50 protein-coding genes are annotated in these 52,716 nt (G+C 42.9%); 41 read left to right on the forward strand and 9 right to left on the reverse strand.

Going from position 1 to position 52,716, the window contains the following annotated elements; genetic code table 11:
• The first annotated feature begins 720 nt into the window (after positions 1-720).
• Together AC1DWN_RS04195 and AC1DWN_RS04200 are read left to right on the forward strand one after the other, a co-directional pair.
• Positions 721-1,542 (forward strand): MerR family DNA-binding transcriptional regulator, encoded by an 822-nt coding sequence (locus AC1DWN_RS04195; RefSeq protein ID WP_477557684.1) that lies wholly within the window; start codon positions 721-723, stop codon positions 1,540-1,542.
• Positions 1,543-1,558: 16 nt separating this feature from the next.
• The gene (locus AC1DWN_RS04200; RefSeq protein ID WP_477557685.1) at positions 1,559-3,052 is read left to right on the forward strand and encodes a glycoside hydrolase family 5 protein; all 1,494 of its coding nucleotides are present in this window, start codon (positions 1,559-1,561) and stop codon (positions 3,050-3,052) included.
• A 76-nt stretch (positions 3,053-3,128) separates the two neighbouring features.
• Here the strand turns inward: AC1DWN_RS04200 and AC1DWN_RS04205 are convergent, their stop codons facing one another.
• On the reverse strand, positions 3,129-4,322 hold the full coding sequence (locus tag AC1DWN_RS04205; RefSeq protein ID WP_477557686.1) for an MFS transporter: 1,194 nt from the start codon (positions 4,320-4,322) through the stop codon (positions 3,129-3,131).
• 216 nt (positions 4,323-4,538) lie between these two features.
• On the opposite strand from AC1DWN_RS04205, the gene AC1DWN_RS04210 reads away from it, so the two are divergent.
• The 3 genes from AC1DWN_RS04210 to AC1DWN_RS04220 all read left to right on the forward strand — a co-directional run bounded on the left by AC1DWN_RS04210 (position 4,539) and on the right by AC1DWN_RS04220 (position 5,909).
• A complete protein-coding gene (locus AC1DWN_RS04210) occupies positions 4,539-5,135 on the forward strand; it encodes a class I SAM-dependent methyltransferase (RefSeq protein ID WP_477557687.1) in 597 nt (198 codons plus the stop codon).
• A gap of 127 nt (positions 5,136-5,262) precedes the next feature.
• Complete coding sequence (locus tag AC1DWN_RS04215; RefSeq protein ID WP_477557688.1) at positions 5,263-5,493, forward strand: serine hydrolase domain-containing protein; 231 nt, start codon at positions 5,263-5,265, stop codon at positions 5,491-5,493.
• 11 nt (positions 5,494-5,504) lie between these two features.
• Positions 5,505-5,909 carry a serine hydrolase domain-containing protein gene (locus tag AC1DWN_RS04220; RefSeq protein ID WP_477557730.1) on the forward strand — a complete coding sequence of 135 codons (405 nt, stop codon included), beginning with the start codon at positions 5,505-5,507 and terminating at the stop codon, positions 5,907-5,909.
• A gap of 58 nt (positions 5,910-5,967) precedes the next feature.
• Here AC1DWN_RS04220 and AC1DWN_RS04225 read toward each other — a convergent pair whose 3' ends face one another.
• Positions 5,968-6,852 carry a pentapeptide repeat-containing protein gene (locus AC1DWN_RS04225; protein WP_477557689.1) on the reverse strand — a complete coding sequence of 295 codons (885 nt, stop codon included), beginning with the start codon at positions 6,850-6,852 and terminating at the stop codon, positions 5,968-5,970.
• Between the two features lie 123 nt (positions 6,853-6,975).
• Between AC1DWN_RS04225 and pheA the strand changes: the two genes are divergently transcribed.
• Positions 6,976-7,791: a prephenate dehydratase gene (pheA, locus tag AC1DWN_RS04230; RefSeq protein ID WP_477557690.1), complete on the forward strand. Its 816-nt coding sequence runs from the start codon at positions 6,976-6,978 to the stop codon at positions 7,789-7,791.
• A gap of 82 nt (positions 7,792-7,873) precedes the next feature.
• Positions 7,874-8,641: a sporulation protein gene (locus AC1DWN_RS04235; RefSeq protein ID WP_477557691.1), complete on the forward strand. Its 768-nt coding sequence runs from the start codon at positions 7,874-7,876 to the stop codon at positions 8,639-8,641.
• 257 nt (positions 8,642-8,898) lie between these two features.
• Here AC1DWN_RS04235 and AC1DWN_RS04240 read toward each other — a convergent pair whose 3' ends face one another.
• Positions 8,899-9,864: an alpha/beta fold hydrolase gene (locus AC1DWN_RS04240; protein WP_477557692.1), complete on the reverse strand. Its 966-nt coding sequence runs from the start codon at positions 9,862-9,864 to the stop codon at positions 8,899-8,901.
• A 240-nt stretch (positions 9,865-10,104) separates the two neighbouring features.
• Between AC1DWN_RS04240 and AC1DWN_RS04245 the strand changes: the two genes are divergently transcribed.
• From AC1DWN_RS04245 to AC1DWN_RS04280, 8 genes are all read left to right on the forward strand, one after another.
• Entirely contained in the window at positions 10,105-10,803 is a 699-nt protein-coding gene (locus tag AC1DWN_RS04245) for a response regulator transcription factor (protein WP_477557693.1), read from the forward strand.
• Position 10,804: 1 nt separating this feature from the next.
• Entirely contained in the window at positions 10,805-11,740 is a 936-nt protein-coding gene (locus AC1DWN_RS04250; protein WP_477557694.1) for a sensor histidine kinase, read from the forward strand.
• A gap of 94 nt (positions 11,741-11,834) precedes the next feature.
• Entirely contained in the window at positions 11,835-12,761 is a 927-nt protein-coding gene (locus AC1DWN_RS04255) for an ABC transporter ATP-binding protein (protein ID WP_477557695.1), read from the forward strand.
• Positions 12,758-13,450 (forward strand): ABC transporter permease, encoded by a 693-nt coding sequence (locus AC1DWN_RS04260; RefSeq protein ID WP_477557696.1) that lies wholly within the window; start codon positions 12,758-12,760, stop codon positions 13,448-13,450. The genes AC1DWN_RS04255 and AC1DWN_RS04260 overlap by 4 nt, the downstream gene beginning before the upstream one ends.
• Before the next feature lie 587 nt (positions 13,451-14,037).
• The gene (locus AC1DWN_RS04265; protein ID WP_477557697.1) at positions 14,038-14,880 is read left to right on the forward strand and encodes a helix-turn-helix transcriptional regulator; all 843 of its coding nucleotides are present in this window, start codon (positions 14,038-14,040) and stop codon (positions 14,878-14,880) included.
• A 92-nt stretch (positions 14,881-14,972) separates the two neighbouring features.
• Positions 14,973-15,341, forward strand: coding sequence for a VOC family protein (locus tag AC1DWN_RS04270; RefSeq protein ID WP_477557698.1), 369 nt, complete (start codon positions 14,973-14,975; stop codon positions 15,339-15,341).
• Positions 15,342-15,511: 170 nt separating this feature from the next.
• Entirely contained in the window at positions 15,512-16,780 is a 1,269-nt protein-coding gene (locus tag AC1DWN_RS04275) for a GyrI-like domain-containing protein (RefSeq protein WP_477557731.1), read from the forward strand.
• 51 nt (positions 16,781-16,831) lie between these two features.
• Complete coding sequence (locus AC1DWN_RS04280) at positions 16,832-17,329, forward strand: GyrI-like domain-containing protein (RefSeq protein ID WP_477557699.1); 498 nt, start codon at positions 16,832-16,834, stop codon at positions 17,327-17,329.
• Positions 17,330-17,393: 64 nt separating this feature from the next.
• Here the strand turns inward: AC1DWN_RS04280 and AC1DWN_RS04285 are convergent, their stop codons facing one another.
• Positions 17,394-18,473, reverse strand: a complete 1,080-nt coding sequence (locus AC1DWN_RS04285; protein ID WP_477557700.1) for an AI-2E family transporter — start codon at positions 18,471-18,473, stop codon at positions 17,394-17,396.
• A gap of 143 nt (positions 18,474-18,616) precedes the next feature.
• On the reverse strand, positions 18,617-19,117 hold the full coding sequence (locus tag AC1DWN_RS04290) for a DUF2062 domain-containing protein (RefSeq protein WP_477557701.1): 501 nt from the start codon (positions 19,115-19,117) through the stop codon (positions 18,617-18,619).
• 398 nt (positions 19,118-19,515) lie between these two features.
• Between AC1DWN_RS04290 and AC1DWN_RS04295 the strand changes: the two genes are divergently transcribed.
• Positions 19,516-21,132 carry a patatin-like phospholipase family protein gene (locus tag AC1DWN_RS04295; protein WP_477557702.1) on the forward strand — a complete coding sequence of 539 codons (1,617 nt, stop codon included), beginning with the start codon at positions 19,516-19,518 and terminating at the stop codon, positions 21,130-21,132.
• Between the two features lie 149 nt (positions 21,133-21,281).
• Here the strand turns inward: AC1DWN_RS04295 and AC1DWN_RS04300 are convergent, their stop codons facing one another.
• A complete protein-coding gene (locus AC1DWN_RS04300) occupies positions 21,282-22,166 on the reverse strand; it encodes a helix-turn-helix domain-containing protein (RefSeq protein WP_477557703.1) in 885 nt (294 codons plus the stop codon).
• A gap of 173 nt (positions 22,167-22,339) precedes the next feature.
• Here AC1DWN_RS04300 and AC1DWN_RS04305 point away from each other — a divergent pair, with 173 nt between their 5' ends.
• The gene (locus AC1DWN_RS04305) at positions 22,340-23,887 is read left to right on the forward strand and encodes a ThuA domain-containing protein (protein WP_477557704.1); all 1,548 of its coding nucleotides are present in this window, start codon (positions 22,340-22,342) and stop codon (positions 23,885-23,887) included.
• Between the two features lie 13 nt (positions 23,888-23,900).
• A complete protein-coding gene (locus tag AC1DWN_RS04310; RefSeq protein WP_477557705.1) occupies positions 23,901-24,872 on the forward strand; it encodes a zinc-dependent alcohol dehydrogenase in 972 nt (323 codons plus the stop codon).
• Between the two features lie 235 nt (positions 24,873-25,107).
• On the opposite strand, the gene AC1DWN_RS04315 is transcribed toward AC1DWN_RS04310, so the two are convergent.
• Positions 25,108-25,785 (reverse strand): DUF2306 domain-containing protein, encoded by a 678-nt coding sequence (locus AC1DWN_RS04315; protein ID WP_477557706.1) that lies wholly within the window; start codon positions 25,783-25,785, stop codon positions 25,108-25,110.
• Positions 25,786-26,010: 225 nt separating this feature from the next.
• Between AC1DWN_RS04315 and AC1DWN_RS04320 the strand changes: the two genes are divergently transcribed.
• The 3 genes from AC1DWN_RS04320 to AC1DWN_RS04330 are packed head-to-tail and all read left to right on the forward strand — an operon-like array spanning position 26,011 to position 27,231.
• Positions 26,011-26,544, forward strand: coding sequence for a TetR/AcrR family transcriptional regulator (locus tag AC1DWN_RS04320; RefSeq protein ID WP_477557707.1), 534 nt, complete (start codon positions 26,011-26,013; stop codon positions 26,542-26,544).
• On the forward strand, positions 26,538-26,858 hold the full coding sequence (locus tag AC1DWN_RS04325; RefSeq protein WP_477557708.1) for a DMT family transporter: 321 nt from the start codon (positions 26,538-26,540) through the stop codon (positions 26,856-26,858). The genes AC1DWN_RS04320 and AC1DWN_RS04325 overlap by 7 nt, the downstream gene beginning before the upstream one ends.
• A 16-nt stretch (positions 26,859-26,874) precedes the next feature.
• Positions 26,875-27,231: a DMT family transporter gene (locus tag AC1DWN_RS04330; protein WP_477557709.1), complete on the forward strand. Its 357-nt coding sequence runs from the start codon at positions 26,875-26,877 to the stop codon at positions 27,229-27,231.
• Positions 27,232-27,277: 46 nt separating this feature from the next.
• Here the strand turns inward: AC1DWN_RS04330 and AC1DWN_RS04335 are convergent, their stop codons facing one another.
• Positions 27,278-28,696, reverse strand: a complete 1,419-nt coding sequence (locus AC1DWN_RS04335) for a GNAT family N-acetyltransferase (protein WP_477557710.1) — start codon at positions 28,694-28,696, stop codon at positions 27,278-27,280.
• Positions 28,697-29,215: 519 nt separating this feature from the next.
• Here AC1DWN_RS04335 and AC1DWN_RS04340 point away from each other — a divergent pair.
• The 6 genes from AC1DWN_RS04340 (at position 29,216) to AC1DWN_RS04365 (ending at position 34,800) form a co-directional block, all read left to right on the forward strand.
• The gene (locus AC1DWN_RS04340; RefSeq protein WP_477557711.1) at positions 29,216-30,073 is read left to right on the forward strand and encodes a hypothetical protein; all 858 of its coding nucleotides are present in this window, start codon (positions 29,216-29,218) and stop codon (positions 30,071-30,073) included.
• A gap of 39 nt (positions 30,074-30,112) precedes the next feature.
• Positions 30,113-30,451 (forward strand): hypothetical protein, encoded by a 339-nt coding sequence (locus AC1DWN_RS04345; protein WP_477557712.1) that lies wholly within the window; start codon positions 30,113-30,115, stop codon positions 30,449-30,451.
• A 138-nt stretch (positions 30,452-30,589) separates the two neighbouring features.
• Positions 30,590-31,426 carry a helix-turn-helix domain-containing protein gene (locus AC1DWN_RS04350; protein WP_477557713.1) on the forward strand — a complete coding sequence of 279 codons (837 nt, stop codon included), beginning with the start codon at positions 30,590-30,592 and terminating at the stop codon, positions 31,424-31,426.
• Between the two features lie 41 nt (positions 31,427-31,467).
• Positions 31,468-32,142, forward strand: a complete 675-nt coding sequence (locus tag AC1DWN_RS04355) for a phytanoyl-CoA dioxygenase family protein (RefSeq protein ID WP_477557714.1) — start codon at positions 31,468-31,470, stop codon at positions 32,140-32,142.
• A gap of 254 nt (positions 32,143-32,396) precedes the next feature.
• Complete coding sequence (locus AC1DWN_RS04360; RefSeq protein ID WP_477557715.1) at positions 32,397-32,840, forward strand: OsmC family protein; 444 nt, start codon at positions 32,397-32,399, stop codon at positions 32,838-32,840.
• Between the two features lie 559 nt (positions 32,841-33,399).
• Positions 33,400-34,800, forward strand: coding sequence for a phytase (locus tag AC1DWN_RS04365; RefSeq protein ID WP_477557716.1), 1,401 nt, complete (start codon positions 33,400-33,402; stop codon positions 34,798-34,800).
• A 93-nt stretch (positions 34,801-34,893) separates the two neighbouring features.
• Here AC1DWN_RS04365 and AC1DWN_RS04370 read toward each other — a convergent pair whose 3' ends face one another.
• A complete protein-coding gene (locus AC1DWN_RS04370) occupies positions 34,894-35,790 on the reverse strand; it encodes a helix-turn-helix domain-containing protein (protein ID WP_477557717.1) in 897 nt (298 codons plus the stop codon).
• Between the two features lie 148 nt (positions 35,791-35,938).
• Between AC1DWN_RS04370 and AC1DWN_RS04375 the strand changes: the two genes are divergently transcribed.
• The 14 genes from AC1DWN_RS04375 to AC1DWN_RS04440 form a co-directional block, all read left to right on the forward strand.
• Positions 35,939-36,649, forward strand: a complete 711-nt coding sequence (locus tag AC1DWN_RS04375; protein ID WP_477557732.1) for a PIG-L deacetylase family protein — start codon at positions 35,939-35,941, stop codon at positions 36,647-36,649.
• 82 nt (positions 36,650-36,731) lie between these two features.
• On the forward strand, positions 36,732-37,682 hold the full coding sequence (locus AC1DWN_RS04380) for a sugar phosphate isomerase family (protein WP_477557718.1): 951 nt from the start codon (positions 36,732-36,734) through the stop codon (positions 37,680-37,682).
• 268 nt (positions 37,683-37,950) lie between these two features.
• On the forward strand, positions 37,951-39,690 hold the full coding sequence (locus AC1DWN_RS04385; protein ID WP_477557733.1) for a sensor histidine kinase: 1,740 nt from the start codon (positions 37,951-37,953) through the stop codon (positions 39,688-39,690).
• 2 nt (positions 39,691-39,692) lie between these two features.
• Complete coding sequence (locus AC1DWN_RS04390) at positions 39,693-41,375, forward strand: response regulator transcription factor (protein ID WP_477557719.1); 1,683 nt, start codon at positions 39,693-39,695, stop codon at positions 41,373-41,375.
• A gap of 105 nt (positions 41,376-41,480) precedes the next feature.
• Positions 41,481-43,166 carry an extracellular solute-binding protein gene (locus AC1DWN_RS04395; protein WP_477557720.1) on the forward strand — a complete coding sequence of 562 codons (1,686 nt, stop codon included), beginning with the start codon at positions 41,481-41,483 and terminating at the stop codon, positions 43,164-43,166.
• A 100-nt stretch (positions 43,167-43,266) separates the two neighbouring features.
• The gene (locus AC1DWN_RS04400; RefSeq protein WP_477557721.1) at positions 43,267-44,313 is read left to right on the forward strand and encodes a phosphotriesterase family protein; all 1,047 of its coding nucleotides are present in this window, start codon (positions 43,267-43,269) and stop codon (positions 44,311-44,313) included.
• A gap of 16 nt (positions 44,314-44,329) precedes the next feature.
• Complete coding sequence (locus AC1DWN_RS04405) at positions 44,330-45,115, forward strand: amidohydrolase family protein (protein WP_477557722.1); 786 nt, start codon at positions 44,330-44,332, stop codon at positions 45,113-45,115.
• Positions 45,112-45,939, forward strand: coding sequence for an amidohydrolase family protein (locus AC1DWN_RS04410; protein WP_477557723.1), 828 nt, complete (start codon positions 45,112-45,114; stop codon positions 45,937-45,939). Before AC1DWN_RS04405 ends, AC1DWN_RS04410 begins: the two co-directional genes overlap by 4 nt.
• A 27-nt stretch (positions 45,940-45,966) precedes the next feature.
• Positions 45,967-47,451 (forward strand): hypothetical protein, encoded by a 1,485-nt coding sequence (locus tag AC1DWN_RS04415; protein ID WP_477557724.1) that lies wholly within the window; start codon positions 45,967-45,969, stop codon positions 47,449-47,451.
• Positions 47,411-48,694 (forward strand): M24 family metallopeptidase, encoded by a 1,284-nt coding sequence (locus AC1DWN_RS04420; protein ID WP_477557725.1) that lies wholly within the window; start codon positions 47,411-47,413, stop codon positions 48,692-48,694. Before AC1DWN_RS04415 ends, AC1DWN_RS04420 begins: the two co-directional genes overlap by 41 nt.
• Before the next feature lie 10 nt (positions 48,695-48,704).
• The gene (locus tag AC1DWN_RS04425; RefSeq protein ID WP_477557726.1) at positions 48,705-49,082 is read left to right on the forward strand and encodes a sensory rhodopsin transducer; all 378 of its coding nucleotides are present in this window, start codon (positions 48,705-48,707) and stop codon (positions 49,080-49,082) included.
• On the forward strand, positions 49,079-49,981 hold the full coding sequence (locus tag AC1DWN_RS04430; protein ID WP_477557727.1) for an ABC transporter permease: 903 nt from the start codon (positions 49,079-49,081) through the stop codon (positions 49,979-49,981). Before AC1DWN_RS04425 ends, AC1DWN_RS04430 begins: the two co-directional genes overlap by 4 nt.
• Positions 49,982-50,031: 50 nt before the next feature.
• Positions 50,032-50,913, forward strand: a complete 882-nt coding sequence (locus AC1DWN_RS04435) for a carbohydrate ABC transporter permease (RefSeq protein WP_477557728.1) — start codon at positions 50,032-50,034, stop codon at positions 50,911-50,913.
• Positions 50,914-50,938: 25 nt separating this feature from the next.
• A partial coding sequence (locus tag AC1DWN_RS04440) for a hypothetical protein (RefSeq protein WP_477557729.1) occupies positions 50,939-52,716 on the forward strand: 1,778 nt, incomplete at its 3' end.

A 52,716-nucleotide genomic window follows, 5' to 3' on the forward strand; every position in this document is an offset into this window, starting at 1 on the left:
CTCCTAACTGARCTCCTAACTGAACTCCTAACTGAACTCCTAACTGAACTCCTAACTGAACTCCTAACTGAACTCCTAACTGAACTCCTAACTGAGTTCCTATCTGAACCACGATCTGAGCCACTTCCCAGCTCCTATCTGCACCACCATATGCATTTCTATCTGCAGCCTTATGCGCTAAGACTCATAGTTTCAGTTTTTGAAATTAAACGAGTGCGAGAACCGATTAGCTGCGATTTAGTGTCAGTGTTTGAGTTTAAATGCTGGGTTTGCTGGAGCCGTGTCCTCATTCCGGGGGACTAACTGCAGATTGTGAAACTAATTCGTCTCTATTTCAATCAAGACGTTCAGTAGTTTCACAATCTGAAACTACTTCCACCTCTCTCCAAGCTGCTTAGCGAATGGGGGCTTTCATAGCCAACAGGTGCGCTTGAGTTTTGAATGGATTTTGTACAATTACACACCTGATATTCGATCTTTTTTAGCGTTTGAATGGAAAAGGTCCAATCTGATGGGTAGTTAAAAGCAAAAGCATTTGAAAATACATAAACAAATTTATTTAAATGACCTCTTGAACCTGGAGTTACTCCATGGTTTATAATGAATAACAATATGAAATATAAGCATAAAAAGCCAAGGATTAGAAGCTACTTAAGAGAAGGGAATGATATTCTTGAGAAAAGTAGTAAGCTCCAGAAGAGGAGGCTCGGAATAAGAAATATGACCATGTTAAAACTGAGATTTACGATTGGTGAGGTATCAAATATATTAGGTATTCCCGTCGACACTTTACGTTACTACGACAAGATCGGCTTACTCCCTTCACATGATCGGGACGCGAACAAGTACCGCTATTATTTTCTAGAACAATTCGATTCTCTAATTACGATTAGAATGCTTAGAGCAATGGATGTGCCAATTGAGCGTATTCAAGCACTGCTTACAGACGACAGTTTGGATGATATGCGCGAGCTGCTCACTAATAAGCAGAAGGATATCGATCGGCAGCTGACCTATTTAAAGCATCTGTCTCAGAAGGTAGATTTCCTAAAAAACCAGTTTCAACGCTTTGAGGACACGGATGTTATCGAGCTGGTGAAAAGCAACCCAAGCTGGGTGTTTCTTACCGATTCTATCATGGAGAGTGACGATAAGAAGTTTGGGAGCAAGGTGCAGCAGCAGGTAAGTAAAATCAGCGCCCATCAGGAATGGCTCGCTTTCTGCCATATTATATCCATCGTGTCGATGAATAATCTTATCGAAGGAAATTATCACACCTATTTGAATAATGGTATTTTGTCCACCTTCCCAATGGAGGATAATGCCGACATATTTCAAAAATTAGAGCCAAGCTTTTGTGCGAGAAAATGCGCGGTCATTCCCAGACAAAGTTATACCGAATTAGACGATCATTACGAACAGATGAAAGCATTCATCCATAAGCGAGGATTGAAGATCGCAGGAAACTCTCTTGAGATCAATCTATATAATCAGTACAACAATCATTACATCGAAATCTATATTCCGGTATCCGAAAATTAGAAAGGGTGGTATACGAATGAAAAAGTTATTAACGGATGGACAGCGTATTGTGAATGAGGATGGAGCACAGGTTATTTTGAATGGCGTTAACTTGGTCTGTAAGGAAAAAGGGAAGGGATATGTGGACCCATGCGACGAAAGCTTGTTTAAATGGTTTCACGATCAGGGCTACAATGTTGTCCGCTTGGGTTTGATCTGGGATGGCGTGGAGCCGGAACCAGGTGTCTATGACAACGAGTATCTTAGCAAAATTAAACAGCAAATCATCTGGGCGGAGCAAAACGATATGTACGTTTTTCTTGATATGCATCAGGATTTGTATAGTTTGCTCTATGGTGACGGAGCACCTGAGTGGGCGACCTTCTCGGATGGTCTCCCTCATGTGGTCGGTCAAATGTGGAGTGACGCTTACTTAGAAAGTCCAGCACTGAACCGTGCGCTGGATCATTTCTGGGAAAACGCGCCAGCTTCTGATGGAATAGGCTTGCAGGATCATTATGCGGCGATGTGGAAGCATGTAGCTCAGTTTTTTAGCGGTTGTACCAATATTATCGGCTACGACATGATGAACGAACCATACCCTGGATCAAGAGGGCAGGAGGTATTTGGCGCTATTATTGCAGCCTACGCTCAAACTGTCATGGGCACGACTGAGGTTGATATGGAACAGCTATCTGCACTCTGGTTTGATGATGAGAAAAAACAAGAGGTGCTCGCTGGTATGGCAGATATGGATGTCTATCGCGTGCTGGTTGAAAGCGCGAAGGAAGCTTCACAAGTATTTGAGCGTGATGTGCTTACTCCTTTTTTCAACAAAACAGTGGCAGCGATTCGCTCGGTTGACCCTGACGGATTTATGATGTTAGAAACAAGTTATTTCTCTAATATGGCGGTGGAATCTGGCTTGGAGCTTGTAACGAACAATGAGGGGGAGGTTGTCCATAATCAGGTTTTTGCCCCTCACGGTTATGATTTGGTGGTCGATACGGATCATTATGAAATTTATAATCAAGATCGTGTTGATTTGATATTTGCTACTCACCGCAAAGTACAGGAGCGGTTGAACATTCCTGTCCTGGTTGGGGAGTGGGGAGCATTCACAGGCAATCCTGCAACCTTTGAGCTGTCAAAAGCTATTATTTCTATTTTTGAACAGTATCTTTGGAGTAATACGTACTGGTGCTGGTATGAGGGATACAAGGATACGCCATTTGTAAAAGCTCTGAATCGAGCCTATCCACAGGTAACGGGGGGCGTGCTTGCCGGGTATCGTTATGACTATGACACGGATATTTTAAAAATAGACTATATTCCGTCCRGTGAGGAGACTTTAATTTACCATCCGCGCGCTGCCTTGCTTTCTAAAGAGCACATAGTCGTTTCTGGAGCGGATTTAAGTCTAGTCGAGCTTCATCCTTACTCTAATTCGGATGGTGGGATCGTATCGATTATCTCCCCGAAAGGCGAGAGTAGAATAACAGTTACGGTAGGAAAGCCATCTTTAGTGTAGTTAATCGTATGTAATTGTAAAAAGTGAAACCCGACCTGTAAAGGGCCGGGTTTTCACTTTTTACTTGGAAATTCATTTAGCTAGAGATTTCAGGCAAACGACCTCGCCTTGCTCTCACTGATAAACCGTAACATAACATTAGAATTATGGCAGCTGATACATAGGGGTAGTTAATATCAATATCGAATAAAAAGCCTGCAACGATAGGTCCCGCGATATTCCCAAGGCTTGTGAAGGCCGAGTTCAGTCCTGCGACATATCCTTGTTGATCAGGTGCGACCTTAGACATTTGAGTGCTGAGTGCCGGTCGTAATACATCCATCGCCAAAAACACAATAAAAGTAACGACAACAATTAACCAATAGGTGTGTACAAACAAAGTTAAAAATACGAATACGGCGGAGATAATCAAGCTTAGTGAAATGACCTTCTTCTCTCCAAGTCGATTCAATATCCATCCGAATATGGTAGCTTGCACAACGGCACCGGCTATAGAACCAAACGTAATAATGTAGGCAATATCCTTCGGTGTAAAGCCGAACTTCTGATCGACAAACAAACCAAAAACGGTCTCATAGTTCGCCAAGCCGAAAGATGCAACAAATACAATAATCAGACTTAAAAAGTATGGTTGTTTGTAGGAATGAAGGAGCTGAACAGAAAGGCTCTGTCTCTCGACTTTCTTGGAGACGGTACGTTTTTCTGCTGGCAATGATTCAGGCAAAATCAAAGCGGTCACTAGTGCCGCTACCCCTCCGGCTATCGCTGCAGCGTAGAAGGGAACACGAATCCCATATTCGGCTAGTATGCCTCCGATTCCTGGACCAATAATGAATCCTGTTGTTATGGCTGCAGTAATGAACCCCATACCTTTGGCTCTCTCTTCGTTTGAGGTTATATCGGCTGTATAAGCCATGACTGCTGGCATGATGAGCGCGGCACCGATTCCTCCAAGAAATCTAGCTATAAAAAGCAAATAAGTTGAACTAACTGCTCCAAAGAGTCCTTCAGAGAGTGCGAAAATAACCATCCCTAAAACGATAATTTTTTTCCGTCCTAATGAATCAGACAGTCTTCCGGCTAAAGGCGAAAACAAAAGCTGTGTTAATGAAAAAGCCGCGACAAGCATACCGACAGTACTTCCGCTTATATGAAGCTCAGCCATGTAGGTAGGCATGATTGGGATAACGAGTCCAATTCCTGTGAAGACTAGAAAAATGTTAAACATAAGGAGCAGAAGCGCGCCCCTATTTCTTAAAAGTAATGTCATAAAACAATTCCCCCGAGTACGCAATCTATTGATGTGTTGATTGCCTATACTATTCCCTTATTCGTCTAAAATATCTTTAATTGATATTCCAAACGTTGATTAATAATATATACTGAACGTTCATTCAGTATTTTAACATAGACATTGGATTCATTCAAGAAGTCTATAAATGAATATGCTATAATTTGGTAGAGTCATAGACGAGGAGGATATTACATGCGTATGGACGAGAAATTATTCCGTTATTATCTTGAACTGAACGGTCCTGAAGCTGGAGAATGGAACAAATCTCCTCAATGTTTGCATACGGAGGTAGTTACGCGAGAGTATGTCCGGAAATCCTTTACTATTTTTGATGGAATGAAAGTATGCAACGTAGGTATCGGTACGGGTGAGTGGGATGATTATCTTGGCTATTGGCTCAAAGGAAAAGGCAAAGTAACAAGTATAGATATCGATGAAGAAATATGTGAGGTATTTGAGTATAGACAAAAGAGAGAAGGACATCCGAATCCTTCTAAGGTTTTGTACAAAAGTATTTTTGATTCCGATCTGCCCGTAGATTCCTTTGATATGGTGACCCTAATTGGCTCAGCTATTCAGGAATCGGGAGACTTCAAGAAATGTCTGGATTCTTGTTTTCGTTTATTAAAGCGTGATGGCTACTTGATGTTTATGGCCAATTTGAAATACTCCCCAGTACAAATGATGGAAGAATACATAAGAGATACAAGCTACCGTGTGGAACAAAAAGATGAGTATGAGGATTTTCCAGAGTACCCTTTTTACATATATAAAGTAAAAAAAGTGTGATTCATTATTCAGATGGTTGACGTGTGGGTCTCGCTAATAGCCTTTATCTTTTTGTACAAAAAGATAAAGGCTATTTTATTTTGTCCATTGATATGAGGAGGAAAATTATTTACTATTCTAGATGATAATGATAAGCATTATCATAAAAAAGGGGAATGAATTAATAAATAGATTCAGGGCCACACCGCTAGAGTTTGAGCCTGGACAGGAATATAGATATTCGAATTCTGGCTATGTTCTTTTGGGAGCACTGATCCAACAGGTTACGGGACAGCCGTATGCGGTCTATTTTCAAGAGCAACTGTTTAATCCTGCGGGAATGTACGATACGTGCATTGAGGAGCCTAGCGAGATTTAAAGGATAGAGACCTGGGATATCAGTTAGATGAAAATGGCCAACTACAGAACGCGCCTTACGTTCATATGTCCAATGGCCATGCAGCAGGGGCTATTTTATCAACGGTTAGKGACTTGCATAAGTGGGATCAAGCACTCGATTCAAATATTTTGATAAAAGAAAGTACGAAACAAGGAATGTGGACTCCATCTAAAGAAACTACTGATTTATCATATGGATATGGTTGGGTGGTTCAAAAAACTCCGTATGGTAAGCTTGTAAGGCATAGCGGTGGGGTATATGGGTTTAGTTCAATCTTTTTAAAATATGTGGATTCAAATGTGACGGTTATCGTCCTTAATAACACAACGCAGCCTGTAGATACGATTGCTAGAGAAATTGCAGCTATTGTCATCGGAGATGAAATTGGCAATTGAAAGAGGTTTTTGAAAGACGCTCAGCGATTGAGCGCCTTGCAGGCAATCCAAGTCACGGTTACTTGTCGCTCTCGGACCAGTGTGACGGACGAATGAGTGACTGTGGCAGTTTGGTATGTGCATCGCCCTTCGCCGCGTTGAGCTGGACTTGAGTGAGGAAGATACTATCGGTGAGATCGGCTCCCCTAAGGTCTGCGTCTCGGAAATCAGCCCCGATGAGATCCGCCATTCTCATGTCTGCTCCTCTGAGATCAGCCGCAATCAGGTAAGCACCTCTTAAGTTGACATATTTAAGATCGGCTCCCTTGAGATTGGCGCCGATGAGATCAGCTCCTCGACCAAGCGTCAGAGTCTTCTTACCCTTTAAGATGCTCTTTGGCTTGCGATGAGCTTCATCTCGCACGAGTTCGCTAGTCTTTAACAATAGAACATTGACCTCAGCACGATGTGCTGCCACATTCAGTTCCAATAGTGAGTCGGGACTAAGATCAGTTAGGCGTTTCGTCTCATCGAGCGCAGAGTGGAGTGCACCATGGATCGAATGAGCGGCTTGCAACGTTAGCGCTTCAGTTAAATACCAGAGCAGCTCTTGCAGCTGCCACATGGTTGGGAATACCTCGAACATTTGCTTCGCGGAGCCTGGGGCTTGTCGCCAGTCACGTCCACCGAAGGTGATTTGGGAAAGCTTTTGCCCTGCGCCAAAGCAGTCATAGACTGTGCAACCGCGAAAGCCCCGCTGCCTGAGGCTCGTGTGAACGCCGCAGCGGAAGTCATGTTGCAGATTTTGGCAGGGCTGTCCGGAAGCCTTATCAATTGCAAAGTCCACTGAAGCTGCGAAGGGCAGTGCAACACAGCATAAGCCGAAGCAGCTCTCGCAGTCAGCTTGCAAGCTGAGGCGACTTGTATGGAGACTAGATCCTGCATATTGGTGATTTTCAGACATGACGAAGTCTCCTTCTACTGAAATGTGTTCCTATATTTAGGTAATCTAATTTTAAGGCAAATCTATGGTAGATAATAGATATATTTTTATTTATAATGGTGTGAAAACTAAAGGGGTTTGGATATGATTAAAGTTGCTTATTTAGGTCCCAAGGGAACTTTTTCAGAAGAGGCGGCCCATCAATATTTTTCTGATCAAACCGAATGGCTTATGCATGAATCAATATTAGATGTGTTGGAAGCTGTTCATAACGAAGAAGTAGATAAATGTATCGTCCCTATTGAGAATTCGATTGCTGGGAACATTCATATGACTATTGACGGTTTATTGATGTACAATCTGCATATTGAAGCGGATCTAATCTTTACGGTGTCCCTTCATTTGATTGGAGATCCCGAAGCCGATTTTAGCCAGATAACTACGGTTAGATCCATAAGTCCTGCAATCAATCAATGCAGAGAGTTTATCAAACGAAATCACTTTAAGACGGAATATGCAGATAGTACAGCGAAGGCCGCTCAATCCATTAAAGCCTCACATACGGTGGCTGCAATTGCTTCAAAAACCGTAGCAGAGCAATACAACCTGAAAGTGCTTGATAGTGAAATTCAAGACAATTCAGCTAATCACACCCGATTTATTGTTGTCAGCAAAAAAAATCCGTCGGGTAAAGAGCAAAAGAAGACAATGATGTTGATAACACCAAACAATGAATATCCCGGCGTGCTGTCGTCCATTCTAAATGTTTTTTCTGCACTAGGCATCAACCTGACATGGATTGAATCGCGACCGACTGGCAAGCAGCTAGGAACATATCGTTTTTTAATTGAAACAGAAATTGCCCAGGATGACCAACGGATGAATAAAGTGATGAGTATATTTGAAACGTTCGGACATCAGGTACATATTATTGGAAGTTATTCAACCACTATCCTTTAACTGGCGACTGAAACCAATTTAATATGCAATCGTATTAGTCAGAGTATTGAATTGTTTATTTTATCATTTGGAGGCTGGTTACATGTTTAATCGTCTATTTGCTAGTATTGGAATTGGTTCGGCTAAGATTGATACCCTGCTTGAAAAAAATCGCTATATGCCAGGTGAAATAGTAAAAGGTATAGTTAAGGTGAAGGGTGGAAATGTTGAACAACGTATTGAGACGATAACACTGTCGGTCATGACCGAATATATTAGGGAAACTAATGATCACAAAGTGAAAAACCATAGTGAGATCGTCCGCTACCGGGTATCCGATCCATTTAGCTTGTCAGCTGACGAGCTGCGAGAAGTACCCTTCTTGTTTCAGTTGCCCTATAAAACTCCCGTGACCGTTGGACAAACTCCGGTATGGGTGAAGACCGGTCTGGATATTAGTGGGGGAGTGGACTCTGGCGATAATGATCGTATTGAGATTGGCTTGACTCCGGGGATGGAAACGATATTTAATGCCATGAAAGTGTTAGGCTTCATGTTCCGCAAGGCAGAATGCGAGTACGCATCGCGACTCGGAGGTAACTTACCGTTCGTGCAGGAGTTCGAATTTGTACCTACTACACAATTCCGCGGGCATCTGGATGAGGTTGAAGTTATGTTCTTCCCTGCGGAGAATGAGCTGGAGATCGTTCTTCAAATTGACCGTAAGGCGCGGGGATTTAGCAGCATGTTTGCGGAAGCGATGAATTTGGATGAGTCCTTCATCCGCGTTCGGTTCACTAATCAACAGCTCTCAGCGGGTTATAATGCCGTAGCTAAGCAGTTATCCGATATCATCTCCCGACATATTTAGGTTGGAGAAGCTTTAGAAGCGGTCTATTCAATTGGAAAACAGAGCATGGGGGTAAGATCTCCATTGCTCTGTTTTTTTATGTTTGAAGTCACCATTTAGCCAATAACGATATATCCAGTAGCAGTAATACTTAATGAACCTCTGGCAGCCAGTGAATTCCTAATGCCGATAGGTATTATGCATGAAGCAAGCAGGGATTCATCTGTAGTCCTATGGTGGGCAATAGCAAACAAGCCAAAGTAGTTGGCATGGGCAGGTTAGCGCTCGGCTAGCTTTAGCAGCTCATCGACGACCATGTCTGGTTGGTAGCTGTGAATGTAATGAGAGCTGTCAGGTACGATAATTTGCTTGCCGGTTACAGACCAAGAGGGAAGGGCTGCTTGGCTGTCCATCCATGCTTTATCATCGCTAAGCTTGCCGAAATAGTCTGCGGTTAAGACGGTAAGCGGGATGTCGAGTGTCTTCTTGCTGTTGAGAATTACTTTGGCGTTATTCTGGCTTTGGCGGATTTCATCAGTCATATCCTTATTGCCCGTCTTTTGCAACACCGCTTTACGGTACAGATCCTTCAAATCATTGGGCAGCAGTTTCTGGCCGTTGCTTTGATCTGACATCCATTCGTCAAAACCTTTTATATGATACAGCGCCCTTATAACGCCCGTCGTCTTAAGTACTCGGTGAATAATCGGTATGAACGTAATCGGCTTACTGGCTGCGTAGTATTCTGGACTTCCACCATCAATAAGAAGGATGCCTTTTACTTCATCGGGAAAGCGCTGCGCGTAACGAATCGTTTCCAACGACCCCAATGAATGGCCTACGAAAATATAGGGAGGCTTCTGCCCAGAGACATGTAACAGCTCATGAATCTCATCAGTAATCGTATCGATATGTCGCTTCCTACTGCTCGTATCACTATACCCGTAGCCGAATCGGTCATAAACTGCAACTTTCACATGTGGCTTCAATCCCTCATACAAAGGATAAAAATCAGCGTATGGGCTCGCGGTTCCCCAACCCGAAGCGACTACAACGGTCGTGCTCCCCTTACCCTCTGTGTATAAATGCATCTTATGACCTGCCACTTCATACATCTTGCCAACGGGTATATATGATTTCGAATCCTGTTTAGACCCGTACCATTGATATAGGGTGCCGATGCAGATTAGCGGTATAAGAAAGGCTAGCAAGTAAATAATCAATTTGCGAATCGTTCTCCACATGTTCTTTAGTCTCCTTCTGTTGAGCTACTCCATCGGATCAAAAGCACTCACTCTACTTTATGGTAATTAGTTTTAATTGGAAATGGACTGTGGCTGGGGAGCTTCCCCGACTTTGGTCTAAAGTCAATCTGGTATATGATGGTGTAGCGAACCTAAGTTCAAAGGCCATATGATATAGTTATAATATGGAACGAATATGTTTGATCGTACAATTTTACATAGAATGGATGGGTGGAAATTTTGAAACAGAGCATATTGCTGGTCGAGGATGACCGATCGATTAGCGAGATGGTGGAAGCATATTTAACGGTTGAAGGCTTTCAAGTCGTGCATGCGGCAGATGGGGAAGAGGCATTGCGTTTATTTGCTTTGGATACGTACGACTTGATATTGTTGGACGTCATGCTGCCGAGGCTGAATGGAATTGATATTCTAAAGAAGGTAAGAGAGAGCAGTCTGATTCCCGTTTTGATCTTATCGGCTAAGGACGGCGATGTGGATAAAGCATTAGGACTAGGATTTGGAGCGGATGATTATCTCGCTAAGCCTTTTTCTATGATCGAGCTGCTCGCAAGGGTGAAAGCGGCGATTCGAAGGGCGACGCAATATTCAACTGTTCAGGAGCAGGTCAAGCCTACTATCCTTCACGTCCATGAGCTTACCCTTGATATAGATAATATTGACGTAAGCAAGCGGGGCGAGTCCATCAAGCTGACCTCGAAGGAGTGGCAAATTATACAGCTGCTGGCGCTCAATCCAACGAAGGTATTTACGAAGGAGCAAATATACAGATCGGTTTGGAACGATGACTATTTTGGAGATGAAAATGTCATTAATGTTCATATAAGCAGGTTGAGAGAGAAAATAGAAGACGAGCCTTCGTCACCGAAATATATTAAAACATTATGGGGTATTGGCTACAAGCTGGGTGAGTTTTAATATGGTTTATATTTTAGCAGGTATCATTATCCTACTTGTTATATTAAACGTCATTCAGTATCAAATGAAACGGGGACGAAGCTCCCAATTAACCGATATAGCGGAACGGCTAAGCCGAATTCTTGAACAGCGTTCTTCAGAGAAGCTGCTGCTGATGACCGATGATGATGAACTAAAGGCGCTGCTAATGCAATTGAACAGACTGCTAGACGACAACCAGAGCACTACGGCACAATTTAGGAAAACAGAACGATCCATGAAGAAAATGCTTGCTAATTTCTCACATGATTTGAAAACCCCGCTGACTGTTGTGCTCGGGTATATTGAAATGCTGCGAAGCGGCCGTCCTTTGGACACACAAGAAAGAGAACGTCTATTGCAGCTTATTCACGACAAAACGCTTGAAATGATTAAGCTGATGAACGGCTTCTTCGATCTGGCCAGACTGGAAGCGGGAGATAAGGACATTCCGTTGTCGCGATTACATGTGAATGAGCTGTGTAAAAAGAGTATTCTGTCCTTTTATGATTTGGCGTTGGCTAGCGGTCTCGAAGCAGACATCCAAATCCCAGAGACTCCGATTTACGTGCTAGGAAATGAGGAAGCGTTGGAGCGGGTGTTAGGCAATTTATTGTCTAATGCTATTCAGTATGGCGGCGATGGTAGAAGGATCGGTTTGGCTGTCGTTTGTGAAGATAAGCAAGTTGCGATCAAAGTTTCAGATTGCGGTAAAGGGATAAGCGCTCATAATCAGGAGCTCGTATTCGAAAGGATGTTTACGTTAGAGGAATCCAGAAACAAAGCGTTTCAAGGAAGTGGTCTCGGATTAACGATTACAAAGAGGCTGGTGGAGGAAATGGGCGGAGAGATTACACTGACGAGCGTTCCATTCGAAAAAACAACGTTCACGGTGAGGCTCAGACGCTTGCCCAATTAGCAACGTAAGATTTTTGTTAGAAATAAGCAACAAATAAGATAAAGCTTTTCGATAAACTTTGAACTAGTTATAACTAACAGAAAGGAGATGTACAGTGAGTTACATCGTAAAAACAAATGGCCTAACCAAAAGCTTCGACGGCAAGGAAGTCGTATCCAATGTGAGTATGAGCGTTCGCAAAGGAGAAATTTATGGTTTCCTCGGCCCCAATGGCGCTGGTAAAACAACTGTAATGAAAATGCTCACGAATTTAATAAAACCGACCTTTGGACATATTGATTTGTTTAATGAGCCGTTAACGGCATCTTCATACAACGTGTTCCGAAGAATGGGAAGCATCATTGAATTGCCGGTTTTCTATGAAAAGCTGACAGCTAAGCAAAACTTGGAGCTCCATGGCGAGTATATGGGCTACCATGACAAAAATGCGATCGGTGAAGCACTTGATAGGGTGAACCTCCACCAAGTTGAAGGTAAAGCGGTAAAAAACTTTTCACTCGGTATGAAGCAACGGTTGGCCATTGCAAGGGCGATCATGACGAAGCCGGAGCTGCTCATTTTGGATGAACCGATTAATGGGCTTGATCCCGCTGGCATTAAAGAAATTCGCAATTTGTTTCAACTGCTAAGTAAGGAATATGGTATTACTATTCTTATCTCCAGTCATTTGCTAAGTGAAATTGAGCAAATAGCCGACACAATCGGTGTGATTAGCAGGGGAAAACTGCTTGAGCAGGTTTCGATGGAGGTTGTGAGGGGACGGAACGCGGAATATATCGAGCTTGTTACGCCGAATCGGACGAAGGCGTGTGCGTTGCTCGCTGATGAGCTTAAGCTTACCAATTTTAAAATAATAAATGAAAATATGATTCGTATCTTCGAATCGGGTGCAATGCAGCCGACGATTTCGAAGACGCTCGCCCTAAATGATGTAGAGATCGAATCACTTACTAAGAAGTATACGTCGCTTGAGCAGTATTTTCTCGAGCTGATTCAAGGGGATGAGGTGCGAAACTCATGATGAAGCTAATGAAGCTGGAAGCTGCAAAAATGCGCTTAGGCTGGTATGCGAAGGCTGCAGTAATAGCGAATTTTCTAATTGTTTTATTCATGTTCATGGTTTGTTACGTAGAGAAGCTGGAAGGGCGAAGCGCTGTCGCCAATATGGATGAAGTATATATTGTGATAGGTTTATTTGTGAGAGCGGTATTTATCGTAATGGCAGCTGTATTGATCGGCAAGCTTATTATTGATGAGTATAAGAACAAAACCATAACCGTCATGTTTATGTATCCGGTCAGCCGGAAGAAGCTGCTCGCCTCCAAACTAACTCTAATCGCAGTAATTACCTTTATAACAATTATCCTTTCCAATCTTTTCACATTGACCGTTTTTATGGGCCTTAATCATTATGCACAGATTATTCCGGAAACGCAGGTTACAACGGATTATTTACCACAGCTTGTGAGTATAGTGGCGTTTGCCTTTGCCGCAGCTGGAACGAGCTTAGTTCCACTATATTTCGGCATGCGTAAGCATTCGGTACCGGCAACAATAGTTTCTTCGCTCTTAATCGTAGCATTGACTAGCGCTCATAACCCGATCATTTCTTTGGCCTCTATAATCTATATTCCTTTGGGACTGGCTGTAATCGGAATAGCGATCTCCTGGTGGTCGATTCGCGGTATTGAGAAAACGGATGTATTGTAGAGCTGTTTAATTAGTTAGGCATGAAGTTGATTGTTTTCCTGGAATTAGGCAGCGATTCTTTCACAACGAGGAGTTTAATAGAAACTACTATCGATAAAGCAAACGCCTTGTCGATAGTGGTTTTTTTGGTGTGTGCTTTAATTTGAATGGATATTGTACATTCAAATAGCTTATATTCCATGTATTTATGTGTTTGAATGGAAAATATCCAATCAAATAGGTAGTTAGAAGCTCTTTTACTTCATAACAAGCGATTAGCCTGTATGAAATACAGTCTAAGACCAATATATCGATTTTATAGTAGAGTTGATTGTATAAAATACAGTCAAATACGAAAAGAGAAAGGAAGAGAAGAATTCACTGGAGTAGTGTAGACTGTCGGTAACGAAGAAATAACAATTGATATTGAATTAGGGTATTTCGAGATCTAAGCTGAAAAAGCGCCGCGAAAAATGCGGCGCTTTTTTTAAAAGTGCCCAACATGGCGCTTCAGAAGTATAATAAAATGTGAAAGCTGTATTTTTATGTATGTATTGATGAGAACGATGGATATTGGCATCTAAAATAGAAAGTGGGATGGTGATGGTGTGAATCAATTAGATCAAGAAGTCCATGAAACAAGGATGCCCGTAAGTTCTCTACACGTGGTTGAATCGGTTCACGAACGTACTGTAAAAGCAGCTATTTACCAGATGCTGCATCGAATAGATGATTCCACACTCTCATCAGAAAAGTTGGCAAACATGACTTTCTACAGTCCTTTTCATTTCGATCGGATCTTTCGCTCAATTACTGGTATACCTCCTCGCCTCTATTTATCTGCGCTACGATTTCAGTGGAGCAAAAAGCTGTTATTAAAGTCTACTTTATCTGCTACTGAAGTCGGTCAAACTGTGGGGTATAGCAGTTTCGGCACATTTTCGTCCAAATTCTCCACTTTTATAGGCCTATCACCACAACAATTTAGAAATTTTATTGAGAGAAAGATGTTAGTTCTAAGTGAACTTAAGGCTATCCGAATAMCAGAGGAAAATAGGAGTCTATTGAATATTGTAATTGAGGGTTCAATAGACGCTCCAAAAGAGTTTCACGGGGTAATTTGTATAGGTTTGTTTACTAAGCCAATACCTATGGGAAAGCCCGTTTCATGCACCATGATCTTCGAGCCAGGCAAGTACGCCATATCGAATGTTCCTGATGGGACATATTACATAATGTCCATTGCATTTTCTTGGGATGATCCCCTTGATGAGTACTTACATCCGGAAAAATCATTGCGAGGCAAGGCAAGCGGAAAAGTCATAGTAACTGGAGGAATAGCAAAAGGTGAATCCAATGTAACCCTTCGTCCTCCAAGATTTTATGATCCTCCGATGTTGGTCTCCTTTCCCATTCTCGTCCAAACCTTTCTTAATAAGCTGGAAGAATAAAAAAGAGCAAACTAGAAGAAGCGGCATCTTTGGGTTTCATCTATTCTTTTTGGAGAGTCATATCAGACTACTAAACAAAAGGAGTGAATCCTATGTCGCGTGTCATTCATTTTGAAATTGAGACTAGAGACCCTGAGAAAAAAATCTCATTTTACAAAGAAGTATTTGGATGGAAATTTGAAGAGATGATGGAAGGGTATTGGATGATCGTAACTGGGCCAGATGAAGAGCAGGGTATTGACGGTGGGTTGATGAGAAGCTCTACAGAGGATGCATTACGAACAATAAATACAATCACCGTAGTGGATCTAGATGAATATTTAGGTAGAGTCGAACGGGCRGGGGGGAAAGTAACCTCACCTAAAATGCAAATACCAGAAGTTGGTGATTTCGCTTATTGTGAGGACTATGAGGGCCTTGCTTTTGGTGTGATGCAATTTTTTGATAGGACAGTTGACTAGTCGATGTATATTCAGGATTGAAATCAAGACGGCAGAGATGTCGTCTTTTTATTTTTGTTAAAATACAAAAAAAGTAAATTATTATCCCTGCGGCAGCAGGAATTTTGCTAAAAAAGGCGAATGTATATTCCCATGAAATTGAGAAGAGGAGACTGTTCAAATTGACTAAAGTGTCTGGTATCCTTCAAACGCGAATTGTCTGGAAAGACGCCATGCAGGTAGTAGGAGAGAAAATGAAATACGTCTATTTGGCTGATGTCCCCCCATCTGACAACGGAATTTCTCTTCTTTGGACAAGTTTTAACAAAAGGGTGGGGGAGATTGACCACTGTCTAGGCGGTGCATATGGACTGAAGCTGATCGGCAACGATTGCGAACCGGGAGGATCATTCGATTATATGGCGGCGGTCGGTGTTTCCCATGTGGAACAGGTACCCCAAGGTATGTCAACGGAAAGCTTCTCTGGTGGACTGTATTGTGTTGTTACTCGTCAAGGCGTTATCGATGAGATTGGGGCAGCGTTTAATTATTATTTTGGTGAGTGGCTCCCGCAATCTGATTATGAACCACGCAGCGGCGTGGAGTTTGAATATTACGATGATCGATATCGCGGTAATGGAAGTCAGGAGTCGATTATGGAGCTTTGGTTTCCCATTCAGCCGGCACAAGCCATACCATTGGAAAATCGGGTCGGGAGCGTATTTGTCCATGTAACGGATCTGCGTAGAGCGGCAGAATGGTACAGTCGCCTGCTTGGGCTTCCTATAATTGAGGAACGTCTAAACGGCGGGCCAGTATATTGGTTCGAGTTCCAAGGAACACATCTTATTCTCGACTCCAATGCGGCCAACCAGCAAAATCCAAAATGGCATGAATCGATGATGCCACGCATCATGTTTCCAGCACACGATATCGATGAGGCATACAGCTATATGAAAGAGAAGGCAGAACCTTTTTCGGAGCCAGAACGTCATGGTTCGATGGCGTATTTCAATTTCCGTGACCCGGAAGGAAATGCACATATGGTTTGCTGGAGTATCCAGCAGGATGAAGAATTGGAGCTTCAGGCACAGAGTCCTATCCTTCCTCGGATAGGTGGCGTTTTCGTGGACGTTGAAGACATGCGGACAACTGCCGGCTGGTATACCGAGCTGCTTGGACTGCCGCTTGATGAGGAGAATGCGTCACGATCGATCTATTCTGTTCCCGTAACGCGTGGGGCAGCGCTGCTGCTGGATCAAAATCGCTACTTAAACCAAGATTCGTTTACTCAGCTGTTCTATTTCGAGACAGAGGATTTTGAAGCAGCACTTGCCTATGTTCGGAGTAACGGCTTTGAGCTCATGGGCGAGCCTAATCACTTTGAGGATTTATCCGAATTCGTGCTGCTTGATCCCGACGGAAATCGTATCGTAGTTGCACAGATGCTGCGCCCATAAGTGAACGGCAGTAATTGATTATCTTTCAGAATCATGTGGAGGGATAGCGATATGAAAGTAGAAATTGTCGAGAGACCTGAGATGAGGGCAGCTGTGCTGCAAATACCGAGAGACGGAAATAGGGTCCGGCAGGCTTGGAAGGAAGTCGCGGGGTTGCTGGACGACCATCCCGTTGTAGCGGATAGGCAGAACGGTTTCGTATTCATTCCAGAATGGCAGTGGGCAACGGAAGTGACGACGCTTTGGGTCGGAATGGAGGTAAGTTCTTTTGAATCGTTGCCAGACGGTCTCGGAAGAGTCACGATACCTCAGAAGAGGTTTGCCAAAATATCGGTCAAAGGCAATCGTGATGTTATGAATGCAACGTACGGGTTTTTGTTTGATTGGTTTCATACTGGTCCATACGAGAGGGACGTGACTGAGGGTTCTTTAGGGTATGAAAGGAATAGTCTCCATCCGATTAACCCTTTTGAAATTGCAGCGGATGAGATTGACTACTTTGATTTCGATATTTTCGCACCAATTAAAGAAGGTTTGGGTAATCAATAATTAGCCAAAACAAAGACAAAGAGGTCGCTTCCTACGCGGCCTCTTTGTTATATCATAAATTCAGTTAAGCATCTTCCCACTTCTGTTTAAAGAATAGCTGATACAGCTTTACAACCACAATTTTGATCATCATATATACAGGAATGATGATGATCACACCGATGATCCCAAACGCATCGGTACCTACCAAGACCAATATAATCGTAGTAAGTGGGTGAATATCAAGCTGTTTGCCAAAAATGTAAGGTGAAATAATATTATCCTGAATTTGTTGTGCAGCTAAAATCACCACTAACGACCAAATGGCAACAGAGGGAGACTCAATCAAGCCAATTATAACAACAGGGATAGCTGACAGAAAGGCCCCGATAAAGGGGATAAAGTTCATAATGACGGCTAGCACTGTCAGTAATAGGGCATAAGGAAGACCAATAATAAGGAATCCAAAGTACATTAATACTCCAAGTGCAAGATTGACAACAACTCTCCCGACAATGAATCCGCTAAGAGAATTATCGATATCTTGTATGACCGTTTTGCCCTCTTCACGGAATCGCTTAGGCATGAAGTTTACAATTGAATGGCCGAATTTCCCGCCTTCTTTTAACATATAAAAAAGCAGGATGGGGAAAGTAAACAGAATGAGCGCAAAATCCGAGACGAAAGAAAACACTCCGGTTAGATAAGTAGTAATTAACGAGAATCCTTTGTTCAAATACTCGGTTAATTGAGAAAAGGGATCCACATCTTCCGGGATAATACCTGCCAGAAATCCGCTCTGTTCCAAATCCTGTAACTGCTTGTTCAACGTGTTAAACAAACTAGGCGCATTATCTATTAAATTTAAAAACTGAACACTTAAAGAAGGATAAACCCCAACTATAAAAAGGCTAAAGAGCAAAGCGGCAACTAAATAAATAATGAGTATGGCTAAAGTCCTGTTTAATTTCGGCCTCGCCATCCAGTTGACCAAAGGTCGCAATAGGTAATAAAAAAAAGAAGCTAACATTAATGGAATCAAAATAATTTTCAGCAGCGAAAGGACGGGCTTGAATATAAAATTAACAAGCGATCCCAAATAAATGATGCCAAGAACTAAGACAACAGAGATACATATTTTGATAAAACGATTTAACGAGATCAAGCATTCCACTCCAGTTCATATAAATTCGATTTTAATAGCGTCAATATATAATCGCATGAATGTAGTACCCGGTGCAATCCTGCACCTGTTGTAATTGAATTTATTTATAGCATCGACATATTCATAGGGATTATTCCTTAATTTCATGAGCGCCTTAATTTTCTAAGCAGAGGCTGCCTATAGTATTTCAGAATATAACGAACCACATAATAGCCTACAATAGAAAATAGAACGCTGTTAACCAAAGACCCCACTAAAAAATGGGTACCGATATGGCCGAGACTGCTAAAATGATCTACCGTTTCAGAGTAATCAAAGTCTGGAATAGGTATATCAATCACTTCTTCCAGCTGAAAGGCAGGGGTTGTAAAAAAGCTGCTTAATATGAAGCCCACCTTGTAATTTAAAAAGAATAGAACGGGCCACATAAAAGATCCAAGTGATCCCGAAATAATGGCTGCTGCAAGATTACCGCGCAGCAATTTTGCAACACCTACGGATAGGAGCATTCCAATTCCGAAAGTAGGAAACCAACAATGAAAAAAACCAGCCATAAAGCCAACGGCGATACGGTGATCCGAATTTTTTATTCGCAAAAGTCGTAGACAGTAGTACTTCATCCTTCTTATGAGTTTTATTTTCATTGTAGTTTCCTTATCTAGTAAGAATTGTTCATACTATACTATAATATCAAGTTTGTGCTTTTATATGTACAGATTGCAATTAATATTTGATAAGTATAACGCATATGGTAGTATTATATTTTTACTTACTGTATGTAGGGGTGAATTAACCGGAATGTTAAACAAGCTGAGTGAACATTCTATATTGCATCAGATCAAAGAAGACGAACTACAGCTATTGTTACCACATCTAACAGAATATCACTTTGAACCGGGTAAAATGATCCTACAACAAGGTGAGTCAAGTGAGAGTTTCCATATTATCCTATCAGGTAAAGTGAATGTATTCGTAAAAAAATGAGACAACAGTCCAGTTAGCCATACTGAAAAAAGGCCACTTTTTCGGCGAAATGTCTTGTTTGACTGGTGATCTTGTCAGCGCTAGTGTGAAAGCAGAAGAAGAGGTTTCTACTCTATCGATGACTCGCGCGGGAATTCTTCTATTAATAGATAGCAGCCCTATATTCAGAACGCACATCATTGAGGAGATGGTGAAGCGTATCCAGAAGTCCAATGACAGGGTTATGGAGGAGCATACCAAAAGCTTACTCATCATTAAACAAAATGAAACGGAAGATCAACATCGCTATGGCGAATTAGTTGGCAATAGCTCACAAACAAAAGAGCTTATTAGGGAAGTTGAAAGACTTTCTAAAATTGACGGAGTCATTTACATACAGGGGGAGCCAGGGGTCGGCAAGGCACATGTTGCTAGAAGAATTCATTATCATTCTTCCAAGGAAAGTGATCCTTTACTAACTGCCAGTGGCTCAGATTTTGATTTGAACTCATGGGATATGAAGGTTCGTGCCGCAAAAGGTGGAACGATTGTGCTTAACCAAGCGGAGCTGCTTCCCGCAGAAATCATTAATCAGATTATTAATTCGAGTCATGAGACCCGTCTCATTATAACGGGAACTGATTTACCCGGAGTAAAGTTTGATAACCAATTAATTATTGCACCGCTTCGGGAGAGAAGTGAGGATATCCCGTTGCTCGCATGTCATTTTTTAAGAAAAAGCGGTGCAGTAGACCCAGACGAGGTGATATCTCAAGAGGCTTTACGTATGCTGGGCTTGTATCCCTTTCTGACCAACAATGTAGAGGAACTCATGAGCGTGGTTCAGGAAGCATATATCCTTAGTAAAGGTAAAACCATTTATAGTAATCATCTGAGGTTCGGAAGACAAAGGGCTCCAGGCACAAGGCCTACCATTGGACTCGCGCTCGGTAGTGGATCGACTCGCGGTACAGCACATGTCGGCGTACTTAAAGTACTGGAGCAAGAGAACATCCCAATCGATATGATTTCGGGGACTAGTGTAGGTTCTTTAGTCGGCGGAGCCTATGCGGCCGGTCTGCCTCTCGCCGATTTCGAGAAGATTATTACCACTATTCGCTGGAAGCAGCTAGTGAGATTTACTTTCCCACGATTATCCTTTGTTCATAATGATCCGATGGTTGGGTTTATCGAGAGTTATATCGGTCAGAAAAACTTTGAAGATTTAAACATACCGTTTGCCGCGGTTGCTTCGGATGCGAATACAGGTGAGGCGCATATTATGCGTACAGGATCAGTAGCTCGTGCGATTTGTGCTAGTACGGCAATTCCGGCTGTTATGAGACCTGTCAACTATCAAGGTAAAACACTTGTCGATGGAGCAGTTGTGCATCCTGTGCCTGTCGCGCTTGTTAAAAGTATGGGGGCGGACATCGTAATTGCGGTTAACGTATGCGATGACTCTTATATGAAAGGATCCGCCAAAAACTTTATAAGTTCTATTCTGAACACGATCGATATTATGAGCGCAAAGATCGTAAAGGAAGAGCTGCAGTTGGCGGATGTTATTCTCAGACCGGAGCTAGGTTACAATCAAATTGGCTTTAAAGATGCGCCATTGAATATTTTAGCAGGCGAAAAAGTTACTCGAGAGGCAATAGCTGCAATACGGGGTAAGGTAGATTCTTTTATCTAAATGATCATGTAATTGTTTCATATAGTTAGGATATAACGATAAACAGAGGAGTCCAGGTGTTGCACCTTGGCTCCTCTGTTTTATTTCTCGTTACCGCTTCATATACAAACTTTTGCTGCTTATCAATTGGTACTTTGCCATCCACTGACCTATAGGGTTGGTGACTTTTTTAAATCAAGCTGCGTCATGTTCATCACCCAAGTCTGATGAACTTTGCGGACCACGGATGGAGGAGCATGGTAGCGGGCTTTGAATTCTCGGCTGAAATGAAAGCTACTCGTGAATCCCGTCATATCCGCGATTTCTGCTAGGGTAAGGGAGGTTGTACAGAGCTTATGATGCGCTTCCCTTAGGCGTATTGTCTTCACATAATCCATCGGAGTTAGCTTGAAATGGCTGCGAAACAGAGAGAACAAGGAAGAGCGGGAGAGTGGAAACATTTGAAGTAGTTGGTTGATATCGATCCGTTCATGAACATTCTCATGAATGTAGAGAAGAAGTGGCTGAAGCTCCTGTAGCACGGACAACCGTGTGGAATACTCCGCCTTAGGCGTTGAATACTGCAGAATAACGTGCAGCAGACGGAAGGCGAGCTCGTTTTTTTTTGCCAAACTGGTAAAAGAAAGACCGTTCTCTTGTTGCTTAATACCTACCATCTGCTGGATGATATCTCCGTAAATTTGACTCGTTTCATAGTCCGCAGTGGTCGGAGGGTCGTATAGATCGAACAAATCAATTGTCCCCAAATAACTAAACCGAAAATGAACATAACGGATTCGCATCATGGCTTCTCCCTGACGCGCAAGGTGTGAGAATTCCAGCGGAACTTCAGCAGGTGTAATGAAGACGTGACCTTCCGCTACCTTTTGCATTCCTTGCGGTGTAAGGACGACATAGGATCCTTCGACGGCTTGAGTAATAATGACATATGGCACCGTCTTCTTATGAATAAAACCGTGAGGAATTTCCCCATAACCGACATCGAGATGATCGACCCGAATTGGCATTTCGTGCAAGTCTCCCCAATTTGCCATTCCGATACCTCCATATATACTCTTATTGTCACAAGTCTATCATAATCAGACTATTTTTTGTGGATATTGGATTCTCAGATATCTATTTAAACTAGTGGTCATGTTATTTGCCTCGAAAATTTGATAAAACGGAGTTGTAGCCATAACGACTTAATGATAGAGGTGACATGAGAATGAAAGTAATTAAAAAGATCGTGCTGATTGCAGGCGAACCTAGTCACGGCCCAGATGTGCATGAATACGACAAGACAGTAAGGCTGCTCAAGGTGCTTCTTGATCAGTCCTCATACTGCAACAGCATGAAAGTAATAACTGTAAGTGGAGGCTGGCCTGAGCATGAAGAAACATTGATCGATGCTGATCTTGTACTTTTCGTGACGGACGGTAGGGATGGAGATGCTTTTCGGGATGTACCTTTTGTCGCGGATGAACGACGTATGGCTCTGATGAGCAAGCTGATGGACGCTGGCTGCGGTCTGATTTTACTCCACTTCTCTACGTTTTTTACTAGAGCGGAGGGAAAACATGTACTGGAGTGGGCGGGTGGATATTTCGAATGGGACGATGAGCAGGGCAATCGTAATTGGTACTCGAGCATTGCTGAGGGAGATTCCCTTGCGCTTGTTGACGTAAAGCATCCGATCAGCAAAGGGGTAGCGAGCTTAATTCCGTTGCAGGATGAAATTTATTACCAATTACGAATGGTTCCCAACGATGCGAGACGAACGCCGATCTGGTCGGTTCCGAATTTAAAAGGACAATCAGATGAACACAATCTCGTCGGATGGGCGCTCGAGCGTGAGGGTGGTGGACGCTCATTCGTGACGACTGCGGGACATTCTTACGCTTTATGGAGGGATGATAGTTTTCGCAATCTGCATCTTCAAGCGATTTTGTGGGCCGCGGGATTCGATATTCCTGAAGAGGGGATTCATAGTCGATTTTATGAGGATGATCAAGTGGATCAGGCGATTGCAACGATCGGAGATGACGGGCGCGCGAGAATATCCGAACATCCCGTTCGGGCATTGGTGCTATCGGGAAATGAGGAGCATAGGTGGCATCATTGGGAGGAAACTACGCCACTTATCGTGGCTGCGCTTCACGAATATCCCAATATAACAGCGGTTGTTACCACAGATGCGGAAGTGCTCGGCAGTTGGGAATTGAATCAGTTCGACGTAATTGTATTGAATTACTGCAATTGGCGTGACCCCTCAGGTCTAAGCGAACGAGGGAAGTCTGCTTTGATTCGACATATGGAAGCCGGCAGAGGACTCGTGGTTTTACATTTTGCGAATGGAGCCTTTCATTTCTCTCTTCCAGAAGCGGGAGAGTCGGACTGGCCGGAATTCCGGGAAATGGTTCCGTATGTATGGAATCATCATGGCGACAGCGGACATGATGATTATGGAGTGTTTACTGTCCTTATGAAGGACAAGGAGCATCCGATTACGCAAGGCGTTGCAGATTTTGAGGTTTGCGACGAGCTCTATTATCGTCAGGAATCGAGCGGAGTGGCACATGCCGAAGCTTATGTTCTCTATGAGGCGGATTCCCCGAATACTGGGAGGCGCGAACAGCTAGCCTGGATTTCTTCCTATCGTGGCGGCCGCGTATATCAATCATTGTTAGGACATAATCAACAGGCATATGAGGTTGAAGAAGTCAGAAAGATGCTGGCTAGAGGAGTATTATGGACAGCCGGACAACTTGGATAGAGGGGGAATCGCAATGGAATATGCAATAAATTTTATAGGGAATCGTCAGGCGGAGCTAGCCGAGCATCCCCGGCCCGTTCAGTGTGAAGCCGGGTATGTAATGGGGCAAACACTTTGTTCATTGATTAGCCCTGGGACGGAACTAAGTTCTGGGTTTACGTCGGAATCCGATTTGGTTAGTATTCCGGGCTACGCAGCCGTGTTTCGAATAGATCAGGTAGGTGAAAATGTAACGACATTAAAAACCGGTGATGTTGTCATGTCTATGGGTCCTCATCAAAGCTGGCAGCACATATTGGAGAGTCAAGCGATTAAGCTTCCCGAAGGAATTACCGCTGATCTCGCGGTGCTATCGCGATTGATGAATGTCAGCATGACGACATTAATGACAACACAAGCCCGCCCGGGTGAGCTGGTGCTCATTACTGGAGCGGGGCCGGTCGGTTTTCTGGCTGCACATCTGTTCAAGAGATGCGGTTATGAAGTGATCGTGTGCGAGCCCGACCCCGACCGTCGGGAAATGGTGAAGGCATCCGGCATCGCGCATGTGTTTGCGACTCCGCCCATTGATGACCCAGAATGGAAGGGGCGAGTGGCGCTTGTTCTTGAATGCTCCGGTCATGAATCAGCAGCGCTGAATGGCTGCCGGATTGTCCGCAGGAAAGGGGAGGTTGTGCTCGTAGGCGTGCCATGGAAACGGAACACGGAATCGTATGCACACGAACTGCTATCGCTTATTTTTCACCAGTATGCTATTGTCCGAAGCGGATGGGAGTGGGAGATTCCGTTGCACTCTGATCTATTTCAACCCCAAGGAATTTTTGATAACATCCATAAGGGCATGAGGTGGCTTGCGGAAGGGTTATTGGATACGACACAGCTAATGCGCAAGGTATCGCCTTGGCAAGCGAATGAAATTTATAACGATCTGGCAGATAGGAAGGTTAAGGAGCAGTTTGTTATTCTTGATTGGCAGACGCGCTAGATTCAGGTTCTAGTGTCAGCAATGACGTGGAGGTTCGAGTCCTTTTGGCCGCACCAACCATACAAACCCAGGAAGCCTACTCCGGTATGGCTTCTTTTCTTTTTTTCATGAGTTACAATTCTCCCCGTCGTATCGATCACGTATGGCACCAACGATCTCAGTAAGTTGGGTTTAGATGTTCTCAAGAATTTGGCAAAGTACCAATTGATAGGAAGCAAAAGCTTGTATATGAATTTTAAAGCTTCGATTTATGGCTTGCCGCTGGAAACCTGTTGTTTGTTCGGTTTTTACCACGGATAAGCAGCTCAGCTAGCAATAGATTTGGGACCCAACAAATCCATGCGATGACGGCGAAGGTATCATTTGTATCGGTAAGTCCTAAAAGTACGGCTGCCAGTGGGGTATACAACCGGAGAGCAATTGCAGCACAGGAGAGAGCATAATTGCGTACCATCCAACGGCCATGCTCAATCTGGTCATGGTCGACGATTATGCTTTTAAGACCGCGTATGAGTGTGTATAACCATAGAATCGACAGAGTGCCAAATCCAACTTTCGCAATCCAGCCACCGTCCGCATAGTAGGTTAAGTAGAGGCCGGTAATGCCGCCAATAACAATCATTACGGAATAAATATAACCGATCATGCGATGAATGTTTGGCGCTCTTTGGCGAAGCCGCTTGATAAATTGAAGCCAGCCGATAGTGAGCGCTATACCTGCGGAGACGGCGTGCCCCCATAATACGATGTACCACAGGTCAGGTAAAGCTCCCTTTTCCGTGACGAAAAATTGCTCCTTAATTCCATCGGGTGATCCGTAAAGAACTAATGCATATGCTCCAATTGCAATCGCGAGGAAAGCCAAAATGCCAAATGCCCATGGACGTCTCGCTTTTCTTTGATTAGTCATCATTCAACCCACACTTCCTATTGTAAATAATTACTAAATAAAATTTATCATGGAGCAGAATCTGCTTCAAGCGGCTTCCGGCGGAGCACTCGCCCCGACGGAGGTCGGGTAGGATCTTGTTACAGAGGCTCCTGAATTTACAATTTTTTTATAAGTAAGAAGTTGAATTATGGTAGTTTAAGTTATATAATAAAAACCGTCCAGACGGTATGAAATGAGGGTTTGATTATGATAAAAAAAACGGATTTACTTGCAGCTGCAGCAAGAGTTGTGCAAAAAAAAGGATTAAACAGTTTAACGCTAGAGGCAGTTGCAGCTGAGGCAGGAGTTAGCAAAGGCGGATTGTTGTATCATTTCAGCACTAAAGAAAATTTGATTAAGGGACTAAATGAACAAAATGTAAGTGAGTTTCAGAGCTTAGTTGATGAGGAATTTGAAAAGAACGGCAGCTATGTTCAGTCCTATGTGAAAGCGTCATTTAACCCCGTTAACTATGCAGATGATTTGAGTGCTGATTTWAGCTTGTTGGCAGCAGTTGCAAACAATAAAGAGCTGCTGCATATGTGGGAGCCTGAATATGAGAGGTTTCGGCAAAAGGCGAGTGAAGAAGAGATTCCTTTTGAAAAGGGAATGATATTGCGCCTCGTATGTGATGGCCTTCTATTTTCGAAAATGTTTAACCTAGACCCGCTAAGCAATGAGGAGCAGGCACGTGTGTTAAAGGCTCTTTTGGAGATGATTGAGGGGGAAAAGGGATGTTAGTTGCTTATTCATTATTACTTGCAGCCATAGTTTTAGAGGTATTCGGATCTTCAATGATGAAGCTGTCTAATGGCTTTTCTAAGATGCTTCCAACTACCGGAGTGGTTGTTGGGTATTGCGCGTCGTTCTATATATTTTCACTGGCGTTAAGAGATCTGCCATTAGGTCTTTCTTATGCGACTTGGAGCGGGSTCGGCACGATATTTACTGTCATGGTTGGTATGTATTTTTTCAAAGAGAAAATTAACAAGCAATTTGTGATAGGTTTAGTGATATTAATTATTGGGATCGTTATGCTCAATCTGGAGAAATAGGCAGGGGATGAAAGCTATGAAGCAAGCCATGTTTTATTTAAGTATCGCCATAGTATTTGAATCATTTGGTACCACCATGCTCAAGTTATCTGAGGGATTCACAGTCGTTTGGGCATCAATCGGTGTTATTGTTGGCTTTCTAATCTCATTCACAAGCTTAAGCTTTGCATTGAAAAAGATCGCGTTATCAACTGCTTACGCCATTTGGTCTGGTGTGGGTACCGCTTTTACTGCATTAATTGGCGTTTTCCTTTTTCAAGAGCATATGAGTTTAATGAAAGCCATTGCCCTTGTACTGATAATATTGGGTATCGTTATTATGAACAAATCTAAAAGAGAAGAAGAGCCAGCTGCTGTAACTGCTAATGGGTAGTTGAAAGTATAAAAAAGCCACCCGTTGAAAGGGCAGCTGCTATTATTTAATGCTTCGGAAATACCAGTTCTCGTATTACTTCCGTGTTATCTCGGTCCACTTCTATAAACCCTAGAGCTCTATAGAGGTCCGAAGCACGTTCATTCTCTGGTCGATGACCTAGCACGATTTTATCGCATGAATGTTCTTTTTCTATAAAATGAACCAAAGCATTCATGCCAGCTCTGCCAAAACCTTTATTTTGATGCTTTTTGTCGATCATAAACGCCATTATCCAATAGCTGTCGTCGTCAGGATCAACGGCATATACGGAGCATCCAACCAGTTCTCCATCTGCGTATAAAGCAAGAGGAGTCATTCCACAATAGGCAGACTCAGCGAGCCAATATACCATAGGTACCGGAAAAACAGACTTCTGCTCATCGGTCACCTCTAGTTGCGTGCAAGCGTACCAATTGTTTCCAGAAATCTGCTTCAGTTCCATGAATGGTTTGAACTCACTTCGAATTTGATCGCATCCATTGAGCAATTTTTGCTTGAGTGGATTGACCCATTCAGGAAGATGGGGCAAATCGTCCATATTTTCCATACAACGAAGCAATCGAGCGAATGAATAAAGGTCGGCAAATCTCTGGAATCTAGGAATCATCTCCAAGGAGCAATTATCAAGATGCTTTACAGATGTATATCCGCTAATAAAATGTTGAATATTTCGTTTGGACTCACTATCATTTTGTTCGATCAAATCAGATAGTGTGGATGTAATATCCATCATAAACCAGTGATACATAGAGTCATCAAAATCTATGGCGCTAAAGCGTGACTCCTCTTTCATATAAAAGACATTGTCTGTCTCAAAATCATAATGGATAAGTCCGTAATTGCCTCCATCTGATGGGAGCGCGGTCAGCCAAGCTTTAAGACGTTCGTGTTCTTTAAGCGCCTCTTGCTCTTGCGGATGGTTTTGCAATACAGATAATATAAAATCCAGTGCGTCTACCCAGCTTTTTCGGGAGATTGCATCGGATGTATGCGATTCGGATAAAAGATGCAGGCTTGCGAGCGATTGACCCCATTCCTCAAAATGGTGGCTCGACATCTGTWCAAGAGAAATAGACTCGCCTTTTGCTTGTTCAAACACAACCCCGTAGTAACGACCATTCTCAGTTGAAATCGACTCTATCCAATTACCGTGAATAGAACGAACAGGTGTCACAGTAGCAAAGCCTTTATCTATTAAATAGAGCATAAAATCAAGCTCAGACTGAATGTTTGTGATTGAATTATCTTCTTCATGAATAAACCGCAAATAATGCGGCTTCCCATTAACCTGAAATACATAAATAAAATTGCTGCTGGCTCTCCAAAAGGTTAACGACTCTGCATCATGCTCCCAATTCTTAAGCATTTGTGTGGCAGCTAAGTTGTTTGCCGTTCCAAGCACCATGTTCCTTAAATACATCATGTCCTGTTTGCCTCCCATGTCTAATGAGAGGTGTCTTTTTAATTACAAATAGCTACCTCTCACAGGCTTCATCGTATAATGGTTTGTTTTCAAACATCATCACTCCTTTTGAACGTATTAGGGATAAGCATATATATAAATGTTCCGTTGGTATGCCTTATCCCGTTTATTATTATCTGTAAAATATCCAATATTATCAAGATGCCAGTTCGGTTATAATTGTTTTATACAATTGGGTTGGAGGGATTAGATGGCAAGGCATCTACTATATATAGTGGCCTCAGCTGCTTTATTTGTATTTTGTTTATGTGCATTATTGTATGTCTTATGGGATTTCAGTCAGCCAAAAACTGGACCTGTGGGGAATGGATTTATTTCACCTTCTTTCATTCAAATATTCTTTCTTATACTTTTTATGATTTCCGGAATCTTAAATTTAACTGTCTCAATCGCCGGCTATTTAAAATACAAAAAGACAATAAATAAAGACGAAAAGAGCGAGTGAAAGAAGGTGGACGTATGATTACGCTAATTGATGGAATACCTTTACAGTCAAGTGAAGCTCCATTTAAGGAAGGCCGGAAAATATTCCTGCCGCTACGGGATGTTTTTGAACAGATGGGCTGGCAAGTGGAAGGCAATTCAGATTGCATAGTCGTATCATTTTCAACAGAGGATTCGACAAGAAGTACATATTTGTATGAAGAGAGCAATGGTATTATTCGTATGCACGAGGGGACAGCTTATATCCATTCACACAGGCTTGCTGGAATAACGAATGCCTTAGTAGACTGGGACGAGCCTACGAATACACTCACCATTACTACTGGGGACTCGAATCAGGCAGACATGAATAGTGATTATGAAGAGAATTATGAAGATACTAGCGATGAGCTGGAACATATAGATTTGAGTGACAAGGTAAACCTAGGTAAATATTCAGTGCCTCCAGCCWTGATGACGTTGATTGAATTGGATGAGGAGCTTGAACGAGAAGGCTTCAATATGTGGAATGTTATTGGGTTTAATCCATCTATTAGCTATATGAGTTATTTTAATACGCCGTTTGATGTCGTGATAATTGGGACAACGGGTATGGACGGTGACCATTTTGGAATCTTGACTGAGTTCGGTTCGGCTACTGATTTAGAGGAGGCCCCGATCGTTATGGTTGCTCCTATGGATTTCGACCAACCCGTCAAGGTAGTAGCTAGCAATCTTCGAGAGTTTATCCGAATGGTGATGATCGATGCCTCATTGCTTGTTGGTGGATACGAAAATGAGCAAGCGTATCTTAAGCACAAGCTGGAGTATGAGAAAAGTATCGAAGAACAGTATGGCATTCGGGAAACGGATAAGGACCGATTAAATAGATAGGTTGTGCTTAAGCGGATGGAGGAGCGGTTAAGCCCTCCAATGATCGAAGATCCGTATCGGTACTCGAGAAATGCGGCGAAGGACAGGGAGAAGCGCGTCATCGTTGCAACCAAAAGTAAATTGGATGTAACCAATGTGTATTTATCAGATGCCGGCCGTCTGCATGCAGCATTGCTTTTGGATGAGGATTTAGAAATGAAAGAATTAAAAACGTACTTAAATACAGCATCTTCTGCTGAGAAGCTGGCTTTAATACGCGATTATAACTTAGAGTACCTGAAAGATGAGAAAGYTATCCTCAAAGTTATCAAAGAGGAAATGAAAAGCTTGGATTTGATAGATGAATTGGCAAGGCTRCAGGCGGTATATTCCATATAGTTGAAGTAAAATTGTCGTTCTAGAATGAAAGACCTTATGATCATTACAGACACAAATAGGCGGTTTCTGTGCATTTTAAACCAAGCCGAATTGTACTATCTTTATAGTACGGAAGTTGGGAACAGTGGAGGCGGTGTTATGGTAGCGACTAGCGGGTATAACCTTCCAGCTTTTGAATCGCTTGAATGTTTTGCGGGAACGATCGTGAATGCTCCGGGCTGCACCTACGGGCCGCGATTGCAGCACGAGCTGCAGCTTGTACTAGTGCATAATGGATCGATGAGCATCGATATCGACGGCACGACGACACAGCTTCAGCCAGGCAATATTTTTCTGATCTTGCCTGGCCAACGTGTTTATATCACTTTCGATAAGAACGCGGAAACGTGGCACCGGTGGATTACGGTCTTTACTTACGAGATCGAATCGGAGGTTTTGGAAGAATTGGATCGTCTGCCTAACGTACTGCCGATATCTGAGCAGATGAACCAATTGCTCGACGTTCTGGTCAGCTTGCAGAAGCTGGATATTGAAGGCGGAGACTCTGTACGGAATACGCTGGCTCTCGGGGCGTTTCGCCTTTACGCCGCAGAATGCCGAACTGGAGCAGCCTCATCTGCCGTTCATCCCGCTATACCACTAATCAAGTCGCTTATTCAGGAGCGCTATCACGAGGAACTGATACTGGCTGACTTGGCGGCAGTTGCGAACGTTTCCCCGGGTCATCTCATCCGATTGTTTCGGAAGCATGAGGCGCTGACTCCTATGCAATATTTATGGCGTTATCGCGTAGAACGGGGTATTGATCTGCTGCGTACGACTGGCCTTGCTATCGGGGAAATTGCCGAACGATGCGGATTCAAGACGTCATACCATTTTACTCGCATGGTCAAATCAAACAAAGGCCGATCACCAAAGGTTATCCGCTACAACGATTGGAATGGTCGAGCGGCGAACAACGTTTCCACTCCGTGAATATCATAAGAACTCTGTTTGATTAAAGGAGGGCCGAATCAATGAGTGCAATAGAAAAGGATCAGTTTCTGCAACACGGCTACGTGGTGCTGAATCAACTCTTTACGAACGAGGAAGTTATGCTATTTAAGGAAGAAGCCCATGCTGTTTTAGAAAGAAATGGAGTAGGCAATGAGGGCGTATATGTCGGTCTGTCAGTGGCAAGCACCGTATTTAAAAAGGCTGCCGCGCATCATGGACTGGTGATGGCGCTCAAAGAAATCATTGGAGACCATGTCGTCTTTCTAAGCGACAAGCTCGTGTTCAAGAACGCAGTAACTGATTTCGGTTCACCGTGGCATCAGGACTATCCTTATTGGAAAGGAAGCCATAAATTTTCGGTTTGGATCGCTCTGGATGATGCCACCCCGGAGAACGGCTGCCTGAGAGTAGTGCCCGGCTCTCATTTACTCGGGTCGGTGCATCACGGAGGAGACGCTTCGGACGGCCTAGGATTCGACAATCGCCTAGACAAGACTGATTTCGATGAAACGAAGGTCATTGACTTGCCGGCTTCTCGAGGTGATGCGATCATTTTTCACGATTTGCTGTTCCATTCCTCCTATAGGAACGTTTCGGGCAACGATAGGTGGGCATTAATTTCTACTTACAAGGACGGCGCTCAGGATGACCCAGAATACAGCTGGGCAAGTGCGGCCTTTGATGTGAGCGGCTAACAGGTCCCGCAGGTTTCGATAGTGCGAAGACAGTCTATCTAGTGGGTGTACAGGATAAAGGATAATGAATACGAAACTGAGGTGTTGCAGGAGGCTTATGACTGCAACACCTCGTTTTGTTTCAACATGGACACCAATTATACTAAACTAGTAATTGACAGTATATGATAATAATCATACAATAAAATAAATCACACTAAGTTACTTGGTATTATTGAAAACATACGCATTAATACAGAGGAGAGTAAACTATTATGGCAATTCAAACATTCAAAGCATCTGCACATTTACAAGATGGAGTTAAAGTCAAAGCTACTTCAAGACATTTTGAGCTAACGATTGATGAACCGAAAAGCTTGGGCGGTACGGACACTGGTATGAATCCAGTGGAAGCTCTACTTGTATCCTTAGGAGCTTGTCAGTCTATTGTCGCTAGAGTCTATGCTCCAAAGTTTGATGTTAAATTGGATGATTTCCAAGTGGATGTGGAAGGCGATCTTGATCTTGATGGTTTTTTCAACAAATCAGATGTACGCCCAGGTTACTCCGAAATCCGCTATACGTTCCGAATTAAGACTGATTCGCCAAAAGAAAAGGTTGAGGAGCTTGTGCAATTTTTGGAGAGCAAATGCCCAGTTGGAGACTCGATCGCAAACGGGGTTACTCTTAAATTAGCTAATATCATTATTGAGAACTAAGCGTAGGCAGGACTACTTAAATAATATCCGGACCTTAAAATTGCTGGAACCAAAGGGCTGGTCAAGTCATATATGAGTTGTTGTGTCAAACTTACGGCGATAGTTGTTGAGCTAAAGCTCTAGGAATGCATAAGCACGGTTTTGGTGCTTACAGCTCAGTTTTAGGCTAGTTTGAGGGCTGTAAGCTCGATTTTTGAGCTTACAGCTCGGATATCGCCAGGTTTTTGACGAGAATGGAGGTTTTAAGCACGATTTTGGTGCTTAAAGCCTCTTTTTTGGTTAGTTTGTTGGCTGTAAGTTCGATTTTTGAGCTTACAGCCATTTTTGCTATAGGGGACAACCTCATGTGTCACTAGAATGATTGTTATTGTGAATAACGTCGCCAGTAGGGGCAATTGCTGTCCGCATCCGAAATAAAACACAGTAATGTGGGACTAATTGTTACGTAATCAAGCAGCTTATTATTTACTATTTCTTCATATCCAAATAATCCTCCTTAAACAATCCGACTATATGATAGAAATATATTGATTTAACGATTGAGAGGTTGGGAAAGTATATGAAAACAAAAAGAATAGCACTGTCATTATTACTATCAGCAAGTATTTTACTGCCTACAGGTACAACAATGGCAGCAGATACAACAATTACGGKGTATGAGCCTCTGCGAACGCAGATGGAAAAAATCGAAGCGTCTATCACTTGGGATAGTGATGATCGATCTGCATTGGTTAAAATGAAGAATGGCCTTACAGGCACATTTACCGTTGGAGAAAAGGAGTATCGGTTAGCAGGCAAGGGTGGGGAGCTATCGAATGAAATTAAGCTAGTAAAGGGTAAAATGTACATTCCTGCATCATTGCTCAAAAGCATTCTAAACGAGAATTCGAAGTTTCTCGACCCTAAGGATATTATCTCTACTTTTGCTGTAACGGCACAGGTTGAGACGGATGTCGTTGAAGACGGTGAAGATGCGGCTGATGATCCGGCAATCTGGGTTGATCCAGCTAACCCAGCTGAATCTAAGCTGATTGCAACGAATAAGGGTGGAGGCATGCTCGTTTACGATTTGTCAGGAAAAGAAATTCAAAATTATAAGCTTGGGAAGATGAATAATGTCGATGTAAGATATAATTTCCCGCTAGGAAACGGTAAGGTTGATATCGTAGCTGCTACAAATCGTTCTACCAACACTATCGACGTACTTGCCATTAATGGCAAAACAGGAGAGTTAAAAGATATAGTAGCTAAGCCTATTCAAGCGAAAATGGAAGAAGTGTATGGCTTCAGCCTTTATCACAGCTTGAAGACGAACCGCTTTTATGCTCTAGTCCTTGGCAAAGAAGGCGAATTTGAGCAATATGAGCTTTCTGACAATGGCACAGGGAAAATCGAGGGCAAGCTGGTTCGAGAATTCAAGCTGGCTACTCAGTCAGAAGGATTAGTAGCAGATGATGAGTATGGCATGATGTACATTGCAGAAGAAGACTATGCTATTTATAAATATAATGCGGAAGCTGACGGCGGTTCGGAGGCTCTGGCTACTGTAGATATTGCGGATGGACGCAGACTTCAGGATGATATTGAAGGATTGACGATGTATTATGCCGCAGATGGTCATGGCTATCTGATCGCTTCTAGTCAAGGCAATGATACCTATGCGATTTACGATCGCGAAGGCAACAACCAATATATGACTAGCTTCACAATAGCAGACGGTGACAAGACGGATGGAACTTCTGTTACAGATGGCATAGATGTGATGAGCTTTGGTCTAGGAGAGCAGTTCCCTAATGGAATATTCGTTGCACAAGATGATTCCAATATGGAAGGCGACAAGGAGTTCAACCAAAACTTTAAAGTGGTAGCTTGGGAGCAAATAGCTAAAGGCGCCCAAACATCGTTGTACATGGATAACAAAGTAGATCCACGTGGACTCGTATTTCGCAGCGTTAAGTAAATTGCAGTGAGTCAGATGCTGGAAAAACAAGCTGGTCTCGGTATTTATCCGATGCCAGCTTGTTTTTTTTTCGATGTGGTCCAGGTAATTGACTTAAATCTTTGCCATAACTGTGCGTAAATATTCAGACGGCGACATGTCCGTGAACGACTTGAAGTGCCTGGAGAAGCTATGTACACTGCCGTAATGAAGCAGCTCCGCAATTTCTGTGAAGGTATGCCGCTGTTCGCGGATGAAGCGTTTAGCCAGCTGTATTTTCAAATGGCGATAGTATTTCATAATACTGACACCCTTGTTTTTTTTGAAAAGGGTGAGGGCGTGGCTTTTGCTTAAATTGAAAGTTTTGTAGATGTGCTCGAGGCGAATATCTTCATATATATGTTCTTCCATATAAGCGCACATGCGGATAACTAGATCCTCTTCACTTCGCTGTTTGATGGAAGGTGACAATCTTTGCTCTCGTCTTAGCAGCTTATCGCCCGCATTTCTTAAGTGAATCAACAGTATCTCCAAATATATTTTAATAAGCTGCTCCGAACCGATAGGAGCTGCTGGATTTCTGTGAAGAGTATGGTTCCGCGGATCATCGAAAGGAGGAGTAAAGGCGACGAAGCCATTTTTCATAATTTGCGCCAATATGTCCTGCTGCTCAGCATCTAAGGTGAAAATTTTATTTTCAAAAAAGGACATTTCCTTCGAGCGACAAATGAATGACAAAATGATTACATTCGGCGCAATTTTCTTATTGGCCCAGACGCCATGAAATTCGTTCGGTTTGTGAAAGATCATATCCCCTTGCTTAAGACGATAGCCTTCCGTATCTGCAAAAACCTCCAGCTCTCCTTTATCTACGTAAACGAATTCCCAGAAATCATGTTTTTCTCCTTCAAAAGCGAAGTCTTTAGAAAACTCAAAATAATGGAAGGAAACCAGCTGTTTGATGGATAGCGGCTCGTTAAGCTTAGTAGTGGCGAAGTACATATCCTTCATTGACTATTGCCTCCTTTGAATCGACCAACATGTTATCGTTTTCGGACTTATTGCTATTATTCAAGTTCTTTTTGCTAAAGATCAGTAGAAGGAGAACGCTTACACTTATAGTAGCAGATTAGCAATAAAAAGGAATGGGTGAATTGTGATGAATGTATTAGCTGTAGGCTGTCATCCGGATGATCTAGAGATTGGCTGTGGAGGAACATTGGCGAAGCTGGCTGCGCAAGGGCATCAGGTAACGATGGTTCATGTGGCCAATGGAGATAAAGGGCATAAGGTAATTCAGTCGGAACAATTGATACAAATTAGAAAGCTTGAGGCCATAAAATCTGGACAGTTGATTGGTGCTGAAGTTATTAGCTTGGACGTTCCTGATTTGACAGTGAAGTCGGATCAAGATGAGTTAATCAGTAAGCTTGTGAAGGTGATTCGTAGAGTTAAACCGGATTATATCATCACACATCCACCTGAGGATTATATGAAGGATCATATGGAAGTATCTCGTGCAGTATTTGATGCGAGCTTCGCGGCTACCGTCCCTCATTATAACCATATAGAAGGTGAAGATGCCCATAATAAAGTAGCTCCACTTTATTATATGGATACGTTGGCGGGAGTCAATTTTCTACCAACCGAGTACGTAGATATTAGTGATTATATCGAGACGAAAATCCAGATGAATGATTGTCATGAGAGTCAGATCAAATGGCTGTACGAGCATGATGGCATCGACTTTCTGGATTTCGTCAGAACGGTTTCCAAATTCCGCGGGCTTCAATGCGGTAAGGCCTATGCGGAAGGCTTTAAGCAAAGCCAAGCATGGCTGCGGTTAACGACGGAAAGATTATTGCCTTAGCCTGAGCTGCTGGATACGATAGATAGGTCACATAAGAGTGAAATAAGAGTGAAGCAACCAATAGAATAGGAGAGTGGCAAGCGTGAATTTTGTGCAAACCGTACAGGGATCCTTGTTGGAAAATTTCTATCCTGCCGGCTGGAATATGGAAGCGATCGATAAATGCTGCTCTAACCCTCCAGAGACGATCGGTGAGCGTCAGCCTTTTTGGAATGAGTCGTTTCAGTTAATTTCTTGTAATGAGGTCCAAGAGCTTGATGTGAAAATGGGGCATGAGATTGCATGGCAAATTCGTCAGAGTAAGCTAGACGGACGTAAAGTGGCTTTTATTTTGCCAGTTGGCCCAATGGGCATGTATAAATGGGCGGTTTATTTTCTAAAGGAATGGAATATCGACTGTTCTCATGTGTACGGCTTTAATATGGATGAATGGAGCGATGCGGAGGGACGCACTTTACCGTCTGATAATAAGGGCTCCTTCCAATACGCAATGGAGCAGGCTTTCTATGGGCCGCTTGGAGAGCTGACTGTACCTGTAAATCAGCGCCATTTTGCGACATTAGATTCATTGCCAACCTATGCGGATAAGATCGCCAATTTAAAAGCAGAAGGCGCGGAATTGATTACTGTATTCGGAATCGGCCGTATGATGCATATCGCGTTCTGGGAGCCGCATTTCGGAGCTGAATTTAATAGTGATGAAGAATGGAGCAAGCAGACTCATCGGATCGGGGCGCAGCTTCATCCGTTAACGATTGAACAGAATGCGATTACGAGCTTCAAAAGCCGGACAACGTTAGTACCGTGTCGTGCGAATACGATAGGCCCAGGCCTGTTCCTGCAATCTGATAAAATCATAGGCGGTTGTGATGGAGCTTTAGGCCGTGGTATGCAGTGGCAAGGGCTTTCGCTTTGGACAACTTTGCGTCATGGGCCGGATAGATGGCTCCCTTCGACTTATATGCCGACACTGCCGGGCAAGCTCTTTTTTCTCAATGAATTGGCAGGTCCGCTGGAGGCGGATGTTAACTAGGCATTAAATTAGTCTAGTTAACTATTAATGATGGATTTTTAGGCAAGCTACAATTATGAAATCCTAGAATAAAGTGAATTTTAAAGAAGCCGACTGAGCTGATCTAAGCTGAGGTAAGGCTTCTTTCTCTTGTTCATTTATAGGAATGTATAAGTTTCACGCCTATACTCCATCTGTCGTTACATGAAATAAGAGGAATTTGATTTTTATAGTTAATTAAAGGCAATTGTCGTATACTGTGGAAAAAAAGGAGGAGTGGTAGTCTTTGATGTGGATAAAAAAGAGGATCAACAATATTCCGATTTTCCCAAAGCTGATTATTACTTTCTTAATCATTACTACACCCTTGTTTACGTTAAGTATCGTATTGAATGATCTGGGTAAGCAGGAGGTGAAAAGCCAAATATCCAACTCGATTACAACCAATAACCACTATTATTTCTTATTGCTTGAGAAGGAATTGGAACGGATCATTCGAACGCAGCAGGAATTTATCAATGATGAGGATCTCAACCAATTGAGTAACGCGATTTCGATTATGTCMGATTACCAACGAGTGAAAGCACTAAATGACTTAAAGGCTAAATTAACAACGTTGAAGGATTCTAGCATTTATATCAAGGACATTACGATCTATATAGATGCCATTAATGGAACCGTTTCAACCTCTGGTGCAGAAGAAACCTCAAATACTAGAGAAGAGGCGGAGAAAATAGCCATGGCGACATTTACGAGTGGAGTTCCAATAACGTCCTGGCAAGATCGCCTCTATTTGAATTTAACTTATCCAAACAACTCTAGGATTAACTCGAAATCTCCTCTGTTTATACAAAACATCGAATTATCTATGGATGCGCTTACAGATGCATTAAATGCATTCCCTCAAGAGGGAGGGGCCATATTGTTTAATGATAATTGGGTTATTTCCAATCATAAATATCCGGAGCCTCTAGCGGAAATCAAACAAAAATTAAAGAATGACATGCAACAATCGACAGCGTTCACGAAGCAAATAGACGTGGGTAAAGAGAAATATATGGCCGTGTATGAAAAATCATCGTTTTTGGAAGTTTCACTCCTCTTCTATTTCCCTGAAAATGTTATTGTTGGACAGCTGAAAACGTATGGAACATGGTTTTGGCTAATTGTAGGTAGTTCTTTAATTATAGTTACCCTGTTTTCCTATGGTATTTATTTATTAATTCACCAACCTCTTCAGCTATTGATTAGAAGGTTCAGAAATGTGGAGGGGGGCAATTTTCAAACGACGACTCCTACGGCTCGGCAGGATGAGTTCGGCAATATTTTTAATCAGTTTGATCGAACGGTGCAGAGCTTGCGGACATTGATAGATGAGCTATATGTGCAGAAAATCAGGCTGCAGCAGTCGGAGTTGAAACAGCTGCAAATGCAGATTACTCCTCATTTCCTGTATAACAGTTTTTTTATTCTACATCGTTTAATCAAAAATGATGAGAATGAAACGGCAGAGCTAGTATCCAAAAACCTGGGTGACTATTTTCACTATATTACTAGAAATGGCTTGGAAGAGGTTTCACTCGAGGATGAAGTGAATCATGCCCGATCTTATGTAGAAATTCAAAATATAAGATTCTCGAATCGCATAGTAGTGAATTTTGAGCCGCTTCCTGAATCCTTTCGCGGAGTTATGATTCCGCGCTTAATCTTACAGCCGCTGGTGGAGAATGCTTACGAGCATGGACTCGGTGACATGGTTACTGGAGGAACCTTAGCTATAACATTTGAAGCTTCAGCTGATAGGCTGTATTTTTCGGTTGAGGATAACGGTATGGGATTGACTGAGGAGCAAATGTCTAGAATGATCCGAAAGATTACCTTCGAAGAAGAAGGAGAGACAACGGGACTTATTAATATTCATCGCCGCTTAAAGCTAAGATATGGCGAGCATGGGGGACTTGAGGTAATGCCCGGCGGCAATGGAGGTTTACTGGTAAGGATTTATATTCCACATGACAAAGGAGAATGAACATGTATCGGGTACTTATTGTCGATGATGAGCCTATTATTGTGAATAGTATGTATCGATTGCTTCGGGAGGCCGTTCATTTGGAGCTTGAGGCCCATCGGGCCTATAACGTTTATGAAGCGCTGGATTGTATGCAGCAGGTCCGGATTGATGTGGTCATTTCAGATATTCGGATGCCTGGAATGAGTGGGATTGAGCTGCATAAGAAAATCGTCCAAAGCTGGCCGCGATGCAAGGTGATTTTCCTAACGGGATATAACGAAGCGGACTACGCACGCCATGCTATTCGGACAGGCGGTGTAGTTGATTATGTGCTAAAAAACGAAGATGACCACGTTATTTTGGCGGCTGTGGAAAAGGCATTCGCAGAGCTCGATGAGGTTGAATACGGTGCGGATTATATGATGAATGCAAAGAAAAAGCTGCAATTGGCCATTCCAGCTTTGCAAAAAAATACGCTATTTGATTTGATGCGTAACCCTTCTTTATCACTGCAGGAAATGGAAGTTAGATTTACTAAGTCTGAAATTCCATTAGCGGCGGGAGAGGGCGTATTTCTCGTTCTTGGCAGGGTCGATATATGGCCGATGGTGTTAAGTGATCTTGATCGTACACTGCTTATTTATGCTTGTCAGAATATTGCTGAGGAATATTTGGATCTTTCGGTTGAGCATGTATTCGTCGTATTTGATTCTAATAAATTTCTCTGGTTCATGCAGCCTAAAGAGCTTAAGGCAGTAGATCCTTTGAATGAGGAACAGAAACAGAAGGCTTGGCAAAATTTAAGAACAAGAGTATATGGCATTATAGAGGCTGTACAACAGACATGCAGACAGCTGTTGAAGCTGCCACTATCCTTTGTCATTGGACGCGATGCCTATGAGTGGGAGAATGTAGGCGCACAATTTCACTACTTGAAGGCATTGCTGGGGAATGGTTCCCATAACAGACAGGAGCTGCTTATCCAAGACTCCGATCAGTTTGGACTTCATATGGATTCGGGTCGCGGTCATCCGTTCTCTGATTCTATGAACAATAAGAAGCAATTCGAATTACTGGAACAATACTTATCGAGCGGACAAGCAGAGCAGTTTAATAAGCTATACGATGAAATTATGAATGTGGATGACTTACCCGGGTATAAGTACCAGCTAGAGCTATTTTATTCGGTCTCATTGAGCTTGATATCTTACGCGATTCGAGCAGGACTATTCAATGAGCTTTCAGTAAAGATGGATCTTGGAAAAATGACGCAATATGATGCACACGAGTCATGGCCTGATGCGGTTACTTACTTAGCTAAGGTTGCTGATTACGTACTTGAGCAATATGAACCTGCTGCTGATGAGCAAGGTGAACGTTTGATTTTAGCTATACATCAATACACGCAAGCTCATCTCGGAGGGGATCTCTCATTGACGAAGCTATCGACAGTAGTACATCACAGTCCAACCTATTTATCCCGTCTATACAAACGAATGACAGGCACAATGCTCTCCGACTATATAACTAAAGAACGTATGAAAAAAGCGCAGCAGCAGCTAGCGGAGACTTCTATGAAAATAGGGGACATTGCTACACATGTAGGGTATGAGGCTGCTCCACAATTCAACCGTTCTTTTAAAAAAATGTTTAAATTAACGCCCCAAGAATACCGAGACCGGTTTCAAACTATGCAGGAATAGAATAACGCAAGAGAAGTCAAGGAAAGCAAGATTGGCAAATAGCTTCGGCTTTTCCATTCTTTTATGATAATACTGCAAGCACTAATTGATATAGGGGGACGAAATATGAAGGGGAAGGCCGTTAAAAGTATCCTGTTGTCCGCATTGGTTTTTACGATGGTTTTTGTATCAGCATGCAGCACTAAAAGTAATGAGGGGAAAGATCCGGAAGTATCCAGTACACCAACGAGTGGTACGGAAACAAGCTCACCTGAGGAAACTGCTGTTAGCTATGACCCGCTCGGGAAGATTGATCCGCCAATTGAGGTGACAGCAGTGAGAATGTTGGACTCAACGACTAAATTTGCAGAAGGCGACTCGATCGATAAAAATGCCTGGAACCAACTCTACTTGGATGAGTTCGGCATTAAACTAAAGTATTTATGGGTTGCTGATCCGACTCAATATAACCAAAAATTTAATGTAACGATGGCTTCCGGCAAGCTGCCTGACATTATGCCGGTCGATGGTACGCAATTCAACCAATTGGTTGAAGCGGATTCATTAGCTGATTTAACAGATGCATTGGAGAATTACGGTACACCATTAACGAAAGAATTATTGAAAAAAGACGGTGGACTAGGCCTTGAATCTGCGACATTTGGCGGCAAGCTGCTGGGCATCCCTGTAAATCCTGGTGCGAATGATAATGCTCCGCTGCTCTGGGTACGTACGGATTGGTTAAAGAAGCTCAATTTGCCCGAGCCAAAGACGATGGACGATGTATTTAAGATTGCGGAAGCGTTCGCAAAACAGGATCCAGACGGAAATAAGAAAGACGATACGTACGGTCTAGGTTTAGACAAACTCTTGTATGATGCCGTATTTGGACTATATGGCTTCTTCAATGGCTATCATGCCAATCCGCAAATATGGGTTGAAAATGAAGCTGGTGAATATGTATACGGAAGTATTCAACCAGAAATGAAAGTGGCGTTAGCCAAACTTCAGGAAATGTACAAGGCAGGTTGGATTGACCGTGAATTTGGCGTAAAAGATATAGAAAAATTAATTCAAGCGGGCAACGCCGGCAAACTCGGAATGTTTTATGGCGTTATGTATGCCAATAGTTACTTTACTGAGGGCAAGAAGTTGGATACCGAGATGGACTGGCTGCCATTTGCGCTGCCGTCAATAGACGATCAACAGGCAAAACCACAATTGGTGTTCCCTATTGGTAAATATTTTGCTGCGAGAAAAGGAATGGAGCACCCTGAGGCTCTAATCAAGATGCTGAATGCCTTCCACAACGACTGGGATAAGACGAAATATCCGCTTACTGCAATCAATCAAGATGGTGAAATTGCAAAGTGGGTCTATGCACTAGTTACAGGATCTAATCCAACTCAAAATCTAGATATGTATACAAGGGTATCAAGTGCGATAGAGAAGAATGACGAATCACTGTTGGATCCAAAGGCATCAGGGCAGAAAATCTTCTATGACAGCCTTAGGAAATGGGAAAAAGGCGATGCCGAAGGATGGCTTTATGCCAGAATCTTTGATGCCCAAAAACTGTTGCATGACTACCACACAAGCAATGGGTTTCTTATGACGAAATATATTGCTGGACCAACAGCTACGATGGTAGAAAAAGACGCGACGCTTAAAAAGATGGAATTAGAAACATTCACGAAAATTATTATGGGTGAATCGTCCATTGACGCTTTTGACGAGTTCGTAGCGAATTGGAAAAAGCTTGGCGGCGATGCCATTACTGCAGAAGTGGCCAAATGGAAAGCAAGTAAATAATACAAAAACTAAAAGGGAAAGCAGTCGATATGGTATTACAAGGTATTACCTGGTATCGCCTGCTTTCCTAGAAAGTTACTATGATGAGGAAGTGATTGGAATGTCCGTTATGACAGTGACAGGCAAGGTGCGGGCGGACAGTCTGGGACTGGTGTTACCCCACGAGCATGCCTTTATTGATTTAAGAGATCTAGTGCCTGCGCCGCATACGATATCCGGCAAGGTGCTTTCGCAAGAGAAAGTAAGCTTGACCAATCTGGGCAAACTCCAAAGAAATCCTTATGCGGTCTTGGATAATGCGGTTTTGGATGATGAGAAAATAATGGAGTGGGAGCTCCATGAGTTTAAGAAAGCCGKGGGAAAAACATTCGTCGATCTCACCCTTCGTGATATTGGCAGAGACYCTGTCTTACTGGCTCGGTTATCAAGGGCGCTTGATATCAACATCATTGCGGGCTGCGGCTACTATATTAATGCCTCCCATCCACCTGATATGGATGATAAAACAATTGATGCCATTACGGAAGAAATACTCGGAGAAATTAAATACGGCATCGATGGTACCGAGATTAAAGCAGGTGTGATTGGTGAAATAGGGACAAGCGAAATCATTTATCCGAATGAAAGAAAGACGCTGATCGCAGCAGCGACAGCCCAGCAGGAAACTGGACTTGGTCTCCATGTGCATACGGATCTATGGGCAACTAATGGCTATGAAGTCGTGAAGATACTGACAGAACACGGTGCTTCTGCAGAGAAAATATGTATTAACCACATTGATGTCGATTTAAAAATGGATTATATGAAGGATTTGCTGAATAAAGGAGTCTATATTGAATTCGACAATTTCGGAAAGGAGTTTTATGCAGACAGAAGGCACAAAAGCGTTCTGAAGGGACTCTTTGCCAGAGATATAGAGAGGGTCAGAGCAATTAAGGAATTGATTGATTGCGGCTTTCTCTCTAAAATATTGCTGTCCAATGATGTATGTCTGAAAACATGCATCCATCACTATGGAGGATGGGGATACGATCATGTTATTACAAATATTATCCCTATGATGCAAGACGAGGGTATATCAGATGAACAAATCCAAACCCTAATGATAGGTAATCCTGCAACTTTCTTGGATGACGGAAGAGACTAACAGGGAGAGGTATGTTATGAAAATTATAGATTGCAGCTGTGCTGTAGGATATAAGACGGTCAATTATGAGGTCGTCAACCATGAGAATTTTATTGTTAGGGAGAAAGTAAAGCAGGCTCGTGACGCTGAGGAGATGCTACAAGAGCTTGATTTCTGTGGAATTGATGGTGCGGTAGTTAGCCATAACACGATGGCAGATGTGGATCCCGATTACGGAAACCGTGCGGTTCTAGTTGAGACTAGCAAAGCGCCAGATAGGCTGCTCCCAACATGGACGATACTGCCTCCAATTACTGAAAGTCAGTATGCGCCCGAGCATTTATTTCCTGCGATGAAAGCTAATGGGGTGAAGATGTTAAGAGCCTATCCCGAGCGTAACCGTTACTTGCTTAATGGTGTAGTCATGGGTGATCTAATGGGGGAAATTGCGGTAGCTAAAATTCCGCTGTATTTGACTCCGAGCGAAGGCTGGCAAAGTATCTACAGTATTATGCAGGAGTTTCCAACCTTAACGGTCATTCTTCATAATTATGGCTTGTGGAGCCATTCCAGGCTTACGTATCCCTTATTCCGAACTTATAAAAACCTGTACATTGAGACCGGTGATATGCAAACAGCCGGGGAGATCAAGGATATTTGCAATAAATTTGGTTCAGAACGCCTCCTTTTCGGCTCGAATTTCCCAAGCAACGCTATAGGCGGGCCGCTAGCTGCTTTGCTTGGTTCTAGCATAACAAAGGAACATATGGAGAACATCGCATACAAAAACCTCGAGAGATTACTAGGTGAGGTGTCACGATGAGTATACAGAAAATGACTAATCAATCGCAGCTGGCTAGAGAGTTTGTTGAAACGGGAAGGCTGTCCAGCATCCCATTCATCGATATGCACACACATATGGGGCCTTTTTATGGCACCTATTTGCCGGAAGCTAGTTTGGATTCGATGATTCAAACGATGGATAGGGAAAATATAGAATGGATTATTTCAGCTCCGCATAGCGCGCTATTTGATCCTATTGGGGGAAATTCGGAGATAAAGCCTGCTATGGAGCAATATCCGGATAGGATCTACGGTTATTATGTGGTAAACCCGCATTATGATCATAACTTGGATCAGGATCTCGCTGAGTTCGATAGTGTGAAAGGTTATGTAGGAATTAAGCTTCTTCCTGACTATCACAAATATCCGCTTACTGGTGAGAAGTTCCGTAAAATTTATGAATTCGCCAATGATCGTGGACTGCTCCTATTATCCCATACATGGGGACACAGCCCTTACAATCCTCCGCAAATGATAGAAGAGCTTGCGCATAAATATGAGAATATTACTTTCCTGCTGGGTCATTCAGCTCCCGGTGAAACCGATTATGCGATCGAGCTTGCGCGGACACAGCCGAATGTTTATTTGGAGCTATGCGATACAGGGCGACTTAACGGGATAATCGGTAAGATGGTCCGTGAGGCTACTTCGGAGAAGGTAGTATTCGGAACGGATTTCCCTTGGTATGACCCTAATTATATGCTGGGAAGTGTATTGTTCTCAGGTATTAGTGATGAGGAAATAAAGAATATCATTCACCATAACGCAGTGCGTTTGCTTCATAAAGTACGGAATCGAAAATGATAGTCAACAGAGAGGACAGGATAGGCAATGACAGAAATAATAGAATCGTTTGAAACCGCGAAGGGCAACTTGTTCGGAGATTTGTTAACAACGAGAGTCACTAGCAAGAAGCTGAAAGTGGGTTTGATAACATTAGGTTTTTTCGAGTATTGGAGAATGTTCCCGGACACATTGAAAGCGAATGTTACGGCGGATATGACCTGCGTCTATAACAATCTCCGTAACTATATGAATCAAGACGAAGTCATCTGGTCGGGACTTATTGACACATTAGATGCCGCAGAAGCTGCGGGTAAAGAGCTGGCAAGCCAGCAAGTCGACCTTATTGTCTATGTGGCAGGCACCTATTGTCCCGATTATATGGCAATCCAAGCATTAGAGCATGTTCGTCACGTTCCAGTTGTTCTATTTAATACGCAGCATAATAACAAAATTAATCTTGATACAAATTATGRGAATATTCTGAGAAATAGCGCGTTAATTGCGAATTTGCAGTTGGCTGCCACGTTTAAAAAAATGGGCTGGTACCCCGACTTAAAGGTTGTTGTGGGATCGATCCATGATAGTGCTGCTTTCGAGGAGATGACCAAATATATAGGTGCATACAAAGCCTATTTAAGACTCAAAACGACAAACATCGGCGTCATTGGTCATGTTTTCAGAGGGATGTATGATTTTGAATTCGACAAGACGATGATAAAAGGCACACTTGGGCCGAACATTATTTCGATACAGGTTGATCATTTGCTCGAGCAGTTCAGCAAGGCAACTGATGAGGAAATTGAAAATATAGTTGAACAGACTAAAAATAGATTTAATATCGTTGGATTGAGCGAGGAAGATATTTATAAGTCTTCAAAATTTTACGTTGCTCTTAAAAATACATTGGATCGCTTCAGGCTTGATGCCCTAACGCTGCTTGGCCAGCATTACGTGGAGCAGAAGACGGGAACGACCTCGTACTTAGCCAACACCATGATGCATGAAGAAGGCAAATTAGTCGTTAACACAGAGGGGGATGTTCACGGACTCATTATTATGACGTTAATGAACATGCTTAGCGGTAAAGTGCCTGCCTATGCGGAGTGGGGCGAATATGACGAAGAGCTCAATGCCTTGCTTATGGTTCATCATGGATATGCGAATACGGAATATGCAACAGACAGAAGTACGGTAAAGGTCAACCGCTCACCTGAGCAATGGGGCTTGCAGGGTGCAGGCTTTGGGTTTGAGTATACGTTGAAGCCGGGCGAGGTGACGATCAGCCATCTAATTATTGATGCTGAAGGGTATAAGATGCTCATTGTTAAGGGCCAAGCTTTGCATATTCCGAAGAACATTCCCTGTGAGGAGATTACAGCTGTCATTCAATTTGGTACGCCAATCAAGCAATTTCTAGCAGCTTTGATTAAAGAGGGATTTGCTCATCATTGCATTATCGGATATGGGGATTTAACGGAAGAGCTATCATATGTTGCTGATTTTATGGGGATTCGGAAAGTCATTTATTAAAGGCAGACTGCTTGGCAAATCGAATGTGATGGGAGAGTTGAAAGCAATGATACAAATTCAGTCTTCAGAGTTTATTGCTAGAGTAGAGAAGTTAAAAGTGTTGATGGCGGAGCAAGGAATGGGTGCATGCCTTGTATACGGTGATGAATATAGAAAAGAAAATTTGCGCTATTTGAGTAATTATTGGCCACTGTTCGAGAGAGGGGCGGTCATTGTTCCTCTCAACGGGCAGCCCATTGTGTTGGCTGCACCGGAAGGGGAGTTGTTGTGCCAAGAAATGACTACGTGGTCTGACGTACGTCTTCTTTCCCAGTTCAATTGTGTAACCGTGCCGGATGAGATTGAATACCCGCAAGCCAATTACACGAGCTTGAAAGAGATATTCGCGGAAGTGAACGCGAATAATTCATTAAAGCGTATTGGTATTTCTGGAATAGATGCAATGCCTGAACCGCTGCTAAATGCGATTAAGGGAAGTCAAGAGGGCGTGGAATGGACTGATGCTGGCGGCATGCTTTTTCAATTAAGAATGACCAAGTCAGCAGACGAAATCGCTTGTTTGAAGGAAGCGGCGAGAATCGCGGACGAAGGCTACAAGCTGATGATTGAGAATGTTAAGCCTGGAATGACTGAGCTTGAACTGTCAGCCTATGCTTATGGCGAATGTATGAAGGCGGGTGCGGAGTTTGTGCCATTCATCGTTATGACCAGCGGCGAACGGGTGAATACCATTATCGGAAGGCCGACTCGTAAGGTGATTCAGGACGGGGATATGATTATGGCTGCGATTGCTGTTCAATATGAAGGCTATGTAGCAACGGTAGGTTTTCCTTTCGTGGCAGGTCAAATGAGCAATGAACAGCAGCAGTTCATAACGCTGCTTGTGGAGGCTGAGGATATTGCATTATCCAAACTGGTGCCAGGAGCCAAGCAAAGTGATCTGGTCAAATCAGTGAAAGACTATTTTGAATCCAAACAGGTCACCGAATATGACCTTTATCCACCGCTGCATGGCTGCGGACTAGCAGAAGCAGAGTCTCCTTACCCAGACGATAAATCTACAGCAATCTTCGAAATCGGAATGACGGTTAATACGGATGTTAGTTTGTTCGGACATCCATATGGTTCTAACCGAGTAGAGGAAAGCTTGATTGTGACGGAAAATGGCTATGAATCGATGTCGAAGCTAGTCAGACATTTGAGCAAGACTTGGATAGAAACAGCGACGATTTCGGTTAATTAAGGAGGAGCGTATGGGCAAAGAAGGCGCAAAAAATTGGTATGTAATCGATGGGTATTTACCCTACAAAGGTAAAATAGATAATGATTCGCTTGAAGGGCATGAAGCCATCATGATTCTGAATTGTCAGGATACCGAAGCGGAAATTTTCATGGATATATTTTATGAAGATAGAGAACCGGATTGTGATATTCGGCTTGTTGCAGCGGCAAGAAGAGTGAAGTGTATTCGAATGGATCATCCGGATGAAATCGGAGGAATCGTGCTAGACAGACAATTACAGTATTCATTGCGGTTTAAAAGTGATGTGGATGTCATCATTCAGTACGGAAGAATGGATATTGCTCAGCCCAATCTTGCTTATATAGGCATGATAGGATATTCAGAATGATGAAGAACTCCAAACTTAAACGTGAAATCCCATTGCATCTTATGCTGATCCCTGGCGTTATTCTTATATTAATTTATAGCTATTTTCCAATGGCTGGTATCGCTTTTGCATTCCAAAAATTTATTCCGATACAGGGTTTGTTTGGTTCGAAATGGGTGGGCTTCGATAATTTCCGTTATGTGCTGCAGATGCCTGATTTCTGGCAGGTACTGAAGAATACCTTTTTTATTGCAACCATGAAAATCATCGCCGGGCAAATTGTTCCTATCGTTGTAGCCTTGTTGTTAAACGAAATGAAACGAGCATTCGTTAAGCGAGGTGTTCAGACACTCATTTATTTACCTCACTTCTTATCCTGGGTCATACTCGGAGCCATTCTTGTTGATATACTGTCTCCTTCAGAAGGGATTGTAAATCAAGTACTTCAAGCTTTCGGTGTCGACCCTATATTTTTCCTCGGAAGCAATCAATGGTTTCCTACCGTACTCATTGCTTCTGATGTTTGGAAAGAATTTGGGTTTAGTACGATTGTATATTTAGCAGCTATTACAGGCATCAATCCTTCCCTTTATGAAGCGGCAATTGTTGATGGAGCAAATCATATGAGGCAGACCTGGCATATTACGCTGCCTGGTATGGTTCCGATCATTATATTGCTGGCCACCTTAAGCTTGGGCAGTGTTTTAAATGCCGGCTTTGATCAGGTGTTTAATTTATATGGTCCATCGGTCTACCAGAGTGGAGATATATTGGATACATTAATTTATCGGATAGGCCTTATTGATGCTCAGTTCGGTGTAGCAACAGCTATTGGGTTGTTTAAATCGGTCGTTTCGTTGGTGCTCATAACGATTTCATATGTTTTGGCCTACCGATTGGCCAATTATCGTATTTTCTAAAATGATTATGCAGATTAAAGTGTTGAGTTTTGAAGAAAGGATTGTAGCCCATGCGTCATGTGTCCTTGAGCAGGAAAATTTTCGTTGTTTTCAATTACATTTTTTTGGTGTCGCTTTCCTTGCTCTGCTTGCTTCCTCTGATTCAAGTGCTGTCTATTTCCTTTAGCTCTAGTCCAGCAGCATCCGCCGGTTTGGTAAAGCTGCTGCCAGTAGATTTCAGCTTGGATTCGTATCAATATATTTTGAAGAAAAAAGAGTTTATTAGCTCTTTCAGCATTACTCTGGAGCGGGTTGCTATAGGATATACATTTAATATTTTACTTGCGCTTCTGTGCGCGTATCCTTTGTCCAAGGAAGTGAAGGAGTTTCGGGCGCGCACTTATTACGCGTGGTTCTTTGTATTCACGATCCTGTTTGGCGGGGGTCTTATTCCGACCTACATCATAGTTAGTGAAACAGGGCTGCTTGATACGATCTGGGCTTTGATCATTCCGGGTGCAGTAGGTGTATTTAATATTATTTTGCTTCTAAACTTTTTTCGAGGATTGCCTAAAGAAATTGAGGAGTCCGCTTTTATAGATGGAGCGGGACATTGGACGGTGCTAACGAAGATGTATGTGCCGATGTCGCTGCCTGTGCTTGCCACGATTTCGCTATTTACATTGGTCGGTCACTGGAATGCCTGGTTTGATGGGTTGATTTACATGAACTTCCCAGAGAAGTACCCTTTATCTACTTACTTGCAATTAATGGTCATTAACAGCAATCCAATGAAAATGGATATTAACAATTTAAATGGCGCTTTGGAAATATCAGAGCGTACGACACGGGCGGCACAAATTTTCTTGGGTGCGCTGCCGATTCTTATTGTTTACCCATTCTTGCAGAAGTATTTTGTGAAAGGGATCGTAGTTGGAAGTGTGAAGGGCTAATAGGCGTTTATTGGGGGAGAAAAGGATGAATGCTGTAAATTATGATAGATGGATCTGGATTGAATTAATTGGTTTCGATAACAGAGAAAGTGATTATGGGGTAAGCACTTATTTGAAAAACGCTAAGTTTAAACCGGATGGCATTTCATTGCTTTTGTTCACCCCTGATTTTGTGCATGCGCATAAAGGGATGGAGAAAGAGCATATGTTGCCAATTGAAATATGCTCCTATGCGGCACGCCCTTATGGCAAGCATCACGACAGGCAGGAATGGACGAATTACCAGCTTCGCGGATTGGTTGCAGAGCTGCAAAAACACGGGATTGATATGTACTGCAGCTTTTTCAATTTGTTTCTATTTCAAGATGAAGGAAAAGAAGCAGCGAGTGAATGGTGCTCCTCGCACCCAGAGCTTTATGAAATGAGGAAGACGGGCGAAGCGTTCCCGGTCATTAACCCGCTGAAGCGTTTTAAAGATGGTACCTATTATGAGGATCTATTTATTACTGACTTGATGACCGTTATGCGTGATTATAACTTTGATGGGTATCATGGAGCGGACGGTTACACGAGCCCTCGTCTTACGATTGCAGAGGCGGATTACTCCGACGATATGGTAGAGCAGTTTACAAGACTCAGCGGGGTGGAATTGGCAGAGAACCTCAAGCTCACTTGTGACGGCGAACCGTTAGAAATGGAGAAACGGGGCCATTGGATCTGGACCTATAAACGAATGGAATGGATTAACTTCTATGCGCATCGTTGGGGAGAGMTTTGGCAGAAGATTATGCCGGCACTTCGCAAGGAAGGGAAAAAAGCCGTTCTTAATTCGGTCTGGACGAGAGATCCGTTCGAAGCTTTACATCGTTATGGCGTGGATTACAAGCTGCTCGCAGCATCTGGTGTTGATGCATTTGTAATAGAATCGGTAGCTGCCTCGTGTTCTGCTGGCGCAGGAGAAATCGAGTACGAACCGGGTACAGAATTTATGTCCATGATCATGACAATCAAAGCTTATGTGCCGGATATGAAAATGATTTGTTTGAATGCAATACAGGATACGAACGAGCAGTGGGATGCAATTAGCCATGTGCCGACACTCTTGGAGCGGGATATATACTCCTTTTCGAATATATTTTTGAAGGATCAACAAGGGGTACAGCGCTGTACTTCAGGGTTTGTAGCTTGCCTTGGCGATGGAATAAGCGAGAGTGATTGGGAATGGTTATTAAGAAGGTGGAATCTGGGTTATGAAGGGCAGCCTGAGCGGATAATCGGATCCAGCTTTGTATGGTCGGATGAAGCACTGAACCATTCTTTAGAAGACTATCCTGCAACCCGGAACTGGCCCGCTTATAAGTTTTTGAAGGAATTAATAGACCGAGGCGCTCCGCTGCACACGATGGTGAATGTGAAGGATTTGGAGCAAACAAGCGGTGCGATTTGTGTAACTAGTCTACATTTGTTGCCGGATAAGGAATTACAGCAAATTCTTGCCTATCGTAGTGGTTCATCCACCCTGATTGGCAATATGACGGAGYGGATAGCGCAGATTTTTGCAAGTATCAGCTTGAATGTGAGTGCAGATCCAGGCCAGCTATTTTGTATGGCGCGTGAAGCTAATGGGGCCGTTATTAACACAATCGTTATGATGAAGGATAGCAATTCCATTCACCATGAATCTGAAGATTTGACCCATTTAATTGATCCGAAGTCATGGGTAGATCCTCTTTATTTCAGCCCTGTAACGGATGACTTTTTAAGCGGGTGTGTTCAAGCACTGATAAGCTGCTCTGATGCGCC

The organism is Paenibacillus sp. P4_A7 (assembly GCF_056402455.1).

What these genes read in the sequence shown, in the direction of transcription:
- AC1DWN_RS04195 (WP_477557684.1), top strand. Translation starts at nt 721, where the DNA reads ATGACCATGTTAAAACTGAGATTTACGATTGGTGAGGTATCAAATATA.
- AC1DWN_RS04205 (WP_477557686.1), bottom strand. Translation starts at nt 4,322, where the DNA reads ATGACATTACTTTTAAGAAATAGGGGCGCGCTTCTGCTCCTTATGTTT.
- AC1DWN_RS04210 (WP_477557687.1), top strand. Translation starts at nt 4,539, where the DNA reads ATGCGTATGGACGAGAAATTATTCCGTTATTATCTTGAACTGAACGGT.
- AC1DWN_RS04215 (WP_477557688.1), top strand. Translation starts at nt 5,263, where the DNA reads ATGATAAGCATTATCATAAAAAAGGGGAATGAATTAATAAATAGATTC.
- AC1DWN_RS04225 (WP_477557689.1), bottom strand. Translation starts at nt 6,852, where the DNA reads ATGTCTGAAAATCACCAATATGCAGGATCTAGTCTCCATACAAGTCGC.
- pheA (WP_477557690.1), top strand. Translation starts at nt 6,976, where the DNA reads ATGATTAAAGTTGCTTATTTAGGTCCCAAGGGAACTTTTTCAGAAGAG.
- AC1DWN_RS04235 (WP_477557691.1), top strand. Translation starts at nt 7,874, where the DNA reads ATGTTTAATCGTCTATTTGCTAGTATTGGAATTGGTTCGGCTAAGATT.
- AC1DWN_RS04240 (WP_477557692.1), bottom strand. Translation starts at nt 9,864, where the DNA reads ATGTGGAGAACGATTCGCAAATTGATTATTTACTTGCTAGCCTTTCTT.
- AC1DWN_RS04250 (WP_477557694.1), top strand. Translation starts at nt 10,805, where the DNA reads ATGGTTTATATTTTAGCAGGTATCATTATCCTACTTGTTATATTAAAC.
- AC1DWN_RS04260 (WP_477557696.1), top strand. Translation starts at nt 12,758, where the DNA reads ATGATGAAGCTAATGAAGCTGGAAGCTGCAAAAATGCGCTTAGGCTGG.
- AC1DWN_RS04280 (WP_477557699.1), top strand. Translation starts at nt 16,832, where the DNA reads ATGAAAGTAGAAATTGTCGAGAGACCTGAGATGAGGGCAGCTGTGCTG.
- AC1DWN_RS04290 (WP_477557701.1), bottom strand. Translation starts at nt 19,117, where the DNA reads ATGAAAATAAAACTCATAAGAAGGATGAAGTACTACTGTCTACGACTT.
- AC1DWN_RS04300 (WP_477557703.1), bottom strand. Translation starts at nt 22,166, where the DNA reads ATGGCAAATTGGGGAGACTTGCACGAAATGCCAATTCGGGTCGATCAT.
- AC1DWN_RS04305 (WP_477557704.1), top strand. Translation starts at nt 22,340, where the DNA reads ATGAAAGTAATTAAAAAGATCGTGCTGATTGCAGGCGAACCTAGTCAC.
- AC1DWN_RS04310 (WP_477557705.1), top strand. Translation starts at nt 23,901, where the DNA reads ATGGAATATGCAATAAATTTTATAGGGAATCGTCAGGCGGAGCTAGCC.
- AC1DWN_RS04315 (WP_477557706.1), bottom strand. Translation starts at nt 25,785, where the DNA reads ATGATGACTAATCAAAGAAAAGCGAGACGTCCATGGGCATTTGGCATT.
- AC1DWN_RS04330 (WP_477557709.1), top strand. Translation starts at nt 26,875, where the DNA reads ATGAAGCAAGCCATGTTTTATTTAAGTATCGCCATAGTATTTGAATCA.
- AC1DWN_RS04350 (WP_477557713.1), top strand. Translation starts at nt 30,590, where the DNA reads ATGGTAGCGACTAGCGGGTATAACCTTCCAGCTTTTGAATCGCTTGAA.
- AC1DWN_RS04355 (WP_477557714.1), top strand. Translation starts at nt 31,468, where the DNA reads ATGAGTGCAATAGAAAAGGATCAGTTTCTGCAACACGGCTACGTGGTG.
- AC1DWN_RS04360 (WP_477557715.1), top strand. Translation starts at nt 32,397, where the DNA reads ATGGCAATTCAAACATTCAAAGCATCTGCACATTTACAAGATGGAGTT.
- AC1DWN_RS04370 (WP_477557717.1), bottom strand. Translation starts at nt 35,790, where the DNA reads ATGAAGGATATGTACTTCGCCACTACTAAGCTTAACGAGCCGCTATCC.
- AC1DWN_RS04375 (WP_477557732.1), top strand. Translation starts at nt 35,939, where the DNA reads ATGAATGTATTAGCTGTAGGCTGTCATCCGGATGATCTAGAGATTGGC.
- AC1DWN_RS04390 (WP_477557719.1), top strand. Translation starts at nt 39,693, where the DNA reads ATGTATCGGGTACTTATTGTCGATGATGAGCCTATTATTGTGAATAGT.
- AC1DWN_RS04395 (WP_477557720.1), top strand. Translation starts at nt 41,481, where the DNA reads ATGAAGGGGAAGGCCGTTAAAAGTATCCTGTTGTCCGCATTGGTTTTT.
- AC1DWN_RS04405 (WP_477557722.1), top strand. Translation starts at nt 44,330, where the DNA reads ATGAAAATTATAGATTGCAGCTGTGCTGTAGGATATAAGACGGTCAAT.
- AC1DWN_RS04410 (WP_477557723.1), top strand. Translation starts at nt 45,112, where the DNA reads ATGAGTATACAGAAAATGACTAATCAATCGCAGCTGGCTAGAGAGTTT.
- AC1DWN_RS04420 (WP_477557725.1), top strand. Translation starts at nt 47,411, where the DNA reads ATGTTGCTGATTTTATGGGGATTCGGAAAGTCATTTATTAAAGGCAGA.
- AC1DWN_RS04425 (WP_477557726.1), top strand. Translation starts at nt 48,705, where the DNA reads ATGGGCAAAGAAGGCGCAAAAAATTGGTATGTAATCGATGGGTATTTA.
- AC1DWN_RS04430 (WP_477557727.1), top strand. Translation starts at nt 49,079, where the DNA reads ATGATGAAGAACTCCAAACTTAAACGTGAAATCCCATTGCATCTTATG.
- AC1DWN_RS04435 (WP_477557728.1), top strand. Translation starts at nt 50,032, where the DNA reads ATGCGTCATGTGTCCTTGAGCAGGAAAATTTTCGTTGTTTTCAATTAC.